The 55209-nt window shown below is 71.4% G+C and carries 57 protein-coding genes (2 of these 57 cut by a window edge); 24 read left to right on the forward strand and 33 right to left on the reverse strand.

The window, feature by feature from the left end; genetic code table 11:
* The 4 genes from AMK29_RS28065 to AMK29_RS28080 form a co-directional block, all read right to left on the reverse strand.
* Positions 1-1679 carry the 5' portion of an AMP-dependent synthetase/ligase gene (locus AMK29_RS28065; RefSeq protein WP_073818282.1) on the reverse strand. 205 nt of this gene lie to the left of the window's left edge, so the window shows 1679 of its 1884 coding nt (coding positions 1-1679); it begins with the start codon at positions 1677-1679; the stop codon falls past the left edge of the window.
* Positions 1680-1845: 166 nt separating this feature from the next.
* Complete coding sequence (locus tag AMK29_RS28070) at positions 1846-2490, reverse strand: TetR/AcrR family transcriptional regulator (protein WP_073818284.1); 645 nt, start codon at positions 2488-2490, stop codon at positions 1846-1848.
* A 167-nt stretch (positions 2491-2657) separates the two neighbouring features.
* Positions 2658-3998 carry a dicarboxylate/amino acid:cation symporter gene (locus AMK29_RS28075; RefSeq protein WP_073818285.1) on the reverse strand — a complete coding sequence of 447 codons (1341 nt, stop codon included), beginning with the start codon at positions 3996-3998 and terminating at the stop codon, positions 2658-2660.
* 401 nt (positions 3999-4399) lie between these two features.
* On the reverse strand, positions 4400-4666 hold the full coding sequence (locus tag AMK29_RS28080) for a DUF4229 domain-containing protein (protein WP_073818287.1): 267 nt from the start codon (positions 4664-4666) through the stop codon (positions 4400-4402).
* 145 nt (positions 4667-4811) lie between these two features.
* On the opposite strand from AMK29_RS28080, the gene AMK29_RS28085 reads away from it, so the two are divergent.
* Together AMK29_RS28085 and AMK29_RS28090 are read left to right on the forward strand one after the other, a co-directional pair.
* Positions 4812-5345, forward strand: a complete 534-nt coding sequence (locus AMK29_RS28085) for a GNAT family N-acetyltransferase (protein WP_073818288.1) — start codon at positions 4812-4814, stop codon at positions 5343-5345.
* 110 nt (positions 5346-5455) lie between these two features.
* On the forward strand, positions 5456-6322 hold the full coding sequence (locus tag AMK29_RS28090) for an AraC family transcriptional regulator (protein ID WP_073818290.1): 867 nt from the start codon (positions 5456-5458) through the stop codon (positions 6320-6322).
* Between the two features lie 67 nt (positions 6323-6389).
* On the opposite strand, the gene mqnE is transcribed toward AMK29_RS28090, so the two are convergent.
* Positions 6390-7553, reverse strand: a complete 1164-nt coding sequence (gene mqnE, locus AMK29_RS28095) for an aminofutalosine synthase MqnE (protein ID WP_073818292.1) — start codon at positions 7551-7553, stop codon at positions 6390-6392.
* A gap of 61 nt (positions 7554-7614) precedes the next feature.
* Entirely contained in the window at positions 7615-8070 is a 456-nt protein-coding gene (locus tag AMK29_RS28100) for an Lrp/AsnC family transcriptional regulator (RefSeq protein ID WP_017241016.1), read from the reverse strand.
* A gap of 114 nt (positions 8071-8184) precedes the next feature.
* Here AMK29_RS28100 and AMK29_RS36835 point away from each other — a divergent pair, with 114 nt between their 5' ends.
* Entirely contained in the window at positions 8185-8322 is a 138-nt protein-coding gene (locus AMK29_RS36835; RefSeq protein WP_167346897.1) for a hypothetical protein, read from the forward strand.
* Here AMK29_RS36835 and AMK29_RS28105 read toward each other — a convergent pair whose 3' ends face one another.
* The 3 genes from AMK29_RS28105 to AMK29_RS28115 are packed head-to-tail and all read right to left on the reverse strand — an operon-like array spanning position 8323 to position 11386.
* Positions 8323-8997: a UbiX family flavin prenyltransferase gene (locus AMK29_RS28105; protein ID WP_073818293.1), complete on the reverse strand. Its 675-nt coding sequence runs from the start codon at positions 8995-8997 to the stop codon at positions 8323-8325.
* A gap of 32 nt (positions 8998-9029) precedes the next feature.
* Positions 9030-9932 carry a menaquinone biosynthesis prenyltransferase MqnP gene (gene mqnP, locus AMK29_RS28110; RefSeq protein WP_073818295.1) on the reverse strand — a complete coding sequence of 301 codons (903 nt, stop codon included), beginning with the start codon at positions 9930-9932 and terminating at the stop codon, positions 9030-9032.
* Positions 9929-11386, reverse strand: coding sequence for a menaquinone biosynthesis decarboxylase (locus AMK29_RS28115; protein ID WP_073818297.1), 1458 nt, complete (start codon positions 11384-11386; stop codon positions 9929-9931). The genes mqnP and AMK29_RS28115 overlap by 4 nt, the downstream gene beginning before the upstream one ends.
* A gap of 90 nt (positions 11387-11476) precedes the next feature.
* Between AMK29_RS28115 and AMK29_RS28120 the strand changes: the two genes are divergently transcribed.
* Together AMK29_RS28120 and AMK29_RS28125 are read left to right on the forward strand one after the other, a co-directional pair.
* The gene (locus tag AMK29_RS28120) at positions 11477-11878 is read left to right on the forward strand and encodes a PLD nuclease N-terminal domain-containing protein (protein ID WP_073818298.1); all 402 of its coding nucleotides are present in this window, start codon (positions 11477-11479) and stop codon (positions 11876-11878) included.
* A gap of 34 nt (positions 11879-11912) precedes the next feature.
* Positions 11913-12803 (forward strand): LysR family transcriptional regulator, encoded by an 891-nt coding sequence (locus tag AMK29_RS28125; RefSeq protein ID WP_073818300.1) that lies wholly within the window; start codon positions 11913-11915, stop codon positions 12801-12803.
* On the opposite strand, the gene AMK29_RS28130 is transcribed toward AMK29_RS28125, so the two are convergent.
* Positions 12700-13635, reverse strand: coding sequence for a DMT family transporter (locus AMK29_RS28130; RefSeq protein ID WP_073818301.1), 936 nt, complete (start codon positions 13633-13635; stop codon positions 12700-12702). The genes AMK29_RS28125 and AMK29_RS28130 overlap by 104 nt on opposite strands.
* 169 nt (positions 13636-13804) lie before the next feature.
* Here AMK29_RS28130 and AMK29_RS28135 point away from each other — a divergent pair, with 169 nt between their 5' ends.
* A complete protein-coding gene (locus AMK29_RS28135; RefSeq protein WP_073818303.1) occupies positions 13805-14425 on the forward strand; it encodes a flavodoxin family protein in 621 nt (206 codons plus the stop codon).
* Positions 14426-14524: 99 nt separating this feature from the next.
* On the opposite strand, the gene AMK29_RS28140 is transcribed toward AMK29_RS28135, so the two are convergent.
* The 3 genes from AMK29_RS28140 to AMK29_RS28150 are packed head-to-tail and all read right to left on the reverse strand — an operon-like array spanning position 14525 to position 15336.
* Positions 14525-14710 carry a hypothetical protein gene (locus AMK29_RS28140; RefSeq protein ID WP_241845737.1) on the reverse strand — a complete coding sequence of 62 codons (186 nt, stop codon included), beginning with the start codon at positions 14708-14710 and terminating at the stop codon, positions 14525-14527.
* A gap of 27 nt (positions 14711-14737) precedes the next feature.
* Positions 14738-14989 (reverse strand): hypothetical protein, encoded by a 252-nt coding sequence (locus AMK29_RS28145; protein ID WP_073818305.1) that lies wholly within the window; start codon positions 14987-14989, stop codon positions 14738-14740.
* On the reverse strand, positions 14986-15336 hold the full coding sequence (locus tag AMK29_RS28150) for a hypothetical protein (protein WP_241845738.1): 351 nt from the start codon (positions 15334-15336) through the stop codon (positions 14986-14988). Before AMK29_RS28150 ends, AMK29_RS28145 begins: the two co-directional genes overlap by 4 nt.
* Before the next feature lie 121 nt (positions 15337-15457).
* Here AMK29_RS28150 and AMK29_RS28155 point away from each other — a divergent pair, with 121 nt between their 5' ends.
* From AMK29_RS28155 to AMK29_RS28170, 4 genes are all read left to right on the forward strand, one after another.
* Entirely contained in the window at positions 15458-15910 is a 453-nt protein-coding gene (locus AMK29_RS28155; RefSeq protein ID WP_079197176.1) for a nucleoside deaminase, read from the forward strand.
* Positions 15911-16016: 106 nt separating this feature from the next.
* Positions 16017-18086, forward strand: a complete 2070-nt coding sequence (locus AMK29_RS28160) for a hypothetical protein (RefSeq protein WP_073818308.1) — start codon at positions 16017-16019, stop codon at positions 18084-18086.
* A gap of 50 nt (positions 18087-18136) precedes the next feature.
* Entirely contained in the window at positions 18137-19681 is a 1545-nt protein-coding gene (locus AMK29_RS28165) for a hypothetical protein (RefSeq protein WP_073818309.1), read from the forward strand.
* 194 nt (positions 19682-19875) lie between these two features.
* Positions 19876-21357, forward strand: coding sequence for an MFS transporter (locus AMK29_RS28170; protein ID WP_073818311.1), 1482 nt, complete (start codon positions 19876-19878; stop codon positions 21355-21357).
* Between the two features lie 12 nt (positions 21358-21369).
* On the opposite strand, the gene AMK29_RS28175 is transcribed toward AMK29_RS28170, so the two are convergent.
* From AMK29_RS28175 to hemL, 8 genes are all read right to left on the reverse strand, one after another.
* On the reverse strand, positions 21370-21909 hold the full coding sequence (locus AMK29_RS28175) for an SRPBCC domain-containing protein (RefSeq protein WP_073818313.1): 540 nt from the start codon (positions 21907-21909) through the stop codon (positions 21370-21372).
* 37 nt (positions 21910-21946) lie between these two features.
* Positions 21947-23020, reverse strand: coding sequence for a c-type cytochrome biogenesis protein CcsB (ccsB, locus tag AMK29_RS28180; protein WP_073818314.1), 1074 nt, complete (start codon positions 23018-23020; stop codon positions 21947-21949).
* Positions 23017-24807 carry a cytochrome c biogenesis protein ResB gene (gene resB / locus AMK29_RS28185; RefSeq protein ID WP_107422705.1) on the reverse strand — a complete coding sequence of 597 codons (1791 nt, stop codon included), beginning with the start codon at positions 24805-24807 and terminating at the stop codon, positions 23017-23019. The genes ccsB and resB overlap by 4 nt, the downstream gene beginning before the upstream one ends.
* A 5-nt stretch (positions 24808-24812) precedes the next feature.
* A complete protein-coding gene (locus tag AMK29_RS28190; RefSeq protein ID WP_073818316.1) occupies positions 24813-25550 on the reverse strand; it encodes a cytochrome c biogenesis CcdA family protein in 738 nt (245 codons plus the stop codon).
* Between the two features lie 7 nt (positions 25551-25557).
* Positions 25558-26163, reverse strand: coding sequence for a TlpA family protein disulfide reductase (locus AMK29_RS28195; RefSeq protein ID WP_073818317.1), 606 nt, complete (start codon positions 26161-26163; stop codon positions 25558-25560).
* A 77-nt stretch (positions 26164-26240) separates the two neighbouring features.
* Positions 26241-27539: a hypothetical protein gene (locus tag AMK29_RS28200; RefSeq protein WP_107422708.1), complete on the reverse strand. Its 1299-nt coding sequence runs from the start codon at positions 27537-27539 to the stop codon at positions 26241-26243.
* Positions 27540-27759: 220 nt separating this feature from the next.
* Positions 27760-28440 carry a histidine phosphatase family protein gene (locus tag AMK29_RS28205; protein WP_382618598.1) on the reverse strand — a complete coding sequence of 227 codons (681 nt, stop codon included), beginning with the start codon at positions 28438-28440 and terminating at the stop codon, positions 27760-27762.
* Positions 28441-28445: 5 nt separating this feature from the next.
* Complete coding sequence (gene hemL / locus AMK29_RS28210) at positions 28446-29792, reverse strand: glutamate-1-semialdehyde 2,1-aminomutase (RefSeq protein ID WP_073818322.1); 1347 nt, start codon at positions 29790-29792, stop codon at positions 28446-28448.
* Positions 29793-30022: 230 nt separating this feature from the next.
* Here hemL and AMK29_RS28215 point away from each other — a divergent pair, with 230 nt between their 5' ends.
* A complete protein-coding gene (locus AMK29_RS28215) occupies positions 30023-30625 on the forward strand; it encodes a hypothetical protein (protein ID WP_073818323.1) in 603 nt (200 codons plus the stop codon).
* A gap of 23 nt (positions 30626-30648) precedes the next feature.
* Here the strand turns inward: AMK29_RS28215 and AMK29_RS28220 are convergent, their stop codons facing one another.
* Positions 30649-32643, reverse strand: a complete 1995-nt coding sequence (locus tag AMK29_RS28220) for an APC family permease (protein WP_073818325.1) — start codon at positions 32641-32643, stop codon at positions 30649-30651.
* 115 nt (positions 32644-32758) lie between these two features.
* On the opposite strand from AMK29_RS28220, the gene AMK29_RS28225 reads away from it, so the two are divergent.
* A complete protein-coding gene (locus AMK29_RS28225; RefSeq protein ID WP_073818327.1) occupies positions 32759-33178 on the forward strand; it encodes a MerR family transcriptional regulator in 420 nt (139 codons plus the stop codon).
* 143 nt (positions 33179-33321) lie between these two features.
* Here the strand turns inward: AMK29_RS28225 and AMK29_RS28230 are convergent, their stop codons facing one another.
* Positions 33322-34152, reverse strand: coding sequence for an ABC transporter substrate-binding protein (locus AMK29_RS28230; protein WP_073818328.1), 831 nt, complete (start codon positions 34150-34152; stop codon positions 33322-33324).
* Positions 34153-34418: 266 nt separating this feature from the next.
* On the opposite strand from AMK29_RS28230, the gene AMK29_RS28235 reads away from it, so the two are divergent.
* Entirely contained in the window at positions 34419-34661 is a 243-nt protein-coding gene (locus tag AMK29_RS28235; protein ID WP_073818330.1) for a hypothetical protein, read from the forward strand.
* A gap of 14 nt (positions 34662-34675) precedes the next feature.
* On the opposite strand, the gene AMK29_RS28240 is transcribed toward AMK29_RS28235, so the two are convergent.
* Complete coding sequence (locus AMK29_RS28240) at positions 34676-35269, reverse strand: TIGR03086 family metal-binding protein (RefSeq protein ID WP_073818331.1); 594 nt, start codon at positions 35267-35269, stop codon at positions 34676-34678.
* 123 nt (positions 35270-35392) lie between these two features.
* Here AMK29_RS28240 and AMK29_RS28245 point away from each other — a divergent pair, with 123 nt between their 5' ends.
* Both AMK29_RS28245 and AMK29_RS28250 read left to right on the forward strand, forming a co-directional pair.
* Positions 35393-36247: a helix-turn-helix domain-containing protein gene (locus AMK29_RS28245; protein ID WP_073818333.1), complete on the forward strand. Its 855-nt coding sequence runs from the start codon at positions 35393-35395 to the stop codon at positions 36245-36247.
* Positions 36248-36261: 14 nt separating this feature from the next.
* Positions 36262-36834 carry a GNAT family N-acetyltransferase gene (locus AMK29_RS28250; protein ID WP_073818334.1) on the forward strand — a complete coding sequence of 191 codons (573 nt, stop codon included), beginning with the start codon at positions 36262-36264 and terminating at the stop codon, positions 36832-36834.
* Here AMK29_RS28250 and AMK29_RS28255 read toward each other — a convergent pair.
* On the reverse strand, positions 36831-37280 hold the full coding sequence (locus tag AMK29_RS28255) for a GNAT family N-acetyltransferase (RefSeq protein ID WP_073818336.1): 450 nt from the start codon (positions 37278-37280) through the stop codon (positions 36831-36833). The genes AMK29_RS28250 and AMK29_RS28255 overlap by 4 nt on opposite strands.
* A 228-nt stretch (positions 37281-37508) precedes the next feature.
* On the opposite strand from AMK29_RS28255, the gene AMK29_RS28260 reads away from it, so the two are divergent.
* Positions 37509-38246, forward strand: a complete 738-nt coding sequence (locus AMK29_RS28260; RefSeq protein ID WP_073818337.1) for a Mut7-C RNAse domain-containing protein — start codon at positions 37509-37511, stop codon at positions 38244-38246.
* A 29-nt stretch (positions 38247-38275) separates the two neighbouring features.
* Here the strand turns inward: AMK29_RS28260 and AMK29_RS28265 are convergent, their stop codons facing one another.
* Complete coding sequence (locus AMK29_RS28265; protein ID WP_073818339.1) at positions 38276-38836, reverse strand: TetR/AcrR family transcriptional regulator; 561 nt, start codon at positions 38834-38836, stop codon at positions 38276-38278.
* 115 nt (positions 38837-38951) lie between these two features.
* On the opposite strand from AMK29_RS28265, the gene AMK29_RS28270 reads away from it, so the two are divergent.
* The gene (locus AMK29_RS28270; protein WP_073818341.1) at positions 38952-40373 is read left to right on the forward strand and encodes an FAD-dependent monooxygenase; all 1422 of its coding nucleotides are present in this window, start codon (positions 38952-38954) and stop codon (positions 40371-40373) included.
* Between the two features lie 24 nt (positions 40374-40397).
* Here the strand turns inward: AMK29_RS28270 and AMK29_RS28275 are convergent, their stop codons facing one another.
* Positions 40398-40880 carry a hypothetical protein gene (locus AMK29_RS28275; RefSeq protein WP_073818342.1) on the reverse strand — a complete coding sequence of 161 codons (483 nt, stop codon included), beginning with the start codon at positions 40878-40880 and terminating at the stop codon, positions 40398-40400.
* Positions 40881-40955: 75 nt separating this feature from the next.
* On the opposite strand from AMK29_RS28275, the gene AMK29_RS28280 reads away from it, so the two are divergent.
* The 3 genes from AMK29_RS28280 to AMK29_RS28290 all read left to right on the forward strand — a co-directional run bounded on the left by AMK29_RS28280 (position 40956) and on the right by AMK29_RS28290 (position 43158).
* Entirely contained in the window at positions 40956-41291 is a 336-nt protein-coding gene (locus AMK29_RS28280) for a YnfA family protein (RefSeq protein WP_073818344.1), read from the forward strand.
* Positions 41292-41360: 69 nt separating this feature from the next.
* Positions 41361-42125, forward strand: a complete 765-nt coding sequence (locus tag AMK29_RS28285) for an SDR family NAD(P)-dependent oxidoreductase (protein ID WP_073818345.1) — start codon at positions 41361-41363, stop codon at positions 42123-42125.
* Between the two features lie 142 nt (positions 42126-42267).
* Positions 42268-43158 carry an LAGLIDADG family homing endonuclease gene (locus AMK29_RS28290; RefSeq protein ID WP_073818347.1) on the forward strand — a complete coding sequence of 297 codons (891 nt, stop codon included), beginning with the start codon at positions 42268-42270 and terminating at the stop codon, positions 43156-43158.
* Between the two features lie 44 nt (positions 43159-43202).
* On the opposite strand, the gene AMK29_RS28295 is transcribed toward AMK29_RS28290, so the two are convergent.
* Positions 43203-44396: an RtcB family protein gene (locus AMK29_RS28295; protein ID WP_073818348.1), complete on the reverse strand. Its 1194-nt coding sequence runs from the start codon at positions 44394-44396 to the stop codon at positions 43203-43205.
* Positions 44397-44570: 174 nt separating this feature from the next.
* Between AMK29_RS28295 and AMK29_RS28300 the strand changes: the two genes are divergently transcribed.
* The 3 genes from AMK29_RS28300 (at position 44571) to AMK29_RS28310 (ending at position 47930) form a co-directional block, all read left to right on the forward strand.
* Positions 44571-45515 (forward strand): hypothetical protein, encoded by a 945-nt coding sequence (locus tag AMK29_RS28300; protein ID WP_073818350.1) that lies wholly within the window; start codon positions 44571-44573, stop codon positions 45513-45515.
* A gap of 128 nt (positions 45516-45643) precedes the next feature.
* Entirely contained in the window at positions 45644-46381 is a 738-nt protein-coding gene (locus AMK29_RS28305; protein WP_073818352.1) for a DUF3558 domain-containing protein, read from the forward strand.
* Between the two features lie 205 nt (positions 46382-46586).
* Positions 46587-47930: a DUF2637 domain-containing protein gene (locus AMK29_RS28310; RefSeq protein ID WP_073818353.1), complete on the forward strand. Its 1344-nt coding sequence runs from the start codon at positions 46587-46589 to the stop codon at positions 47928-47930.
* Between the two features lie 62 nt (positions 47931-47992).
* Here AMK29_RS28310 and lysS read toward each other — a convergent pair whose 3' ends face one another.
* The gene (gene lysS, locus AMK29_RS28315; RefSeq protein ID WP_073818355.1) at positions 47993-49717 is read right to left on the reverse strand and encodes a lysine--tRNA ligase; all 1725 of its coding nucleotides are present in this window, start codon (positions 49715-49717) and stop codon (positions 47993-47995) included.
* Positions 49718-49925: 208 nt separating this feature from the next.
* On the opposite strand from lysS, the gene argS reads away from it, so the two are divergent.
* Positions 49926-51701 (forward strand): arginine--tRNA ligase, encoded by a 1776-nt coding sequence (argS, locus tag AMK29_RS28320; protein WP_073818356.1) that lies wholly within the window; start codon positions 49926-49928, stop codon positions 51699-51701.
* Positions 51702-51790: 89 nt separating this feature from the next.
* On the opposite strand, the gene AMK29_RS28325 is transcribed toward argS, so the two are convergent.
* The 4 genes from AMK29_RS28325 to hemC form a co-directional block, all read right to left on the reverse strand.
* Positions 51791-52060 (reverse strand): DUF1876 domain-containing protein, encoded by a 270-nt coding sequence (locus AMK29_RS28325; RefSeq protein WP_024757862.1) that lies wholly within the window; start codon positions 52058-52060, stop codon positions 51791-51793.
* A gap of 62 nt (positions 52061-52122) precedes the next feature.
* The gene (hemB, locus tag AMK29_RS28330) at positions 52123-53127 is read right to left on the reverse strand and encodes a porphobilinogen synthase (RefSeq protein ID WP_073818358.1); all 1005 of its coding nucleotides are present in this window, start codon (positions 53125-53127) and stop codon (positions 52123-52125) included.
* A 309-nt stretch (positions 53128-53436) separates the two neighbouring features.
* Positions 53437-55107: a uroporphyrinogen-III synthase gene (locus tag AMK29_RS28335; RefSeq protein WP_073818360.1), complete on the reverse strand. Its 1671-nt coding sequence runs from the start codon at positions 55105-55107 to the stop codon at positions 53437-53439.
* On the reverse strand, positions 55104-55209 hold the 3' portion of the coding sequence (gene hemC, locus AMK29_RS28340) for a hydroxymethylbilane synthase (RefSeq protein WP_073818361.1). The gene runs 881 nt beyond the window's last position; the window shows 106 of its 987 coding nt (coding positions 882-987); its start codon lies beyond the right edge, outside the window; the stop codon is at positions 55104-55106. Before hemC ends, AMK29_RS28335 begins: the two co-directional genes overlap by 4 nt.

Consider the following 55209-nt stretch of genomic DNA (forward strand, 5'->3'; position numbering starts at 1 on the left):
AGCTCCTCGTCCCGGGTCAGCTCCCAGAGCGCCAGATGGTCCTTGTGCCGCATCCGCCGCCAGTGGGTCAGCCCCTCGTGGTCGAGGGTGATCAGGGCGGTGATGTACGGGCGGCCGTCGCCGAGGACCACGCAATGGGCGACCAGCGGGTGGGCCCGCAGCCAGTCCTCCAGCGGGGCCGGGGCGACGTTCTTCCCCGCCGAGGTGATGACGAGGTCCTTCTTGCGGCCGATGATCCGCAGATAGCCGTCGGCGTCCAGGGAGCCCAGGTCACCGGTGGGGAACCAGCCGTCGTCGGTGTACGGCACCGCCGCCCCGCGCCCGGCGTCCCAGTACCCGGCGAAGACATGGCCGCCCTTGAGCCAGACCTCGCCGTCGTCGGCGATCCGCACGGCCGTACCGGGCAGCGGCAGGCCGACGGTCCCGGGGCGGGGCCGCCGCGGCGGGGTGACCGTCGCCGCGGCCGTGGTCTCCGTCAGGCCGTAGCCCTCGAAGACCTCGACGCCCACGCCCGCGTAGAACTCGGCGATCGGTGCGCCGAGCGAGGAGCCGCCGCAGATCACGTACCGCACCCGGCCGCCGAGCGCGGCCCGGACGCGCCGGTAGACGAGCGGGTCGTACAGCGCCCGTGCCGCGCGCAGGGAGAGGGAGGGCGCCTCGCTCCGCCCGTACCGGCGGGCGATCGCGGCGGCCCGGTCGAACACGGCGGCCTTCCCGCCGCGTTCCGCGGTGGCGCGGGCGGAGTGGTGGACCTTCTCCAGCACGTACGGGACGGCCAGGAGGAACGTGGGGCGGAAGCCGGCGAGGTCGGTGAGGAGTTGCTCGCCCTCCACCGTGGGGGCGTGACCGACACGGACCCGGGCCCGGACGCAGGCGACGGCGACCATCCGCCCGAAGACGTGGGAGAGCGGCAGGAACAGCAGGGTGGCGGCGGGTTCCCCGTTCTCGGCGACGAAGACGGGGTGGAGGAGCCGGACGGCGTTGTCGACCTCGGCGAAGAAGTTGGCGTGGGTGAGGGCGCAGCCCTTGGGGCGGCCGGTGGTGCCGGACGTGTAGACGAGGGTGGCGAGGGTCTCGGGGGTGAGCAGCCCCCGGCGGGCGGTGACGGCCTCGTCGGCGACCCGGGCGCCCGCGCGGCGGAGCTGGTCGACGGCGCCGGTGCCGAGGACCCACAGGTGGGCGAGGCCGGGGAGCCGCAGCCGCTCGGCGGAGACGAGCCGGGCCTGCTCGGGGTCCTCGACGACGCAGGCGGTGGCGCCGGAGTCCTGGAGGATCCAGCGGGTCTGGAAGGCCGAGGAGGTGGGGTGGACCGGGACGGTGACGAGTCCGGCGGCCCAGGCGGCGAAGTCGAGGAGGGTCCACTCGTAGGTGGTCCGGGCCATCAGCGCGAGCCGGTCGCCGGGGCGGAGGCCGTGGGCGACGAGCCCCTTGGCGACGGAGTGGACCTCGGCGGCGAAGGCGGAGGCGGTGACGTCGCGCCAGTCGCCCTGGGGCCCCTTGCGGGAGAAGAGGACGGCCGCCGGGTCCTGGCGGGCGTTGTCGTAGGGGAGGTCGGCGAGGGAGCCCCGCCGGACGGGCGGGACGAGGGCGGGCAGGGACACCTCCCGTACCACCCCGTCGACCAGGGTCCTGCGCGGCTCGACCGGTTCACTGTCGGAGGGGGCGGTGACGACGGACACGTGCGGCTCCTCGGTCTGCGCGATGAACTGAGGTCGTACGTCGGTGCGTTGTCTGCTGCACGGTGATTGACTAGCCGGTAACCTTACTGCTCGGTAAGGCCCAACGGGGAGACCGGCAGGGGCAATTCACAAGCCGTCGCGCAGTCCGCCGCTCGCGCCGCACACCTCAGCGCGGCGACCAGCGCTCGTTCTCCATGAGGTTCCCGAGGCCGGACCACGCGAAGTTCATCAGCGTCGCCGCCGCCTCCTTCGCCGTGACCCCCGGCGTCTCGTTCGCCCAGGCGGCCAGCGACTCGGCCGAACCGACCAGCGCCTGCGCGAGCGCGGCCACGTCCCGCTCCGTGATGGCGGCGCCGCCCCGCGCCTCCCTGGCCGCCTCCCCGATCAGTCCGGCCACGAACGCCGTGATCTCGTCCCGCATCCGGGCCGCCTCCCCGGCGAAGGGCTCCCCCTGCGTCCGCGCCTGCCGGCTGAGCACGGCCCAGGAGTCCGGGTGCTCGGCGGCGTACGTGAAGAAGGCGAGGAGCCCCGCCCACAGCCGCTCGTCGGGCGGCGCGCACGGGTCGACGACGGCCTCGGCGACCACGGCGAGCAGCGCCTGCGCCTCCCGCCGGATCACGGCGGTGAACAGCTCCTCCTTGGAGTGCAGATAGAGGTACACCAGCGGCTTGGAGACCCCGGCGAGCTCGGCGATCTCGTCCATGGAGGCCGTCTGGTAGCCGTGCCGCGCGAAGCACCGCACCGCCGCGTCCAGCATCTGCCGCTCCCGCACGGCCCTCGGCAACCGCCGCGCCTTCGCACCACCGGCCATGGCGGCCCCACCCCTGCTTCCAAGATCCACCGGCTGCCCCGCAGAAGCGTACGTGCCCCCTGCCCGGACGGGGCAGGGGGCACGGGGCGATGACGCGGACCGCGACGGCCACGGAGGCCGCCGGGGTCAGGCCGCAGGGATCAGACCGCTGGGATCAGGCCGCTGGGTCAGGCCGCGACCGCGACCTTCGGCTCGGTCTCGCGGCTGTCGGCCAGGTCGTCGATCGGGGACGACGAGGCGTTCTCGTACGCGGTGACGTCCAGGATCTTCTCCTTGGCGGAGACGATCACCGGCACCAGAGCCTGGCCCGCGACGTTCGTGGCGGTGCGGATCATGTCGAGGATCGGGTCGATCGCCATGAGGAGGCCGACGCCCTCCAGCGGGAGGCCGAGGGTGGAGAGGGTCAGGGTCAGCATGACCGTCGCGCCGGTGAGGCCGGCCGTGGCGGCGGAGCCGATGACGGAGACGAAGGCGATCAGCAGGTAGTCACCGATGCCGAGCTGCACGTCGAAGATCTGCGCGATGAAGATCGCGGCGAGCGCCGGGTAGATCGCGGCGCAGCCGTCCATCTTGGTGGTGGCGCCGAACGGGACGGCGAAGGAGGCGTACTCCTTCGGGACGCCGAGGCGCTCGGTGACCTTCTGGGTGACCGGCATGGTGCCGACCGAGGAGCGGGAGACGAAGGCCAGCTGGATGGCCGGCCAGGCGCCCTTGTAGAACTGGACCGGGTTGACCTTGGCGACCGTGGCGAGCAGCAGCGGGTAGACGCCGAACATGACCAGGGCGCAGCCGATGTAGACGTCGGCGGTGAAGGTCGCGTACTTGCCGATCAGGTCCCAGCCGTAGTCGGCGATGGCGAAGCCGATGAGGCCGACGGTGCCGAGCGGGGCGAGGCGGATGACCCACCACAGGGCCTTCTGGAGGAGCTCCAGGACCGACTCGGAGAACGTGAGGATCGGCTTGGCCTTGTCGCCGAGCTTGAGGGCGGCGACACCGGCGACGGCGGCCATGAAGACGATCTGGAGGACGTTCAGCTCGGTGAAGGGCGTGATGACGTCCGTCGGGATGATGCCGGTGAGGAAGTCGATCCAGGAGCCCTCGCGCTTCGGCAGCTTGCCGTCCTGCGGGGTGAGGCCGGTACCGGCGCCCGGGTTGGTGACCAGGCCGATGGCGAGGCCGATGGCGACCGCGATCAGCGAGGTGATCATGAACCAGAGCAGGGTGCGGGTGGCGAGCCTGGCGGCGTTGTTCACCTTCCGCAGGTTGGTGATCGAGACCAGGATCGCGAAGAAGACGAGCGGGGCGACGGCCAGCTTCAGCAGCTGGACGAAGATGTCACCGATCTGGCCGAGGGTCTCCTTCAGCCAGGAGACGTCCTGGCTGCGGGCTATCCAGCCGAGCAGGGCGCCGAGGACGAGACCGGCGATGATCTGGGCCCAGAAGGGGACCTTCGGTATGCGCGAGGAGGTCGGGGCCTTCTCGTCGGGCGTGGTCGCGGACGCGGACACAGACACACTCCACAGGTGCGTATCGGGAAATACGGGGACGGGGGTGCGGCACACACGCGTTTTCACGCGGGCCGCTGCATGATGCCGGGTCAGAGCTCGCGGCAACAGACCGCGGACATACAGCGGCACAGATCGACGTGCAGGCGCGCCACGAGCGGGGTGCTCGCGGCGTCGAAGGGGCGCACTGCTGTCGTCATGGCGAACACGTTAACACTTGAACTTTGAGAACCTCAAAGCCCTTCTTTGGGGTGCGAGAGCCCCTGTCCGCCTCCGAAACGCAGAACGCCCCAGCCAGGAGCCTTCAAAGCTCCGGTCTGGGGCGGAATGTCTGTGATGAAGCTTACGCAGCCTTTACGGACCACGGCGGGCCCGGAGGGGGCCGCGCGCCTGCTCCGGGACGGCTAGAGCGCGTCCTCCTGCGACCGGTTCGCCGCGAGCCGGCCCTTGGCGCGGTCGACCTTCTCCACCACCTGGGCGCTCGCCTCGTCCCGTACCTTGCGCAGGAGGACGAAGCTCAGCGGCGCCGAGATGACGAGGGAGAGCATGAGGACCCAGAGCAGGTTCGAGTCGCCGAGGCCGCGCGGCAGCACGCCGACGTAGACGAGACCCCACAGGGCGAGGAAGCATCCGGCGAAGATGCCGAGACGCATCAGCGTGTAGCGGAGCATGTCAGCCCACTCTTCCGTTCCGACGTTTCCGAAAAATACCCCAGATCCCCTGCGGGACCGTCGCCCCTCCAGTGAAACACGGGGCAGACGCCACCCCGGGGCCGGGCCTGTTGAGCACGCTCACGGTAATAGATACTATGCATCTATGACCCTTACGTTCGAGGTGGACCCGGCGGTCGACCGCGCCCTGCGCGACGGCGTGCTCTCCCTCTGGGCCGACGTCTCCAACGCCGACGGCGCGGTCGGCTTCGTCCCTCCCGTCACCGCCGACGACATCCGCCCCGCGCTGCTCAAACACCTCATCGGGATGACGGAGGGCGGCACCCGCCTGCTCGTCGGCCGCGACGAGGACGGCGAGATCGCCGCCACCGCCTTCTTCACCTTCAACACCCACCCCCTGATGACGCACTGGGTGTGGCTCTACACGGTGATGGTCCACCCCCGCCACCAGGGCCGGGGATACGGCCGCGACCTGATGGCGGCGGTCGAGCACACCGCCCGCACCGCCGAGGGCTTCGAGGCGATCGAGGCGATCCGGCTGACCTGCCGGGGCGGCACCGGCGTCGACGGCTTCTACGCCAAGGCCGGCTACAAGGAGGTCGGCCGCGTCCCCGACGCCATCCGGGTCGCCCCCGGCGAGGACCGTGACGACATCATCATGCTGCTGCCCCTGACCTGAACCGAGCCGGCCCACCCCCGCCGGACCCGACCGGAACGGGCACAGGAAGTCGGGTGCGCGGCCCCCGGCCCTTCCTACGGTGAGGACACGGAAAAGGAAGGACGGACCACGTGCTGGAGCGGCTCAACCAGGCACTCGACCACATCGAGGAGCGCCTCGACGGCGACCTCGACCCGGCCGAGCTCGCCAGGATCGCGGCCACCTCCGAGTACCACCTCCGGCGCCTCTTCTCGGCCCTCGCCGGGATGCCCCTGTCGGAGTACGTGCGCCGGCGGCGGCTCACCGTCGCGGGCGCCGAGGTGCTCGCCGGGGAGCGGACGCTCCTGGAGATCGCGGTCCGGTACGGCTACGGCTCCGGGGAGGCCTTCGCCCGCGCGTTCCGCGCGGTGCACGGGGTCGGCCCCGGCGAGGCCCGCCGCACCGGGGCCGCGCTGCGCTCCCAGCCGCGGATGTCCTTCCGCCTCGTCGTCGAAGGGAACAGCACCATGCGGTACAGGGTCGTGGAGAAGGAAGCCTTCCGGATCATCGGGCGCGGGACCCGGGTCCCCCTGGTCCACGAGGGGGAGAACCCGGCCATCGCCGCGCACATCAGGTCCATCGGCCAGGAGGCCCTGGGTCGGCTCGCCCGCCTCTCGGACGGACAGCCGGAGGGCGTCGTCTCGGCCGTCACCCACCTCACGGACAGCCGCGAGGAGGGCGCCGAGCTCGACTACTGGCACGGCGCCGTCAGCGGCGCCGAGGTCCCCGGGGAGTTCGACGCGCTGGACGTGCCGGCCGGGACCTGGGCGGTCTTCGAGAACGAGGGCGCGTACCCGAAGGCGCTCCAGTACCTGTGGCGGGACGTCTTCACCCAGTGGTTCCCGTCCAACCCGTACGCGAGCCGGCCCGGCCCCGAGCTGCTCGCCGTCCGGCCCTCGGCGGACTGGACGACGGCACGGGCGGAGCTGTGGATCCCGGTGGAGCGCACGGGACGCTGACGGGGCGCGGGAAACACGCGGAAGGGCCGGCGGGACACTCCCGCCGGCCCTTCTCCCGTACGGGTCGTCAGACCCGCATCGCCTGCGGCGACTCCCGCAGCTCCGGGTCCGGGCCCGGGTACTCGCGGATGATCTCGTACCGCGTGTTCCGCTCGACCGGACGGAAGCCCGCGTCCCGGATGAGTTCGAGCAGGTCCTCGCGGCCCAGCTTGTTCGGCGTGCCGTAGTTGTCGGCGTCGTGCGTGATCTTGTACTCGACGACCGAGCCGTCCATGTCGTCGGCGCCGTGCTGGAGCGCGAGCTGCGCCGTCTGGACGCCGTGCATGACCCAGAAGACCTTGACGTGCGGCACGTTGTCGAAGAGCAGCCGGGAGACCGCGAAGGTCTTCAGGGCCTCGGCGCCGGTCGCCATCGTGGTGCGCGCCTGGAGCTTGTTGCGGACCTTGCCGTCCTGCATGTCCACGAAGTCGTGCTGGTAGCGCAGCGGGATGAAGACCTGGAAGCCGCCGGTCTCGTCCTGGAGCTCACGCAGCCGCAGCACGTGGTCGACCCGGTGCCGGGGCTCCTCGATGTGCCCGTACAGCATGGTCGAGGGGGTCTTGAGCCCCTTCTCGTGGGCCAGCCGGTGGATCCGGGACCAGTCCTCCCAGTGGGTGCGGTGGTCCACGATGTGCTGGCGGACCTCCCAGTCGAAGATCTCGGCGCCGCCGCCGGTCAGCGACTCCAGACCGGCCTCGATGAGCTCGTCGAGGATGTCGGACGCGGACATCCCGGAGATCGTCTCGAAGTGGTGGATCTCGGTGGCCGTGAAGGCCTTGAGCGAGACGTTCGGCAGGGCCTTCTTGAGCTCGGAGAGGGAGCGCGGGTAGTACCGCCAGGGCAGGTTGGGGTGCAGCCCGTTGACGATGTGGAGCTCGGTGAGGTTCTCGTTCTCCATGGCCTTCGCGAGGCGCACGGCCTCTTCGATGCGCATGGTGTACGCGTCCTTCTCGCCCGGCTTGCGCTGGAAGGAGCAGTAGGCGCAGGAGGCGGTGCAGACGTTGGTCATGTTCAGATGCCGGTTGACATTGAAGTGGACCACGTCGCCGTTCTTGCGGGTCCTGACCTCGTGGGCCAGCCCGCCGAGCCAGGCGAGGTCGTCGGACTCGTACAGGGCGATGCCGTCCTCACGGCTCAGCCGCTCACCGTCCCGGACCTTCTGCTCAAGGTCGCGCTTGAGCCCAGCGTCCATGTGCGGCCGCCTCCCTTTTCTCCGAAATCAGACTTCGTCCACCGTACTCTCAGCCGTTCCGTCAGCCCTCTTCGGGCAGCTCTCCGACCCTGTTCTCCCACTTCGTGGAGAGCACGATGGTCGTCCGGGTGCGGGAGACGCCCTTGGTGCCGCTGAGGCGGCGGATCGTCTTCTCCAGGCCGTCGACGTCGTTCGCGCGCACCTTGAGCATGAAGGAGTCGTCGCCGGCGATGAACCAGCAGTCCTCGATCTCGGCGAGGTCCTTGAGGCGGCGGGCCACGTCCTCGTGGTCGGCGGCGTCGGAGAGGGAGATGCCGATGAGGGCGGTGACGCCGAGGCCGAGCGAGGCGGCGTCGACGGTGGCGCGGTAGCCGGTGATGACTCCGGCCGCCTCAAGACGGTTGATGCGGTCGGTGACGGAGGGGCCGGAGAGCCCGACGAGCCGGCCGAGCTCGGCGTACGAGGCACGCCCGTTCTCGCGCAGAGCCTGGATGAGCTGCCTGTCCACGGCGTCCATAGGTATGAAGCCTTCCATTGTCCAGCGATACCGCAAGTTTAGGTATAGAATCTAAGGTACACAGGGGTCGACACCCTGTGAATCTTTCAGCAGATCAAAGACGATCTTTCAGGAGTGGTGTTCACCGTGTACACGATCGAGATGGCCTACGCCCGTATGCGCGAGCTGCAGGACCTGGCCAACCGCTCGCGTGCCCACCAGCCGACCGCCGCATCGAAGCGCGCCGACAAGAAGCACGCCAAGAAGCGCTGATCAGACCGGGCGGGTCGCTCCACCGAGCTCTCCCTCCCAACGGCGGTACAGCCGGTGCGGCACCCCCGCCGCGTCGAGTACCCGCCCGGCGACGAAGTCCACCAGATCCTGGATGTGCGTCGCCCCCGCGTAGAACGCCGGAGAGGCGGGCAGCACCACGGCGCCCGCCTCGTCCAGCGCGACCATGTGCTTGAGCGTCTGACCGTTCAGCGGGGTCTCCCGCACGGCGACCACCAGCGGACGCCGCTCCTTCAGCGTCACGCTCGCCACCCGCTGCAGCAGGTCCTTCGACAGCCCGAGGGCCACTCCCGCCACCGCCGCGGTCGAGGCCGGCACCACGAGCATCCCCTTCGCCGGGTACGAACCCGACGACGGCCCCGCGGCCAGGTCGCCCGCCGCCCAGTACCGCACGTCGCCCAGCGAACCGGCGACGTCGAAGGTGTCCGGCTTCCCGTCCGCCCCCCGCGCCAGCCACGTCCCCAGGTCCTCACGCCAGTGCGCGTCCCGGAACGAGATCCCCGTCTCGTCGAGCAGCGTGAGCCGCGAGGCCCGCGACACGACGAGGTCGACGCTCTCCCCCGCGGCGAGCAGCCCCCTCAGTACGGCGGCGGCGTACGGCGTACCCGACGCCCCGGAAACCCCCACGACCCAGGGGGTGCGCTTGCCGTCGTCCATGCCGTCGAGCCTATCCGTCATCGGGCCGGCCGCTACGGGGTGAGCCCGCGGACCAGCAGGTCGAGGAGGGCGCACACGAAGAGGCTGATCCCGATGAAGCCGTTCGTCGTGAAGAACGCCCGGTTCAGACGGGACAGGTCGTGCGGCTTCACGATCGAGTGCTCGTAGCAGAAGGCGGCCGCCACGATCACCAGACCGGTCCAGAAGAAGACACCCGCGCCGGTCGCGAGGGCGTACCAGACGAGCAGGCCGGTGGTGACGACCGCGGAGGCGCGGGCGCCCCACAGGGCGGCCGGGATGCCGAAGCGGGCCGGGACGGACAGCACGCCGTGCGCCCGGTCCGCCTGCACGTCCTGGCAGGCGAAGATCAGGTCGAAGCCGCCGATCCAGACGCCCACCGCGAGGCCCAGGATCACCGCGTCCCAGGACCACGCGCCGGTCACCGCGATCCAGGCGCCGATCGGGCCGATCGCCTGGGCGAGCCCCAGGATGGCGTGCGGGAAGTTGGTGAACCGCTTCCCGTACGGATAGACGACCATCGGGATGACGGCGAGCGGCGCGAGCGCCAGACAGAGCGGGTTGAGCAGGGCCGCGGCGCCGAGGAAGACGACGACGGCGATCCCGGCCCCGGTCCACGCCGACCGCACCGACACCGCGCCGGTCACCAGCTCGCGGTTCGCGGTCCGGGGATTACGCGCGTCGATCTCGCGGTCGATGATCCGGTTGCAGGCCATGGCGAAGGTCCGCAGCCCCACCATGCAGACGGTGACGAGGAACAGCTTCCACCAGTGGATGTTCCGGTCGAGCTGGAACATCGCCGTGAGCGCGGCGGTGTAGGCGAAGGGCAGCGCGAAGACCGAGTGCTCGATCATCACGAGCCGCAGGAAGGCCTTGGTGCGTCCCGGCTGGGCGCCGGGCACGGCCGCGGTCGTCACAGCCCGTACTCCTTCCAGCGGCGGTCCACGAGGGCGGCCGTCGCCGGGTCCGACTCGACCATGTCCGGCCAGCCGCCGTCCCGGGTGTAGCCCTCCTCGGGGAGCTTCTTCGTGGCGTCGATGCCCGCCTTGCCGCCCCAGAACTGCTGGTAGGAGGCGTGGTCGAGGTGGTCGACCGGACCTTCGACGACCGTGAGGTCACGGGAGTAGTCGGTGTTCCCGAGGGCCCGCCAGGACACCTCGTGCAGGTCGTGGACGTCGCAGTCCTTGTCGACCACGATGATCAGCTTGGTCAGCGACATCATGTGCGCGCCCCAGATGGCGTGCATGACCTTCTGCGCGTGCTTCGGGTACTTCTTGTCGATCGAGACGATCGCGCAGTTGTGGAAGCCGCCCGACTCCGGCAGGTGGTAGTCGACGATGTCCGGCACGATGATCTTGAGGAGCGGCAGGAAGAAACGCTCCGTCGCACGGCCGAGCGGCCCGTCCTCGGTCGGCGGCCGGCCGACGACGATCGACTGGAGCAGCGGACGCTTCCGCATCGTCACGCAGTCGATCCTCAGCGCGGGGAAGGGCTCCTGCGGGGTGTAGAAGCCGGTGTGGTCGCCGAAGGGCCCCTCCGGGAGCATCTCGCCCGGCTCAAGCCAGCCCTCGACGACGACCTCGGCGTTCGCCGGGACCTGCAGCGGGACCGTCTTGCAGTCGACCATCTCGATCCGCTTGCCCTGCACGAAGCCTGCGAAGAGGTACTCGTCGATGTCGCCCGGCAGCGGGGCCGTCGAGGCGTACGTCACGGCCGGCGGGCAGCCGAAGGCGATCGCGACCGGCAGCCGCTCGCCCCGCTCCGCCGCCACCGCGTAGTGGTTCCGGCTGTCCTTGTGGATCTGCCAGTGCATGCCGATGGTGCGCTTGTCGTGGCGCTGGAGCCGGTAGAGGCCGAGGTTGCGCACCCCGGTCTCCGGGTGCTTGGTGTGGGTGAGCCCCAGGTTGAAGAAGGACCCGCCGTCCTTGGGCCAGGTGAAGAGCGCGGGCAGCCGGTCCAGGTCGACGTCGTCACCGGTGAGGACGACCTCCTGCACGGGGGCGTCGCCCGACTTCACCTTCTTCGGCGGCACGTGGACCATCGAGCCCAGCTTGCCGAAGGCCTCCCGGACCCCGACGAAGCCCTGCGGCAGCTCGGGCTTGAGCAGCCCGCCGATCTTCTCGCTGATCTCGCCGTAGGACTTCAGGCCGAGGGCCTTGAGCAGCCGGCGGTCCGTCCCGAAGACGTTCATCGCGAGGGGCATCGAGGAGCCCTTGACGTTCTCGAAGAGAAGCGCCGGGCCTCCCGCCTTGTTCACCCGGTCGACGATCTCCCCGACCTCCAGGTACGGGTCGACTTCGGCCTTGATGCGCTTGAGGTCGCCTTCGCGCTCGAGGGCCCTGAGCAGCGAGCGGAGATCGTCGTAAGCCATAGGGGCAAGTATCGGTCACCGGCTACCCTGGACCTGTCACCGGGGCCGCCGTAGCGCGCCCCCGCCACCGCTTCCAGGGGGCTGTCCCACATGCTCAGGGCGCTGCTGTTCATCCTGCCGCTGGCGCTGATGATCTACGCCTTCATCGACTGCCTCAACACCCCGGAGGAAGAGGTCAAGCACCTTCCGAAGCCGGTCTGGGCCATCGTCATCCTGCTGTTCTCCGTGGTCGGAGCGGTCGGCTGGATCGCCGCGGGCAAGGAGCGCCGGCCGAGGACCAGGGGCGGCGCGGGCGCCGGGGGCTGGGTCGCGCCCGACGACAACCCCGAGTTCCTGAAGTCGCTCAAGGACGAGAAGAAGAGCGAGCAGGACGACCGGGCGGTCCTCGACGACCTGGAGGCGGAACTGCGCCGCGAGGAGGAGCTGAAGGACCGCGAGCGGCGCGAGGAAGAGCTGAGGAAGCGCGAGCGCGGCGAGGACACCGAGGGCTGATGGGACCGGAGCGCGGCGCGGGGCGGGAGGACTGATGGAGCTGCGGCTCCTGGCCACCTTCGAGAAGGTCGCGGCGGTCCTGTCCTTCACGCGGGCCGCGGCCGACCTCGGTTACGCCCAGTCCAGCGTCACCGGCCAGATCCGGTCCCTGGAGTCCTCGCTCGGCGTGGAGCTCTTCGAGCGGCTCGGCAGCCGCATCCGGCTCACGGAGGCCGGGGAGCGGCTCCTGCCGTACGCGCGCCGCATGGGCGAGCTGGCGGAGGAGGCCCGCGCTGCCGTGGCGAGCGCGGGGGAGCCCTCGGGGACGATCGCCGTGGGCACGATGGAATCCCTCACGTCCTACCGGCTGCCGCCGCTCCTGGAGTACTTCCACCACCGCTACCCGGCGGTGCGGCTCACCCTGCGGCCCACGCTCGGGGACGAGACCCGGCGGGCGCTGCGGCAGGGCACGTACGACGTGGGTTTCCTGATGGAGCCCGACACCGAGCACGAGGGCCTGGAGTCGGAGGTCCTCGCGCCGGAGCCGCTGGTGCTGGTCGCCGGTCCTGGCCATCCGCTGGTGGGGCGCGCGGGGCTGACCGCGGCGGACCTGGCCGGGGCGCAGCTGGTGGGCACGGAGCCGGGCTGCCCGTACCGCGACCTGTTCGAGGCGGAGCTGCGGGAGTGGGCGCCGCCGTTCATGGAGTTCGGCACGATCGAGGCGACGAAGCGCGGGGTGGCGGCGGGCCTCGGGGTGGCGCTGCTGCCCCGGGTCGCCGTCGCGGCGGAGCTGGCGGCCGGGGCGCTCGTACGGCTGGACTGGGAGGCGCCGTTCACGCTCTTCACGCAGCTCGCGTGGCGGCGGGGGAAGCGGCTTCCGGCTCATGTCCGGCTGTTCGTGGAGCAGGCGCGACGACTCGTGCGGGAGCAGAGCCCGACAGCGTGACCTTGAGGCTGGCGAGGACGATCAGCGGGACGCCGAGGGCCTGGACGAGCCCGATGTGGTGGCCGTACACCGCCCAGTCGACACCCATGGCGACGGCCGGGTAGGTGAAGGCGAGGACGGCGATCTTCGCGGTCGGCAGCTTGGCGTAGGCCGCGTACATCAGGACGTACATGAGCCCGGTGTGGATGAGCCCGAGCCCGGCGAGCCACAGCCAGCCGGTCCCGAGTCCGCCGACGGCGCCGAAGTCGGCGAAGGGAAGCAGCAGCGGCAGTCCCACGACCACCTGCACGAGGGCGATCAGATGCGGCCGTACGCCGGTGATCCGCTTGGTGACGAAGGTGGCGAGGGCGTAGAGCACGGCGGCGGCGAGGGCGAAGCCGAGCCCCTTGAGGGAGGCGGTGTCCCCGGGCCGTACGCCGGAGACGAGGACGAGCCCGGCGAAGGCGACGGCGAGCCAGGCCGGCTTTCCGGCGGAGATCCGCTCCCGCAGGAACAGCGCCCCGAGGAGCACCAGGAAGAAGGGCTGCGTGTGGTAGACGACGGTGGCGAGGGAGATCGAGGTGGCCTCGTACGCCTCGAAGAGGAACACCCAGTTGAAGACGATGAACACGCCGCCGAGCGCGGCGAGTCCGAGCTTCCTCGGGGTGAACCCGTGCCCGGTGAAGAACCCCCGGGCGAGGCTGTAGGCGCCGAGGGCGGCGGCCCCGAAGAGGCACCGGAAGAACACCACCTCGAACGGTGACGCCCCGGACTCGACGACGAAGACGCCGAGGGTGCCGGAGAGCACCATGGCGAGGGTCAGTTCGATGGTTCCCCTGGTCTCGTTTCTCATGGGGACGACGCTACGGACGGTGCCGGGGCCGGGCCACGAGCCAGTGCGCAGAGCTGCCGATGGGGGCGATCGGCGGAGCCGATGGGGGCCTTCGGGCGGCCGGAATACCTCCGCGCGGAAGGGGGTTGGCCCCGAGGCAGGAGGCATCCATGACACCGGAGCAGACGACATGACCCTGGACACCGCACCCGGCCCGGACCGCTCGTTCCTCTTCGTGCTCGGCAGCTCGCGCTCCGACGGCAACACCGAGATACTCGCCCGCGCGGCCGCCGCGCAACTGCCCGCGGAGATCCCGCAGCGCTGGGTGGACCTGAACCGGCTGCCGCTGCCCGACTTCCAGGACGGCCGGCACGAGGGCGCCGACTGGCCGGCCGACGAGACCGAGGAGCTGCTGCGGCAGGCGACGCTGGAGGCCACCGACATCGTCATCGCCTCGCCCCTGTACTGGTACACCCTCTCGGCCCAGACCAAGCGCTACCTCGACTACTGGTCGGGCTGGCTGAACGTCCCCGGCTCGGACTTCAAGCAGCGGATGGCGGGCCGGACGCTGTGGGGCGTGACGGCGATGGCCGACGACGACCACGCGGTGGCGGACGGCCTGACGACGACCCTGAACCACTCGGCGGCGTACCTGCGGATGCGCTTCGGCGGAGTCCTGACGGGCACGGGCTCCCGCCCGGGCCGCGTCCGCGCCGACGAGGGGGCGATGCGCCGAGCGAAGACCTTCTTCGCCGCCGAACCGCCGCTGGCGCGGTTCCCGTACGAGGAGGGGGCGGGCGTCGCGGTGTGAGGACCGCGCAGCCCGCCCCGGGCCTACGGGGTGCGGGGTTCGGGTGGGGCATGGCAGGGGCACCCGCACACGAGGTGGCGGACGCCCTGGACGCCGCTGTCACGGGTCACGCGGTCGTGCCGCCCGACGACGCAGCGCGGTGAGCGGAACTCCGGCTCGGCCGGGCGCGGTCGTGAGCGCGTGGGCGAGCGGGGAGACGGTCACCGCGTCGGTGATCTCCGGCGTCACCCACCGGTCGTCGCCCGCGCGGTCCCGGTGCGGCCCGTCGTGCCCGACGCCGAGCACGCCTCCGGAGGGTGAGGTCCCGCCCGCCTAGAGGTAGGTCACCTGGAGGACGTATCCGCACTCGTAGCGCGGAATGAGAAGGAAGACGAACATCCCGCCGGGGACGCGCACGTGTTCGCTCCTGGGGTTCTCGCCCTGGAACAAGGAGCCGTCGAGGTAGAGGGCTGCCGCGGCTCTGACCAGCTCGTCGGCGCTCTTCTCCACTGCGGCGATGAAGGCCGGCGGGGCGCCCCCGACCACGTACTCCTCGCTGGGGTCGTACTCCCACCTCCAACTCACCCGCCCACCGCCCTGTGCGCGGCACGAATGATGTCCCCCGCCGCCCGCACGTACCGCCGGCTCTCCTCCGGGTCCTCGGCGATCTGGGCCAGGTACTCGGCGCGGCGCAGTTCGCGGGCGGTGTCGGGGAAGCGTTCGATCTCGATGACGGCGGCCCACTGGACCAGGAACATGCGCAGGGGGGTGATGCCGCTCTGCTCGATGGCCTCCGTCACAGCGGCGCGTTGGCTGGCGTCCATCTCGGGGAGCCGCTCGGGAGCGACGACCGCGAGGGCCGCCCGCAGAGCGGAGGGCGTCTGTTCGGGGCGCGGGATGAGTTCTCCGGTGTGCTCAGGCTGTGTCGTCACCATGTCCTCCAAGGGGTGCCCCGGCCAGCGTATCCAGCCCCGGCACGGCCCGCGCCGACCGTCGCCACACACGTGGCCGAGCCGGGGTGAGACCCACGCCCCACCGGGGAAGAGTCCCCGCATGGACGAGGAACAGGCCCGGCGGTGGCTCGCGACCGCCGTCGACGAGGCGCGGGCCGGGCTCGCCGAGGGCGGGATCCCCATCGGTGCCGCGCTCTACGGGGCCGACGGGACGCTGCTCGGGCGTGGGCGCAACCGGCGGGTGCAGGACGGGGACCCCTCGGCGCACGGGGAGACCGCCGCGTTCCGGGCGGCCGGGCGGCAGCGCTCGTACCGGGGGACGACCATGGTCACCACCCTCTCCCCCTGCTGGTACTGCTCCGGCCTGGTGCGGCAGTTCGGGATCTCGCGGGTGGTCGTCGGGGAGGCGGAGACCTTCCACGGCGGGCACGACTGGCTGGCCGAGCACGGCGTGGAGGTCGTCGTGCTCGACGACCCCGGATGCGTCGCGCTCATGCGGGAGTTCATCGCCGCGCGGCCGGAGCTCTGGCACGAGGACATCGGTGAGGAGTGAGGCGGGTCTCCCGGACAGCACACGTTGACAACAGAGTCGAAAAGGCGACCGCTTTCCCAACACACCGTCGATATCCTTGAGTTGACTGTGACGGGGGTGACGGGGCGTGGACAGGGAGCTGTACGGCCGCGAGGCGGTCCTGCACGATGCCGGGCTGGTCGCGCGTCTCAGCGGCCTCACGCGGCACGGCGCCGCCCGGGTGCCGTTCGAGCACGGCGACGATCCGCCGGTCACGGTGTTCACCGGCGGGCGGGGCACGGGGAAGACCGCCCTGCTCAAGGAGGTCCGCAACCGCTACCGGGGCTACACGCCGCTCGCCCTGCTCGACTGCGCGCACATCGAGCCGCCCGCCGACCACGGCCCCGGCTGGACCCCGGTCACCGGGGCGCTCGCCGAACTCGCCGTGCAGCTGTCGCCGAGGGTGCTCGGCGCCCGGCCAGTGCGGTTCCCCCGGCTCTCGCTCGGACTGGTGGCCGTCGCCTCGCTCAGCTGGTCCCAGGAGGACGACGAGCGGGCCCGGCGCGACCTGCTGCGGCTCGGGCCGCTGCTCGCGACCGTCGACGCGACCAGGGGCGCCGCCGCGAACTGGGTCGGCAAGGTCCTCGCCAAGCTCGCCGCCCGGTTCGCCGAGGCCACCGTCCCGCTCGCCGGACTCCTCGCGGAGGCGACCGTGGAGACCGTCCTGGAGGAGGTGTTCGGGCGCCTCCAGCGCGCCTCGGAGAGCTGGTACGGCAGCTACCGCAACGCCGGCGGGCACGGCAAGGCCGGGCTCCAGCAGCTCGCGATCGACTTCGAACAGGGCGGCCGCCGCCGCCGCGAGGCCGAGGACTTCCTCGTCGGCGCCCTGACCGAGGACCTCCTCCACGCCTACACCGGGCTGCGGCGCGGCAGCCGCATCGGCCGCCCGCTGATCCTCCTCGACAACGCCCACGAGCCGCTCGGCCGACAGCTCGTGGAACCGGTCCTGCGCGCCCGCGCCGAGGGCCGCCGCGACCGGGTCGTCATCCTCGCCGCCTCCCGAGTGCGCGAGCACGAGGGGCTGCGGCACGCCACCCGGACCCGACTGCCCGAGACCGCGCACCGGGCGCCCTGCCCGCGCGGGACGAGCGTCGGCTCCGGCATCCTCGCCGTCGAGCTGACGCCGCTCTCCCCCGCGCAGACCCGCTCCGCGTTCGACCGTCACGACCCGGCCGGCCGGACCCCCGCCGAACTCGCCCGCGCCGTGCACCGGCTGACCGGCGGCCGCCCGCTCGGCGTGGCGCTCCTCGGCCGGGCCGCCGGCGAGGCCCCGGAGCACCTGCGGGCCGGGCTCACCCCGGGCGGACTGCTCGACCTGACCGTGGAACTGCGCGAGGACTCCCCGCCGGTGCCCGTCGCCCCGACCCTGCTCGCCGAGCTGCTTCCGGTGCGGCGGCCCGGCCCGTACGCGGTGCTCGCCGCCGCCCACGACGAGGAGTCCGCCCGGATGCTCGCCCACGCCCGGCTCCAGGGCGAGTCCCTGGACGGGGACGTGGCACTGCGCGTCCGCGACCATCTGCGCTCCGAGGACTGGCCTGAAGGGCCGGGCCACTTCGTCGCCGACCCGCTGCTCCGCGCGCTGCTCCTGCACCGGCTCCGCTTCGAGGACGGCGACCATCCCCGTTACGCCGCCTGGCACGCCGTCCACGAGACCCTGCACCGGCACTACGGGCCCGGACCCGGCCCGTACCGGCTCCATCACGACCTGGCGCTCGGCCGCACCGACGACGCCGTCACGCATCTGCGGGAGACCTTCCCCGAGCAGGACGTCGTCGGCTGGCTGGGACGGCTGCGGTTCATCGGCTCCGCCCCCTGCCCGCGGGAGCGGAACCGGACGGGCCCCGACCCGCGCCGGGCGGTCGCCCTGGGCCAGGGGGCACCCGGAGACCTGCCGCCGGGCCTCGACGGCGACACCCTCGAACTCCACCTGTCCGTGCGGCGGTTGCTGCACGCCGTATGGCTGCTGACCGATCCGCTCGCCCTGCCCGACGACGAGGTGGCCGACCGCCTCGCGCACGAGCTGCGCCGGCTCTCCGGCCGTCACCTGTCGGGCAGCGGCGCGCTCTGGGACGCGGCCACCCACTGGCCGCGCGACATCCGCGCCTGGCGGGAGCTGTCGCTGCCGCCGGGCCACGAGACGCCGACCGATCCGACCTGACCCGATCCGACCCGACCGGCACGCCACCCCCTGAGGACGGAGTCCGACGCATGCCCGACCGACCGCTCGACCGGCTGCGGCGCCGCGTCCGCACCCCCCGCCAGAAGCTCGTCGCCGCCGTGGTCACCGCCGCCGTCGTCCTCGGCCTCGGCGGCTACGGGATCAGCCGGCTCACCACCCCGGAGGACCGTTCCTGCGCGCCGGGCGTCGACCGCCCGGCCGGCAGCTCCGAGTGCGTCGGCGTCAACGGCGGCGGCCACGCCTTCGGCATCGCCGAACTCGCCGACATCGCCGGGGCCATCCACCGCGAGAACGCCCTCCTCAAGGCCGACGAGTACGTGACCGTCGCCGTGCTCCTGCCGCTGACCTCCACCGACAGCGGCATGCGCGTCAAGGTGCTGCACGAGCTCCAGGGCGCGTACGCCTACCAGTACCGGGCCAACCACGAATCCAACAGCGAGACCCCCAAGATCCGGCTCGTCCTCGCCAACACCGGCCAGGGCAACGCCCACTGGCGCCCCACCGTCGACCGGCTCATCACCATGACCGGCGCGCCCGACCGGCTGCGGGCCGTCTCCGGCGTCGCCACCTCCTCCACCGAGATACGCCAGGCGGTGACCGCGCTCACCGGCGCCGGGATCGCCGTCGTCGGCACCACCATCACCGCCGACGACATCGCCAACGGCCCCGGCGCGGGCAACCGCTACCCCGGCCTCGCCCGCGTCTCCCCCACCAACGGCGACGAGGCCAAGGCCCTCGCCCACTTCGGCAAGGTGGACGCCACCAAGGCCTTCCTCGTCCAGGACACCCGGACCGGCGACCACTACACCGACACCCTCAAGTCCGCGTTCGCCGCCAACCTCAAGGGGGCCCCGCACGAGCCGGCGCTCTTCACCTCGCCCGCCGATCCGACCGAGGAGGGCACCACCGCGAACACCTTCCGCCAGATCACCCATCTGATCTGCGACACCCGCGCCGAGACGGTCTTCTTCGCGGGCCGCCACACCCAACTGCGCCAGTTCATCAACGCGCTCGGGGCGCGCGGCTGCGTCGACCGGCCCTTCACGGTCCTGACCGGCGACGAGGGCTCGTACCTGGGGGCGGACGAGAAGCTCGACCGGAACGCCCTGAAGGCGAAGCTGACCGTGCGGTACGCGGCGCTCGCCCACCCGGACGCCTGGCGGCAGGCGCCGGGGCGGCAGGTCCCGTCGACGGGCGGTTCGGTGGTGGCGTACTCCACGTTCCTGACGGACATCGCCCGCGCCTCGAAGGAGCCGGTGCCCCTCGCGGACGGGCAGGCGATCGTCGCCTACGACGCGATGGCGACGGCCGTCCACGCGATCCGCCAGGCCACCCCGCAGGGCTCCCCGTTCCCGGAGCTCGCGGACGTGGTGACCCAGTGGCCGCAGGTCAAGGGCTCGCTGCGGGTGCAGGGCGCGAGCGGCTGGATCTGTCTGGACAACTACGGGAACCCGTACAACAAGGCGGTCCCGATCGTGGAACTGGCCCAGGACGGCACCCAGCGCTTCGTGCAGATCGCGTGGCCGGAGGGCAGGCCGCCGGCCCTCTCCTGCCTGCCGCCGAAGCGCGACTGAGTCGCCGCCCCCCGCCCCGTCACCCCGGGGGCGGGGGGCCCGACCCGCCCGTCCCCGAACGGCCCAGCCGGGCCGGGGAGCGGTGGTCACCCCCGGCGGCTCCCCCGAAGCTGGGACAGCGGCCCGTGCGGGCATACCCCCACGCCCCGGGGGTACGAGGGCAGCCGCATGACGGGACGAAGGGAGCGCGATCCATGGGAGTCGACTCGGCAGCGGCAGCCGTACCCGCGGACACGGGGACGGTCACCACGGCGGTTCCGGCCCGCCTCGACCGCCTTCCGTGGTCGCGGTGGCACTGGATGATCGTGATCGGTCTGGGCACCGTCTGGATCCTGGACGGACTCGAGGTCACGATCGTCGGCAACGTCGCCGGCCGGCTCGCGGAGGAGGGCAGCGGCCTCGCCATCACCTCGGCGCAGGTCACGGGCGTCGCGGCCGCCCTGTACGTGCTGGGAGCGTGCACCGGAGCACTGTTCTTCGGCTGGCTCACCGACCGCTACGGGCGCAAGAAGCTCTTCATGATCACCCTGGTGGTCTATCTGGGCGCGACGGCGATGACGGCGCTGTCCTTCGAGTCCTGGTGGTTCTTCCTCTTCCGCTTCCTCACCGGCTTCGGCATCGGCGGTGAGTACGCGGCCATCAACTCGGCGATCGACGAACTGATCCCGTCCCTCTACCGGGGCCGGGTCGACCTCATCATCAACGGCAGCTACTGGCTCGGCGCCATCGGCGGCGCCCTGCTGTCGATCGTCATGCTGGACACCGACATCTTCCCGAAGGACCTCGGCTGGCGGCTCAGCTTCGCCCTCGGCGTCGTCCTCGGCCTCGTCATCCTGCTCGTCCGCCGGCACGTCCCGGAGAGTCCACGCTGGCAGTTCATCCACGGCCGGGGCGAGGCCGCCGAGGAGCTGGTGTCGACGGTCGAGCGCGAGATCGAGCAGGAGAAGGGCGAGCCGCTGCCGCCGCCGGCCGGTGAGATCACGATCCACCAGCGCAAGAGCATCGGCTTCGGGATGATCGCCAGGACGGTCTTCACCCGCTATCCGCGCCGCGCGGTCCTCAGCCTCTCGCTCTTCATCGGGCAGGCGTTCCTCTACAACGCCATCACCTTCGGCTTCGGCGCCATCCTCACCACGTTCTTCGACGTGCCGACCGGGAGCACCGGCTACTACTTCGCCGTCATCGCGGCGGGCAACTTCGTCGGCCCGCTGCTGCTCGGCAAGCTCTTCGACACCGTCGGACGCCGGATCATGATCTCCTCGACGTACGTGCTGTCGGGTCTGCTCCTGTTCGTGACGGCGTGGCTGTTCGACCGGGGCTCGCTGACGGCGACGACCCTGACGGCGTGCTGGTGCGTGGTGCTGTTCTTCGCGTCGACCGGTGCCTCCAGCGCGTACCTGACGGTCTCCGAGATCTTCCCCATGGAGACCCGGGCGATGGCCATCGCCTTCTTCTACGCGATCGGCACCGCGGCCGGCGGTATCAGCGGCCCGCTGGTCTTCGCCGAGCTCACCGAGTCGGGCGTGGTCGGCGACACGGTCCTCGCGTTCCAGATCGGCGCGGGCCTGATGTGCGCCGCCGGTCTCGTGGCGGCGTTCCTCGCGGTGAACGCGGAGCGGCGCTCGCTGGAGGACATCGCCGAGCCGCTGTCGGTGGCGAAGCAGGAAGCCTCCTAGCCGGTCCGGAGGTCAGGGCTCCCACTTCGGCCAGGGGGTGTCGTCGCGTTCGTACAGCTCCCGCAGGTGCCGCCACCGCTCGGACGTCCGCTCCCGCCAGTCGGCGGGGTGGCCGTCCAGGGTGCGGGCCAGCCACTCGAAGTGGTCGTGCCAGGCGGCGAGGCGGTCGAGCCGGTGCTCGCGCGGCCCCCGCAGTTCGTTGGTGAAACGCAGCACGGTCGACCCCTCGCCACCGGGTCCGGCCCCTGGCTCCAGGCGGAACCGGATCCGGCCGTGCGTCGGATCGACCGTGTACTCGGCCACGCGCTCGGGGTCCCACGCGGTCACCCGCCCCGCGTCCTCGGTGTCGCCGCTGGTCAGCCGGTGCAGGGTGACCCGGCCGCCGAGCCGCGGTTCCAGCGGGTCGACCGCGCACAGCCAGCCGGCCAGGCCCTCGGGCGAGGCGACGGCCGTCCACACCGCCGGTACGGGGTGCGGCAGGTCCACCACGAACCGCAGCACGTGCCGGTCCCCGTCGTGGGTCTCGCTCCGGCCCCGGGGTATCTCGCTCATGTCTCCAGCGTGGCCCCGGGGCGGAGCCGCTGCCAGCTCAGACGCCCGCGTACGAGTGCTTGCTGCTCACGAAGATGTTGACGCCGTAATAGTTGAACAGGAAGCAGGCGAAGGCGATGAGCGCGATGTACGCGGCCTTCCGCCCCTTCCAGCCGGCCGTCGCGCGCGCGTGCAGGTACGCGGCGTAACCGACCCAGGTGATGAAGGACCAGACCTCCTTGGCGTCCCAGCCCCAGTAGCGGCCCCACGCGTCACCGGCCCAGATCGCGCCCGCGATGATCGTGAAGGTCCAGAGCGGGAAGACGGCCGCGTTGACCCGGTACGAGAACTTGTCGAGGGAGGCCGCGGAGGGCAGCCGCTCCATGACCGAGCGGGCGAAGGCGCCCGGGTTCCCGCCGGTGGCGAGCTTGTTCTCGTACGAGTCGCGGAACAGGTACAGCAGGGTGGCGACGGCGCCGAGGTAGAAGACCGCGCCACAGAAGATCGCGGTGGAGACGTGGATCCACAGCCAGTACGAGTCGAGCGCCGGGACCAGCTGGTCACTGGGGGTCTTCAGCCAGGTGGTGGCCATGCCCAGGTCGAGCAGGACCGTGGTCACCAGCGGCAGACCGATCCAGCGGACGTTCTTCCCGGCGACGAGGAAGGCGAGGTACGCGCCGACCGCCACCGTCGAGAAGGTGGTGGAGAACTCGTACATGTTGCCCCAGGGGGCCCGCTGCACGGCGAGCGCCCGGCTGACCACGCCCGAGGCCTCGACCAGGAAGGCGAGGACGGTGAGCGAGACCGCGATGCGGCCGTACAGGTCGCCCTTGACCGTGCCGCCGGCGGCGCCGGGGCCGTCCGGCACGTCACGGCTACCGGCCGCGGCGCGGGTGACGACCTTCGGCTTGTCCAGGACGGCGGTGCCACCGGCCTGCTTCACCTGGACCGTCACGGCAGCGGCGGCGCGCGGGGTGAGGGCGGCGGCGGTACGGCCGACCTTGCTGCGGCTGCCGAGGACCCACTCGGCGATGTGGGCGAAGAAGGCCAGGGTGTAGACGGCCATCGAGGAGTAGATGAGCAGGTCGCTCATCCGCGCCAGGCTCTCGTTGGTCGTGGCGGCGAGGATCACTTGTCGGCCTCTCCAGAAGGGGCGGGGTCTTCTGCGGGTTCTTCCGCGGGGTCCGGTACGGCCTCCGGATCGGCTTCGGGCGCGGCGTGGCGTACGGCGTCCGGATCGGCTTCGGGCGCGGGGGGCGCCTGGGCCGTGAGGGCGAGCGCGAGGTCGCCCAGCTCCTCGGGCAGCCTGGCGGACTCGCTCCGGCCGAGCCCGGCCATCTCGACGACGGTCACGCCGTCCTCACCCCGTACGGCCCGGACCCAGACCCGGCGCCGCTGGATGAAGAGCGAACCCGTCAGACCGGCGATCGCGGCGATCGCGCCCGCGAGGGCGAGGCCGTTGCCGGGCTGCTGCGAGATCTGGAAGCTCGCCCACTCCTTGATCTCCTTCTCGAAGGTGATCGAGCCGGCGCCGCCGGGCAGCGTCATGGTCTCGCCGGGCAGCATCCGCTGGGCGAGCTTGTTGCCGGACGGGTCCGTGAACTGGGTCATCTTGGACTTGTCGAGCTGGTACACGTTCTGCGGCAGCCCCGAGTCGACGCGCAGGTCGCCGTGGAAGCCGGTGAGCGCCATGACGGGGAAGTCGAGCGCGGGGAACTGCGAGAACATCGTGCCCTTGCCGGCGCCCGCGAAGGTCGGCACGAAGAAGGCCTGGAATCCCAGCTGCTCCTTCTTGCCGTTCTTGTCGCGGTAGCCGTCCATGACCTTGATGGCGCCGGTGGACGTGATGTTGTTGTCGATGGGGAGCAGCGGCACGGCGCCGTGGAAGACGGTCTTGCCGCGGCCGTCCTTGACGGTGACGACGGGCGCGTAGCCGTGGGCGATCAGATAGACCTTGGAGTCGCCCACCACCAGCGGTTCGTTGACCCGGATGACGGCCTTCTTCTCCGCGCCGCCCTGCGAGTAGCCGACGGCCGCCTCGAAGGTGCGCGGGGTGCCGCGCTGGGGGCCGTCCTTCTCGTAGGTGCCGGTGAAGGAGTCGAGGGTGAAGCTGAACGGCTCCAGCTCGTCGGTGCCGAACTGGGAGCCGGACTTGAAGTCGTCGTACTGGGTGAGCGTGTTGGAGAAGCCGTCGCCCTCGATGACCAGCTTGCCGCCCTCGGACTTGAAGAGCTGGCCCCAGGCGAAGGCGACGAGCATCACGATGAGGGCGATGTGGAAGGCCAGGTTCCCGACCTCGCGGAGGTAGCCCTTCTCGGACGCGATCGCGTCGCCGGCGGTGTGGGCGCGGAAGCGGCGCCCCTTGAGGAGGGCGAGCGCGGCCTCGCGGACCTGCTCGGGCTCGGCCTCCGTCCGCCAGGTGGTGTAGGCGGGGAGCCGGTCGAGGCGGCGGGGGGCGCCCGGCGGGCGGCTGCGGAGCTGGCCGACGAACTGCCAGGTGCGGGGGACGATGCAGCCGATGAGGGAGACGAACAGCAGGATGTAGATCGCGGAGAACCACACCGAGCTGTAGACGTCGAAGAGCTGGAGCTTCTCGTAGAGCGGGGTGAGGGTGGTGTGGGCGTCCTTGAAGGCCTGCACCTTGACCTCGTCCGCGCTGGTCTGCGGGATGAGGGAGCCGGGGACGGCGCCCAGGGAGAGCAGGAAGAGCAGGATCAGGGCGACCCGCATGGAGGTCAGCTGCCGCCAGAACCAGCGGATCCAGCCGATGACGCCGAGCCTGGGGCCGCCGAGGACGCTCTCGCTGCGGTCCTCGGTGGGGGCGGTCGAGAGCTGGGCGCCGGCCGCCTCGTCGGCCGCGCGCTCGTTCTCCGCCGTACCGGAGGCGTCCGTCGTACCGGAAGTGTCGGTCGTGCTCATGGAACTCAGATCCCCACCGTGAAACCGCTGGACCAGCCCTGCATCGTGGCGACCATGCTGTCCCACGCGCCTGTGAGGAGCAGGACACCGGTGACGAGCATCATGCCGCCGCCGATCCGCATCACCCACACATAGTGCTTCTTCACCCAGCCGAACGCGCCGAGCGCCTTGCGGAACGCGACGGCGGCGAGCACGAACGGCACGCCGAGGCCGAGGCAGTACGCGAAGGCGAGTATCGCGCCGCGTCCCGCGCTGGCCTGTTCGAGGGCGAGGGCGTTCACCGAGGCGAGGGTGGGTCCGATGCACGGGGTCCAGCCGATGCCGAAGAGCGCGCCGAGCAGCGGGGCGCCGACCAGGCCGGCGACGGGCTTCCGGTGGAAGCGGAACTCGCGCTGGGTGAACCAGGGCATCAGGCCGAGGAAGAACACGCCCATGAGGATCATGAGCACGCCGAGGACCGTGGTGAGGGTCTCGCGGTACTCCTGGAGGGTCGACCCGAAGTAGCCGAAGAGCGCCCCGCCGGACACGAACACGGCGGTGAAGCCGAGGACGAAGAGGACGGCCCCCGCGGTCATCCGGCCGCGGCGGCTCTCGGCGAGGTCGGTGCCGGTGACCCCGGTGACGTACGAGAGGTAGCCGGGGACGAGCGGGAGGACGCACGGCGAGAAGAAGGAGACCAGGCCGCCGAGGACCGCGAGGGGCAGGGCGAGCAGCAGGGCTCCGCTGGTGACCGTCTCGTTCACGGACTGCTCACTTCTCCTTGAGGAGAGGCTCGATCATCGACCGGAGCTTCTTCTCGTCGAGTGCCATGAGGGAGCGGGCGGCGATCCTGCCCTCCTTGTCGAGGACGACGGTGGAGGGGATGGACTGGGGGTTGAGCGTTCCCTTGGGGAAGCCGAAGAGGATCAGCCTGCCGTTGGGGTCGTAGAGGCTCGGGTACGGGACCTCGTAGTCCTCTTCGAAGGCGAGGGCCTGCTGCTTGTTGAAGTCGCGGGTGTTGAGGCCGACGAACTCGACGCCCTGGTCCTTGAGGTCGGCGGCGACCTTCACGAAGTGCGGGGCCTCGGCGCGGCACGGGCCGCACCAGGAGCCCCAGACGTTGAGGACGACCACCTTGCCCTTGAGGTCGGCGACGTCGAGCTGTTCGCCGTCGAGGGTCTCGCCCGCGATCTTCTCGGTGGCCGTGCGCTCGTCCTTGGCGACGGTGGAGATGCCGCCGGTGTTGGTCACGAAGTTGGTGTTGCCACCGCCGCCGGACTTGCCGTTGCTGTCGCCGCCGCAGGCCGAGAGCGCGAGGGCGGCGGTCAGCACTCCGACGGCGACCAGGGTGCGGCGAGGGGCACGGTCAAGGCTCATGTGAAAAGTTTCGCATGGGCGTTTGGGGGATCTTGGGCACCCCCCTACGTGCCCGTAAAGCCCCTTGTCAAGATCTCCTAAGCGGCCGGGGTCCCGTACGCGGTCGGGGTGGACGTGGGGGTCGCCGCGGCGGGCCTGAGGAAGGCGTTCCAGCCGCCGGTGGGCTTCTGTCCGACGTCGAGCGAGCGCAGCCGCTGGAGGATCTTCGGGTCCTGGACGTCGAGCCAGTCCACGAACTGCTTGAAGGAGACGAGCCGGACGTCCTTCTTGCCGGCCATCCCCTTGAGCGCCTCCTCGACGGCGTCCATGTAGATGCCGCCGTTCCACTGCTCGAAGTGGTTGCCGATGTAGAAGGGCGCGCGGTTCGACTCGTACGCGCGCGTGAAGCCGCCGAGCAGGGCCTCGGTGGCCTGCTTGCGCCAGCCCGGGTAGCGCGAGGGCATGCCCTTGGTGGTGTTGTTCGACTGGTTGGCGAGGATGTTGTAGTCCATGGACAGGACCTCGAAGGAGTGCCCGGGGAAGGGCACGGCCTGGAGCGGGAGGTCCCAGATGTCCTTGCGCTTGGTGGGCCAGGTCTGCCGGCCGCCGGGCGAGCTGGCGTCGTAGCGCCAGCCGAGGCGCTTGGCGGTGGGGAGCAGGTTGTCCTGGCCGAGGAGGCAGGGGGTGCGGCCGCCGACGAGCTCCTTGGAGTAGTCGAAGGGCAGCGGTTCGAGGTCGGTCCAGCCGCTGTTCGTCTTCCACTCGGTGACGAACTTCATCGCCTGGTCGATCTCGCTCTGCCACTGCGCCGGGGTCCACTTCTCGACGGAGCCGGAGCCGCCGCAGAAGTGCCCGTTGAAGTGGGTGCCGATCTCGTGGCCTTCGAGCCAGGCCTGCCGGACGTACTTCAGCGTGTCCTTGATGTGGTCGTCGGTGAGGTAGCCGATGTCGGAGGCGCCGACGCGGTTGTTCGGCGGGCGGTAGAGGTTCTTCTTCGACTCGGGGAGGAGGTAGATCCCGGAGAGGAAGAAGGTCATCGCCGCGTCGTGGTTCTTGGCGAGTTCGAGGAAGCGCGGGAAGAGGCCGTTGCCCACCTCGCCTGCGCCGTCCCAGGAGAAGATCACGAACTGGGGCGGGGTCTGGCCGGGTTCGAGCGGCACGGGGGCGTCGGGCTGGTTCGGCTGCTTCCCGGTGTCCGCGGTGGAACCGTCGCCGATGAGCCGGACGTCCCCCTTGGTCGGAGTGGCCTTGCTCGGGTCCGCCGAGACGTCACCGCCCTTACCAGGCCCGGAACGCCCCGACTTGTCCGAGTTGTTACCGCTGCACGCGGCGACACCCATCGCGGCCGCGGCCCCAACGCCCGCCCCGAGAAGCCCCCTTCGACTGATTCCACTGATCCCGCGCATGACATCCCCATTCGCGCTGACGTATGACCTGAACGTCATCCAAACCGACAATGGATGAGATGCCGGGAGGAACACGTAGGTTCCGGGAAATAGCACAAAAATTTCAGGGCGTTCGGTTGGCATGAACACCACCCGAACGCCCTGAACTGTGGACCGTCCGCCACCGCGCTGTCCAGCGAGGGCCGAACCCTCCACCGGATCTGCCGAAGAGCTACGCCCCGAAGGCCTTCGACTTCCCCTTGACCGGCTTCGCACCGGCCCGCAGGTGCACGGGCACGAGGTCGAGCGCCGGCTCGCTGTAGCCGACGGAGACGATCCTGTCGCCCTGGTACGTGAACGAGGTCAGCGACGCCAGCGTGCACTGCCGCCGCCGCGGGTCGTGCCAGAGCCGCCGCTTCTCCACGAAGCTGCGCACGATCCAGATCGGCAGCTGATGACTGACGCAGACCGCCTCGCGCCCCCGGGCCGCGTCCTTCGCCGCGTCCAGCGCGCCCATCATCCGCACGACCTGCTCGACGTACGGCTCGCCCCAGGACGGCTGGAACGGATTGGTCAGGTGCTTCCAGTTCCCCGGCTTGCGCAGCGCCCCGTCGCCGACACCGAAGGTCTTGCCCTCGAAGACGTTCCCCGCCTCGATGAGACGCGGGTCGCTCGCGAGGTCCAGACCGTGCGTCTTGGCCACCGGCAGCGCCGTCTCCTGCGCCCGCTCCAGCGGGGAGGCGACGACGTACGCGATGTCCCGCTCCGCCAGGTGCTCGGCGACCCGGTCCGCCATCCGACGGCCCAGCTCGGACAGGTGGTAGCCGGCGCGGCGCCCGTAGAGCACCCCGTCCGGGTTGTGCACCTCACCGTGCCGCACCAGGTGGACGACGGTGATGTCGTCGCCGCTCACGGCGCTCACGCGGTCGCCTCCGCGGCGGCACGGGCGGCGGCCGGCAGCGCGGCGGCGATCCGCTCGATCGCCCGCTCGTCGTGGGCGGCCGACACGAACCAGGACTCGAAGGCGGACGGCGGCAGGTAGACGCCGTCGGCCAGCATCGAGTGGAAGAAGGCGTTGAAGCGGAACGCCTCCTGCCGCTTCGCCTCGTCGTAGTTCCACACCTCGTCGGCGGTGAAGAACACCGAGAACATGTTGGAGGCGGTCTGCAGCCGGTGCGCCACGCCCTCCTTGGCGAGCGCGCCCGTGACCAGGCCCTGGATCTCCTTCGAGACCGCGTTCACCGTGTCGTACGCCGCGTCGTCGAGCAGCCGCAGCTGCGCGAGCCCGGCGGCGGTCGCGATCGGGTTACCGGACAGCGTGCCCGCCTGGTAGACCGGCCCGGCCGGAGCCAGGTGCCCCATGACGTCGGCGCGGCCACCGAACGCGGCGGCCGGGAAGCCACCGCCCATGACCTTGCCGAACGTCAGCAGGTCGGCCTTCACCCCGTCGACGCCGTACCAGCCGGCCCTCGACGTACGGAAACCGGTCATCACCTCGTCGGAGATGTACAGCGCGCCGTTCTCCCGGCACAGGTCCGCGAGCCCCTGGTTGAAGCCCTCCACCGGCGGCACCACGCCCATGTTGCCGGGCGAGGCCTCCGTGATGACACAGGCGATCTCACCCGGGTGCGCGGCGAAGGCGGCCCGCACCGCGGCCAGGTCGTTGTAGGGCAGCACGATCGTGTCCCCGGCCTGGGCGCCGGTCACACCGGGCGTGTCCGGCAGCCCGAGGGTGGCGACACCGGAACCGGCGGCGGCGAGCAGCGCGTCCACGTGGCCGTGGTAGCAGCCCGCGAACTTGACGACCTTCGCGCGGCCGGTGAACCCGCGGGCCAGCCGGATCGCGGACATCGTGGCCTCGGTGCCGGAGGAGACGAGCCGTACCTGCTCGACCGGCTCGATCCGGGCAACGATCTCCTCGGCGAGCGCGACCTCGCCCTCGCCGGGCGTACCGAACGAGGTGCCGCGGGCCACGGCGGCCTGCACCGCGGCGGTGACCTCCGGGTGCGCGTGGCCGAGGATCATCGGTCCCCACGAGCAGACCAGGTCGACGTACTCACGCCCGTCCGCGTCGGTGAGGTACGGACCGGAACCGGACACCATGAACCGGGGCGTTCCGCCCACGGCCCGGAAGGCACGCACCGGTGAGTTCACGCCGCCGGGCGTCACGAGGGAAGCGCGGTCGAAAAGCGTCTGTGAGACTGGGGCTTCGTATGAATACGGCACTGTGATCCTGACCTGCGAGAGCGACTTCGGGCACGACATCGGGGACGGAGGGACGGCGTGGTCATCCTGGGGAAGACGCCGGGGCGTTCGCCTTCTGCGTCTGCGAAACTGGGGCGTCATAGGGATGGCTCACGGAATCCATGGTGTCAGAGGCCACGGCGTTCTTGCGGACAGGTGTTTCACCGTACGAGCGCGGGGGAGGTCACTGACACGATGATCGGGTCGCGCGGCGGGGTCGTGTTGCCGAGAAAAAGCAGTCGGGTGGAGATATGCATCGCGGTGGCGGACCGGGCGAGGGGACGGACGACCTGGGCCCGGAGTCTGCCCGGCGGGGGAGGCACCGGCGCCGGCGGGCGGAGGATCCGACCGCGTCGGAGCGCAGGGCGAGCCCCGAGCCGGCGGCGGAACCACTCCCCGCGACCGGAGGCCGGAGCTTGGGGGTGACGTACAAGTACTTCGGCGCGCCCAACAGCGCGACGGCGGCACAGGTCCCGATCTCGATGCGCCCGGAGGAGCTCGGCGGCGACGAGCTCGGCATGGGCGGCATGTTCACCAAGATCAAGCCGGAGACCATAGCGGCCATGGTCCTGACCGGCATCCAGGGCATGCCCCTGCACAAGGTGCCCCCGCTGGAGCTGGTGGTCCTGCACCCGGACTACGCGGTGGTGAAGCTGCCGATGACCGTGGTCGACCCGCTGCGCGCGATCGGCGAGGAGTCGGTCGGCGCCGCCGCCTTCATCTGGTCCACGGTCCCCGACCGCGGCGGCCCGCGCGACGCCTTCGACGTCTACCAGCTGCTCCACGAGTGGCAGGACTTCTCCGTCCGCCTCCACGAGGCCGGCCACCAGCCGTACTGCCTGGTGTGGCCGTGAGCTGAGGCCCGCGGGGCCCGCCGTCAACCGCGGTCCTCCTCGGCGGCCCGCGCGGCCGCCGCCTTCGCGCGCTCCGCGGCGAGCTCGCGGGCGGAGGCGAGCCGGTACGGAACGTCGATGACGACGACGTTCTTCATGAACAGCAGCCGGGCCTTGAGCCGCAGCGCGCTCTGGTTGTGCAGGGGCTGCTCCCACCAGTGCCCCACCACGTACTCGGGGATCACCACCGAGACCACCGCGTCCCCGGTCCGCTCCGGCGCCTCCCGGACGTGCCGCAGCACCGGCTGGACGATCGAGCGGTACGGGGAGCTGAGCACCCGCAGCGGTACGTCGATCCCGCGGGCCTCCCAGGTCGCGCGGAGCACCTCCGCCTCCGCCGGGTCCTCGGCGACGGTGACGGCCGTGAGGGAGGCGGGGCGCAGGGTCTTCGCGTACGACAGGGCCCGGAGGCTGGGCGCGTTCACCGAGGCGACCAGGACGAGGACGTGGTTCTCCGCGAGGGCGCGGGGCCGTTCGTGGGGACCGACGGCGACCTCGGCGGCGACGGCGTCGTAGTGCCGCCGCACCCCCTTCATCCCGGCGAAGAGCACCGGCATCGCGAGGACGACGAGCCAGGCGCCGTGGGTGAACTTGGTGATGAGGACGATGACGAGGACGACCGCCGTCAGACAGGCGCCGAAGGCATTGATCGCGAGGCGGCGATGGATCCGGCGGCGCTCCGCGGGGGTGGCGGGAGCCCCGGCCGCCCCGGCGGGCCTGGCGAGTTCTCGCCGCCAGTGCTTGACCATCCCGGCCTGGGACAGGGTGAAGGAGACGAAGACGCCGATGATGTACAGCTGGATGAGGCGGGTCAGCTCCGCGTCGAAGGCGACGACGAGGGCGATCGCGGCGAGCGCGAGGAGGACGATGCCGTTGGAGTAGACGAGCCGGTCGCCGCGGTGGAAGAGCTGGCGGGGCGCGTAGCGGTCGCGGCCGAGGACGGAGGCGAGCATCGGGAAGCCGTTGAAGGCGGTGTTGGCCGCCAGGATCAGGACGCCTGCGGTGACGGCCTGGAGCGCGTAGAACAGCACGTGCCAGTCGCCGAAGGTGGCGCGCCCGATCTGGGCGAGCGCCGTGGACATCGGGGTGCCGGGGGCGAGTCCGAGCTCCGCGGGGTCCTCCGCGACGTGGACCTCGTAGACCATGGCGAGCACGGTGATCCCGAAGAACATGGTCACGGAGAGACCGCCCATGATCGCGAGCGTCATGGCCGCGTTGCGGCTCTTGGGCTTCGCGAACGCGGGGACGCCGTTGCTGACGGCCTCGACGCCGGTCAGCGCGGTGCAGCCGGAGGCGAAGGCGCGCAGGGCGAGCAGCACGAGCGCGAGGCCCGAGTAGGTGGAGACCGCGTTCACGGGCAGGTCCGCGGACTCGGCGCGGATCGTCGCACCGGTCGCCATCCGTACCGCGGCCACCGCGAACATCACGTAGACGACGAGGATGAAGGCGTACGTGGGGAGAGCGAACCAGCGCCCCGACTCGCGTACCCCGCGCAGGTTCAGCCAGGCCAGCACGGCGATGAAGAACACCGACATGGCCACGGCGTGCCCGTCGAGCGCGGGCACGGCGGAGGTGATCGCGGCGACCCCCGAGACGACGGAGACGGCGACGGTCATCACGTAGTCGATGAGCAGCGCGGAGGCGGCGGTGAGCGCGGCGGTCTGCCCCAGGTTCTCGGCGGAGACGACGTACGCCCCGCCGCCGCCCGGATAGGCGTAACAGGTCTGCCGGTAGGAGGCGACGACGACCAGGAGCAGGATCACGATGCCGACCGCCGCGTACCAGGCCAGATGCAGCACGGCGAGGCCGCCGAGGGCGAGGATCAGCAGGATCTCCTCGGTGGCGTACGCGACCGAGGAGAGCGGGTCGCTGCAGAAGATCGGCAGGGCGACCCGCTTCGGCAGCAGGGTCTCCCCGAGCCGGCCGCTGTCCAACGGACGACCTACGAGCAGGCGTTTCGCCGCACTTCCAGCTCTCATAAGTGCTGAAGTTAGGACGAATGGTATGTAATGCACGGAAGCCGCGCCCGGCGGGAGCCCCGTACGAGGAAGGACACGACGCGTGAGCGGAGTACGAGAAGCGCGAGGAGTACGCATGGCCGGCGAACCCATGCAGATCGGCGAGGTCGCCGCACGGACCGAGCTGTCCCTGCGCACGATCCGGCAGTACGAGGACAGCGGCCTGGTCGTCCCGTCCGCGGCCTCGCCGGGCGGCTTCCCGCTCTACACCGACGCCGACGTCTCCCGGCTGATGGTGGTCCGCCGGATGAAGCCGCTCGGCTTCACCCTCGACGAGACCCGCGAACTCCTCACGGCGGTGGACCGTCTCGCCGCCGACCGCGCGGGCACGGACACGGAGCTCGACCCGGACGAGCGGGACGCGCTCCTGGCCCGCGTCCGCCGGTACGAACAGGCCGCCGCCGAACGGGTCGCGGAACTGCGGGCCCAGCTCTCCCGCGCCGAGGAGTTCGCCGACTCCCTCCGCCGCACCCGCGCGACGGCGGCCCCGGCCTGACGTCGGCAGCCCGCACGCGTACGTAGGCGTACGCGTGCGCGTGCCTGTGCGTGCTCGTGATCGTGATCGTGATCGTGATCGTGATCGTGATCGTGATCGTGATCGTGCGGCCGCGCCTCGGTGGCGCCGGGGCGCGGCCGGGTTCAGGGCGCGAGGGCCGCCGCGAGGTCGCGGAAGAAGCGGGCGTAGGCGGCCGGGCTGGGCGGGGTCTCGGGGTTCCACGGCATGGACCGGACACCGGACAGGGCCGCGTCGGGCGCGGTGGCGTGGGCGCGGCTGTCGAAGAGGACCAGGCCGGGGCGGAGTTCCGCGGCTCGGCCCCAGTCGCCGGTCAGCCAGTTGGCGCCGGGCCCCGGGCCCGGGTCGACCAGCCGGACGCCCAGCTCCGCGAGCCGCGCCAGCTCGGGCCAGGCGTGCGGCCGGGCGAGATGCACCTGGTCGGGGCCCGCCCCCGAGAGGGCGAGCACGGCGGAGCCGTTCGCCGCCGCGGCCTCCCGCAGCGCGTCCTCGGCGGCCCGCAGCCCGGCCGACGAGCCGGCCGGCGCCGCCCCCAGGCTCACGGCCAGCGCGCCGAAGCGGTCGAGGATCGCCGGCAGGGCGAGCTCGTTGCCGACGGAGAGCGCGACGAGCGGCACCCCGATCCGGTCGGCGACGGCCTCGTCGAGCGCGTACGGGCTCTTGCCGTCATAGGTCACGTCGACGATCACGTCCGGCCGCAGCTCCCGCAACCGCCCCTCGTCCAGCGCGCCGCCGGGCCCGAGGTACGTCACCCCGGCCCCCCGTAGCCCGCCCTCCTTGGCCGGGTCGAGGACCTCGCCGTCGTGCCCGGAACCGTAGACGGCGACCGGCGTCACACCGAGGTCGCACAGGGCCGCCCCGGCCCGGACGTACGCGATCACCCGCCTCGGCACGGACGCCGCCCCCAGCTCCGCACCCCTGTCGTCCGTGAATCCCCAAGCCTGCGCCCCGGACATACGGCTGCTCCCTCCCCGGCCGGAATGTGCCTCTTCCGCCACCTTGGAGCGGTTCCCCGGGACGCACAAGAGGGCCTCCCCGCGTCGGCCGGCGCCGGGGCGCGGAGGGGCGGGACCTCGGCCCCGGTCCCCCCTGCCGAAAGCCCCCCAGGGTGGTGTTAACTGAACACCTCGGGAGGAAGCAGTAGGAATCGTCGGTGCCGTCGTGCCCGCGCGCCACCTGCCGGGGCGCCGCGTACGGCCTCCCTCACGCCCTGGAGTGAGTCATGTCCTTGCCCGGCCGGTTCTCCGACCCGCGTGTGGTGACGCTCTTCGGTCTGCTCGCCGTCTCCACGGCGGTGTGGCTCTCGCTCGGCCTGCGGGCCCGCGCCCGCCGCGACCGGGTCCCCGCCCCGCTGCGGCGCATATGGCACCCGCAGGAGTCGACGGCGCTGACACCGGCGGAGGAGCACGCCTTCGGGCAGGTCGTCTCCCGCCTGTCCCCGGGCCGGCCGGGCCGGGCGGGCTGACCCGCGCGCGGCCTTCACCCGCGGGACCACGCCTCCGGACGGGGGTCGCGGCCGGTCGTCGCGAGCAGCCGCTCGAAGGCGGTGGCGTCGGCGGGCAGGTCGACGGGCTCCGCGAAGACGCTCATCCTCCGGGCCATGGGAGCCATCCGCTCCACCTCGTCGACGAGCTCCGCGACCACGGCCGGGTCGGGGTCGAAGCTCCGCCCGGTGGCGCGGGCCAGGTCCCAGACGTGCACGGTCAGGTCGAGCACGACCATGAAGCCGACGGTCCGCGCGGGCAGCCCCATGGCACCCGAGGTGCCCTCCTCGGCGCCCGGCGCCGACCACGCGTCGACGAGCTTCCCGATCTCGGCCTCGAAACTCTCGCGCCAGCCGCCCTCGGCCAGCCGGTCCGGGATGCGGGAGAAGTCGGCGGACCCCTTGGCCGCGAGGGCCTGGAAGTTCACGACGACGTCGAAGAGATGGTTCAGCAGGGCACGCACGTCGTACTCGGCGCAGGGCGTGGGCGAGCCGAGTGAGGAGTCGGCGGTGTCCCTGATGAGGGGCGTGGCGCGGGTGGCGGCGCTACGGAGCAGGTCACCGATGCGGGGCGGGGCCTCGTTCGTCATGGGAGCGACGTTAGGCAGGCTGCCCGCCCCGGTCTTGAAGAAACCCGCCAGGACGGCCGCCGGCGGAGACCGGCCAGGGCGGCGAGGAACAGAAACCGGCCACGGCGTCACTAGCATCGAAGGATGCCGTCCTCCGCTCCCCGCCGGGACACCCGGGGCATCGTCGATCCCGCCGAGCTGCTCTCCCGCGTCCGCTTCCGCCGGCACACCCCGGCGCCGGAACTGCGGCCCTATCTGGAGCACTACTGGCTGATCGACTGGGAGCTCCCGGAGCCGTACGCGACCCACGTCGTCCCGCACCCGTCGGTGAACGTGGTCTTCCAGCGGTACGGAGCCCTCGGCGCCCCGGCGGCAGCGGCGGACGTGACGGCCGAGGTCTCCGGGATCGGGCTCGGCCTCTTCAACCAGAAGCTGGCGGAGACGGGCCGGGTCTGCGGGGTGCAGTTCCGGCCCGGCGGTTTCCGCCCCTTCGCGCCCGCGTGGCCGGTGTCGGCCTGGACGGGCCGCCGGGTCCCGCTCACCGAGGTGCTCCCGGACACGGGGCCCGACCTGCCGTCCGCCGTCCTCTCCCCCGACACCGACCACGCGCGCGTGGCGGCGCTCGACGCCTTCCTCCTGGCCCACGGCCCCACCCCCGACCCGGCCGCCGACGAGGCGATGCGGCTGGTGGACCTGGTCCGCACGGACCGCATGATCCGCAAGGTGTCCCGACTGGCCTCGGCGGCGGGCCTGTCGGCGCGCTCGCTCCAGCGTCTCTTCGCGACCCATGTCGGCGTCGGCCCGAAGTGGGTGATCCTGCGCTACCGCCTCCACGAGGCCCTGGAACGCGCGGAGGCCGCCGGGGAGGCGGGCGCCGTGGACTGGGCGGCGCTCGCGGCGGAGCTGGGCTACAGCGATCAGGCCCATCTGGTCAGGGACTTCACGGCGACGATCGGGGTGCCGCCCACGGCGTACGCCAGGGGAGTGTCAGCCCGCTGACCTACGGTACGGCCATGGACAACGACACCCCGCCCGTACGCCTCACGCCCGTACATCCCTCCCCCGAACACCCCTCGCCCGTACGGCTCGACGCCTGGTCCGAGGAGGACGCCGACCTGCTGCGCGCCCTGAACGCACCGGCGTCGATGGAGCACCTGGGCGGCCCGGAGACCGAGGAACAGCTGGTCAAGCGGCACCGGCGGTATGTGGACCTGAGTGCGGCCGAGGCGGGAGCGGGGCGGATGTTCCGGATCGTGCTGCTGCCGGAGGAGGCCGTGGTGGGCAGCATCGGCTACTGGACGCAGACCTGGGAGGGCGAGCCGGTGTACGAGACCGGATGGTCCGTGCTGCCGGGCTTCCAGGGCCGGGGCCTCGCGACGTCCGCCACGCGCGCGGTGGTCGAGGAGGCCCGGTCGGCGGGCCTCCACCGTCATCTGCACGCCTTCCCGTCGGCGGACAACGCCGCGTCGAACGCCGTGTGCCGCAAGGCGGGGTTCGAACTGCTCGGCGAGCGGGACTTCGAGTACCCGCCGGGCCGCCCGATGCGCTGCAACGACTGGCGCTTCGATCTGCGGGCGCCCGCCTAGGCGGCGTCGCCCGGCGCGGTCAGCGGCCGGGTGAAGTGGAACGCCACGATGTCGAAACGTTCCCGCAGGTAGAAGCGGTGGGCTCCGGTGCGGTGGGTGCCGGAGTCCAGGTTCAGTTCATGGCAGCCGGCGGCCCGGGCGTGGGCCTCCAGGTGGGCGACGAGCGCGTGGCCGACCCCGGTGGAGCGGGTGGTGGCGGCGGTCACGAGGTCGTCGACGTAGAGCTTGCGCAGGGAGCTGGTGTTGATGACGATCCGCCAGCCGGCCGCGCCGACACAGCGCCCGTCGTCCGCGTAGGCGGCGCTGAACCGGAGCCCCTGCGGGTGGCCGGCCTCGTACACCTCGCGGAACAGGGCCGGGGTGAGGTGGGGGCGGAGCTCGGAGAGGACCGGCAGGAGGTCGGTCTCCAGCCGGGGGTCGCCGGGCTCGAGGTCGATGATCTTCATGGCGGGACCGTACCGCAGGGCGTTTTCCGGGCGGGCGCCCCGGGGCCCGGAGGCCGCCGCCCGCGCCCCTGCGCGGACCAGCCGGTCCGCCCCTGCGCGGACCAGCCGGTCACGAATTCCCTGGCAACCCGTCCCGTCCCGGTGCCAGCCTCGACGTTCGCCCCCCGCGGGGAACGCCGGTCACGAATCCCCTGGCAGCCCGTCCCGTCCCGGTGCCATCCTGTCCCCGTGAACGGACCGGAGATCCAGATCAGCTTCGCCCCCGGCCTGCGGCTCTTCGTCTCGGCCGAGCGGCGGTCGGGCCGCACGCCCGTGACCACCGACGGCTCGTCCTCGCTCGGCCACGTCGTGGAGTCGCTCGGCGTGCCGCTCACCGAGGCCGGGAAGATCCTGGTCGACGGGCGGCCCGTCGACCACGGGCACGTCCCGGTCGCGGGCGAGACGGTCGAGGTGGAGGGCGTCGCCCGCCCGCAGCCGGTGCCGGGCGCACCGCTCCGGTTCCTGCTCGACGTGCACCTCGGCACGCTGGCCCGGCGGCTGAGGCTGCTCGGGGTGGACGCGGCGTACGAGAGCGAGGACATCGGCGACCCCGCGCTCGCCGCGCTCTCCGCGCGGGAGCGGCGCGTCATGCTGTCGCGGGACCGCGGGCTGCTGCGCCGTCGCGAGCTGTGGGCGGGGGCGTACGTCTACAGCGACCGGCCGGAGGAGCAGCTCCGCGACGTCCTGGAGCGGTTCGCGCCGCCGCTCGCGCCCTGGACCCGGTGCACGGCGTGCAACGGGCGGTTGAGCGACGCCGACAAGGACGCGGTCCGCGAGCGTCTGGAGCAGGGCACGGAGAAGACGTACGACGTGTTCGCCGAGTGCGTGGAGTGCGGCCGGGTGTACTGGCGCGGCGCCCACCACAGCCACCTGGAGGCGATCGTCTCCGACGCGGTACGGGAGTTCGGCGGCGCGGCGGCCGGCTGACCGGCCCCGACCACGGGCCCCTCGTGCGCTCAGGGGGCCTCGGCGGTCAGATAGCGCTGCACGGTCGGCCCGAGCCAGGCCACGACCTCGTCCTTGGACATGTCCACCGCGGGCGGCAGCCGCAGCACGTACCGGGTCAGCGCCATGCCCAGGATCTGCGAGGCGACGAGCGCCGCCCGCTGCGGGGCCTGCGCCGGGTCGGGGCAGACGCCCCGGGTGACGGGCCCGAGCTGCTGGGCGAAGATCTCCCGCATCCGTTCGGCCCCGGCGGCGTTGGTGACCCCGACCCGCAGCATGCCGGTGAGGACCTCGTCCCGCTCCCAGCGCTCCAGGAAGTGGGTGACGAGGACGGCCCCGATGTGCTGGGCGGGCAGCCCGCCCAGTTCGGGCAGGCCGATCTCGATCTCGGAGGCGGCCGCGAACAGGCCCTCCTTGTTGCCGTAGTAGCGCATCACCATCGACGGATCGATCCCCGCGTCGCGGGCGATGGCCCGGATGGTGGCGCGGTCGTATCCGTCGGAGGCGAAGCGCTCGCGGGCGGCCTCCAGGATGGCGGCCCTGGTGGCGTCGGAGCGGCGGGCGGTCGTCATATCAACAATCGTAGGCCAACAAGCGTTGACACCCGGCCGAGGCCACCCCTACAGTTGCCAACAAGCGTTGACCAACAGGCGTTGGCCAACGGTCGTGGGCACCCTGGAGGCAGCCATGAGCACGGAGAAGACCGACACCCAGGTACTCGTCGTCGGAGCCGGCCCCACCGGCCTGCTCCTCGCCGGCGACCTCGCCACCGCCGGCGTCGACGTCACCCTCGTCGAGCGCCGCCCGCGCGGCTTCGCCAACATGACCCGCGCCTTCGGCGTCCACGCCCGCACCCTGGAGCAGCTCGACGCCCGCGGCCTCGCGGACGAACTCCTCGCCACGGGCACGACCCTCCCCCTCGCCCGGCTCTTCGGCCGCTTCGACCTCGACCTCACCCGACTGCCCAGCCGCTTCAACCACCTGCTCGTCACCCCGCAGTACGAGGTCGAGCGACTCCTGGAGCGCCGCGCGGTGGCCGCCGGAGTCACCTTCCGGTACGGGACGGAGCTGCGGGGACTGCGCCAGGACGCCGACACGGTCACGGCCGAACTCACCGACCCCGACGGCACCCCGCTCACCCTCACCGCCCGCCACCTCGTCGGCACCGACGGCGTCCGCAGCGCGGTCCGCACCGCCCTGGGCGTGCCCTTCCCCGGCCGCGCCGTGATCCGCTCCATCGTCCTCGCCGACGTCCGCCTCGCCGAAGAACCCGTCGACTCGTTCACCGTCAACGGCTCCGGCGACACCTTCGCCTTCCTCGCCCCCTTCGGCGACGGCTGGTACCGGGTGATGGGCTGGAACCGCACCCGCCAGGTCGCCGACAGCGAGCCCGTCGACCTCGACGAGGTCCGCGAGATCGCCCGCCGCGCCCTCGGCACCGATCTCGGCATGCACGACCCCCGCTGGATCTCCCGCTTCCACAGCGACGAGCGCCAGGCCCCGACCTACCGGGTCGGCCGGGTCTTCCTCGCCGGGGACGCCGCCCACGTCCACTCCCCCGCCGGCGGCCAGGGCATGAACACCGGCCTCCAGGACGCCGCCAACCTCTCCTGGAAGCTCACCGCCGTCCTGCGCGGCGACGCACCCGACCCCGAGGCCCTCCTCGACAGCTACCAGTCCGAGCGCCACCCGGTCGGCACCATGGTCCTCCGCAGCAGCGGCGCGATCGTGCGCCTCGCGATGGCCCGCACCCCGCTCACCCGCGCCGCCCGCTCCCTCGCCGCCCGCGCACTCAACGCGATACGGCCCGCCTCCGCGCGCGCCATGGGCATGATCAGCGGCATCGGCATCGCGTACGCACCCCCGGCCGGCTCCGCACGCCCCGCCGGCCGCCGCGCGCCGGACCTGCGACTGCGCGAGGGACGGCTCTACGAACTGCTGCGCGGGGGCGAGTTCGTCCTCATCGCCCCCGAGGGCGAGCCCCCGGCCCTGCCCCCGACCGCCCCCGTCTCCCCGGACCGCCTCATTCGCGCCACCTGGACGGACCCGGCCCGGCGGACCACGGTGCTGGTCCGCCCCGACGGCTACGTCCACTGGACGAGCCACTGACCGGAGCGGACACCGCCCGCAGCGTCAGAAGACGTACGGGTCGCCCGTGGCCAGCACCAGGACGAGATGCCGGTCGTTGCCCGGATTCCGATCGGTCACCCCGTCCCGCCAGACGGTGGTGATGTCCACCGTCAGCTCGTCCGGGAGACCCGCCGTACGCAGGTCGAGCACCAGCTCCCCCACACCACCCACCGCCGGCAGCTCGCCCGTACGGCAGGACACCACCCGGTCACTGCTCCACAGACAGGCCTCCGGCAGCACCTGGCCACCCGCCATCGGCTCGGAGAAGGCGAGCCGGACCGTCGCCTGGGAGAGGTCGGAGGGACCGTGGTTCTCACTGACCAGCCAGACCCCGACCCGTCCGCCCCAGAGGGAGACATGACCGTGATGGGCCAGATCCGCCTCCGGACCGAACACCGGCTCCACGGCACCGGCACGCGCACCCGCGCCCATCACCACCGTGGCCGCGAGAGCGACCCCGAACACACCCTTCCGCAATCCACGCATAAGGCCAAAATACCCACTGATCATCCCATCTTCTGACAATCCATCAGCCAGCGTGTCCCATGGCACGCTGCCCCCATGCTCACCGCCCGCTCCCTCACCCTCTTCGCGCTCGCCGCCCTCTTCGAGATCGGCGGCGCCTGGCTCGTCTGGCAAGGCGTCCGCGAGCACCGCGGCTGGATCTGGATCGGCGCCGGCGTCCTCGCCCTCGGCGTCTACGGCTTCGTCGCCACCCTCCAGCCCGACGCCGAGTTCGGCCGCGTCCTCGCCGCCTACGGCGGGGTGTTCGTGGCGGGATCCCTCGCCTGGGGCATGGTCGCGGACGGCTACCGCCCCGACCGCTGGGACGTCATCGGCGCCCTCGTCTGCCTCGCCGGCATGGCCCTGATCATGTACGCCCCGCGAGCCCGCTGAGCCACACCCCCACCTATCCTGGCCGGGCGATCGACGTCATCGACCACCTGCGCGAGGAGCACCCCCGTCATGACTGCCCCCGGTAAGCCCATCGCCGTCATCACCGGAGCGAGCAGCGGAATCGGCGCCGCCACGGCCAGGCAGCTGGCCGCCGCCGGCTACCGCGTGGTCCTCACCGCCCGACGCAAGGACCGCATCGAGACCCTGGCCACCGAGATCAACGAGGCCGGCCACCAGGCCACCGCCTACGCCCTCGACGTCACCGACCGCACCGCCGTCGACGAGTTCGCCACCGCGTTCCCCACCCTCGCCGTCCTCGTCAACAACGCCGGCGGCGCCCTCGGCGCCGACCCCGTCGCCACCGGCGACCCCGCCGACTGGCGCCAGATGTACGAGGTCAACGTCATCGGCACCCTCAACGTCACCCAGGCCCTGCTCCCCGCCCTCACCGCGAGCGGAGACGGCACGGTGGTCGTCCTCTCCTCCACCGCCGGCCACTCCACCTACGAGGGCGGCGCCGGCTACGTCGCCGCCAAGAACGGCGCCCGTGTCCTCGCCGAGACCCTCCGCCTGGAGATCGTCGGCACCCCGGTCCGCGTCATCGAGATCGCCCCCGGCATGGTCAAGACGGACGAGTTCGCGACCACCCGCTTCCGCGGCGACACCGACAAGGCGGCCAAGGTCTACGCCGGCGTGGCCGCCCCCCTCACCGCCGACGACGTCGCCGACACCATCACCTGGGCCTGCACCCGCCCCTCCCACGTCAACATCGACCTCCTGGTCGTCCGCCCCCGAGCCCAGGCCTCGAACACCAAGGTCCACCGCGAGCTCTGACACGTTCGGGTGAACGCACCCGATCACCCACACGCCGACCGAAGACCCGACCTAACGTCGAAGACAACTCCATACAGAACGGCCCTCGGCCGGGATTGCCGTCCCAGCCGAGGGCCTGACCAGAAGGAAGACACGACTTCCCATGGCTGCACAGGACCCTAGCGCGCCCGCGCTCTTCGACGTCAGCGCACTCACACCCAGCACACCGTCCTTCATGGACCTCACAGACCCGAAATACGCCTACATGTTCGGCTTCCTCCAGGCCGACGGCCACCTGTCCCAGGGCACGGGCCGAAAGGGCAGGCTCACCGCCGAGATCAACGCTCGGGACATCCACATCCTCCACGAGTTCCAGCGGCTCACTCCCTACAACAGCAGCATCACCGAGCGAACTCGCTCCACGAACTTCTCCACCAGCCATCACTCGGCCATCTGGACCCTGTGCTCGCTCGAAGCGCGCACCACCCTCAACCGGCTCGGTCTGCCCTACGGCAAGAAGTCCTCGAAGATCACGCCGCCCCGCATCGACTTCTCTCGCAGGGACTACCTTCGCGGCGTCATCGACGCCGACGGCTCCGTCGGCTACACCGGCCAGGGACTTCCCTTCGTCTCCCTCACCACGGCAAGCACAGCTGTCGGTGCGTATCTCTGCCATTACGCGAAGAAGCTCACCGGCACGGAGCGCCTGATCAAGCGGAACAAGCGAGACTCGATCTACAACGTGCTGTACACGAAGGAGGCAGCGGTCCGACTTGCCGAGCACCTGTACTACCCCGGCTGCCTGGCGCTGGAGCGAAAGCGGAGCACGGCCGAGTCGCTCAGCTCATGGGTCCGTCCCGAGGGCATGGCCGTGAGAGCACCGGGGCGCCGCTGGAAGGACCAGGAGGACCGCATTCTCCTCGACCATGGCAACGCGGCGACCGCAGCCGAAGCATTGGGCCGCAGCGAGCACAGCTGCTCGCTGCGGCTATGGCGCCTGCGGACCGGACGCGTCGCGATGCCGCCTGAGGCTTCGTACCCCTCTGACACATGACGAGAGGGCCCTGGTGGCGACACCAGGGCCTCATCTTGCCGACGTCAGCCCTTCACGCAAATGAACTGCTTCAGCTTCGCCACGACCTCGACGAGGTCCCTCTGCTGCTCCATCACCTGCTCGATCGGCTTGTAGGCGCCCGGGATCTCGTCGACGATGCCGGAGTCCTTGCGGCACTCCACACCCCGCGTCTGCTCCTCCAGATCGCGCACCGTGAACCGCCGCTTCGCCGCACTCCGGCTCATCCTGCGGCCAGCGCCGTGCGAGGCGGAGTTGAAGGCCTTCTCGTTGCCGAGCCCCTTCACGATGTACGAGCTGGTGCCCATCGAACCGGGAATGATCCCGAAGTCGCCCCGGCCGGCCCGGATCGCGCCCTTCCGCGTGACCAGCAGGTCCATGCCCTCGTACCGCTCCTCCGCCACGTAGTTGTGGTGGCAGGAGATCTCGGTCTCGAAGGTCACCTTCGCCTTCCGGAACTCCCTGCGGATCACTTCCTTCAGGAGCGCCATCATGATCGCGCGGTTGTACTTCGCGTACTCCTGCGCCCAGTACAGATCGTTCCGGTAGTCCGCCATCTGCGGGGTGTCCGCCACGAACACCGCCAGATCGCGGTCGACCAGGCCCTGGTTGTGCGGCAGCTTCTGGGCCACACCGATGTGGTGCTCAGCGAGCTCCTTGCCGACGTTGCGGGACCCGGAGTGCAGCATCAGCCAGACCGAACCTGACTGATCAAGACAGGTTTCGATCATGTGATTCCCACTTCCGAGCGTACCCATCTGCAAAATGGCACGTTCCCGACGGAATTTGACCGATTCAGCGACCCCGTCGAACCGCGACCAGAAGTCCCCCCACCCCGCCGTCGGGAACTGGAACAGCCGCCCCGGGTCCACCTCGGTGCGGTGCATCCCGCGCCCCACCGGGATCGCCTGCTCGATCTTCGACCGCAGCCGCGACAGATCACCCGGCAGGTCGTTCGCCGTCAGCGACGTCTTGACCGCCGACATCCCGCAGCCGATGTCCACACCGACCGCCGCCGGACAGACCGCCCCCTGCATCGCGATCACCGAACCGACCGTCGCGCCCTTGCCGTAGTGCACGTCCGGCATCACGGCCAGGCCCTTGATCCACGGCAGCGTCGCCACGTTCTGCAGCTGCTGCATCGCCCCGCCCTCCACCGTGGAGGGGTCGGCCCACATGCGGATGGGAACCTTCGCCCCAGGTACCTCTACGTACGACATACTTCCTCGATTCCCCCGAAAAGTCTGATAACGCAAAAACCGGAGCCAAAGCCCGTACAGGTGACAGCGGACCGGCATCAACAGCTGCGTGTGCGATAGACATTGTGTCCACCGGCCGGGTTCGCGCGGCAAACAGTTTTCGGGAAAGACTTCGGCAGAAGGGAGCCTGGGACCGTGCAGCGAAAGAGGTACGCCCCCGGCGGAACCGGGCCCGCGGCCCGCACCGCCGTCGTCCTCGCAGTCGGCCTCGGCCTCGGGATCGGCCTCACCGGATGCTCCGCCGGCACCCCGACGGACGACATCACCGTCGACGCCAAGGCCGGCCCCGCCGCGCCCGTCGCACCCCCGGGCCGCTACCGCACGCTCTTCGAGCCCTGCGGCTCCATCCCGGGCGGCACGCTCAAGGACCTGCTCCCGGGCGCTGCCGCACTGGCCGACGCCGAGCGCGAGAAGGCGTACCGGGGCGTCTCCGCCGTCACCTACGACACCGACCGGCGGGTCGGCTGCACGTGGAAGGCCGACACCCCGGACGTCTCGCACCGGCTGGCGCTCGACGTCGAGCGGGTCGTGTCGTACGACACCGCCGTCAGCGACGCCGACCGGGCGCAGGAGGTGTTCGTCCGCAAGCAGCTCGCGGCCCGCATCCCGCTGGCCCCGGCGGCCCCACCGACCCCCACAGCCACAGCGACAGCGACAGCGACCGCCACGGCGTCGGGGGCCTCCACGCCCTCCGGGGCGGGCACCGGCCCGGCCCAGGGCCAGGGGAAGCCGCCGACGGGCACCACCGCGCCGCCCGCTCCCCCGACGGGCGCCCCGCCCACCGGCACGGGCACCGCCACCGGCACCGGACCCACCCCGTCCGGGCCCGCCCCCACCGGTCTGGAGCCCCGCGTCCTGGCCGGTCTCGGGGACGTCGCGTATCTGGACGACGTGCTGAACACGGTGGGCGCGAGCGGCCATGAGCGTGCCGTCAGCGTGGTGTTCCGCACATCCAACGTCATCGTGACCGTCTCCTACCGGGAGCAGACCCGGGGTTCGGCCGAGGCCCCGGACAGCGGGGAACTGCAGGAAAAGGCCCGGAATCTGGCCCGGCTGCTCGCCGAGCGCCTGGAGGAGTAGCGGTCCCGCTCCGCTCCGTGACGGTGCGGCGACCACGTAACGTGTCGCCGTACCCGTGGCCCACCCGCATCCGTGCCCGTGGCCGCCGGACCTCCGGCCGGACCGCACGACAAGCGACTGAAGGAACCATGCAGCGATCAGCCTCGCGACTCACCCGCATACTCGCCTGCGCCGCCGTCCCGGTGATGCTCGTCGTCGCCGGCTGCTCCTCGGATTCCGGCGACAGCGGCTCCGGTTCGGGGGGTTCGAAGGACAAGGGCGGCGTGTCGGCGTCCGCCACTCCGAAGCCCTCGCAGACCACGAAGACGGTCGAGCCGGCGAAGTTCGCGAAGCTGCCGCAGGCCTGCAAGGCGATCTCCGCCAAGACGACGGCGGCGCTGGTGCCCAAGGCGAAGACCAAGAACGGGACGCCGGCGGTTTCCAGTGATCTGGCGAGCCGTGGTGGCTGCTCGTGGAACGGTCTCGCCGACAAGGGCGTGAAGGGCTCGCAGTACCGCTGGCTCGACGTGTCCTTCTACCGGTACGAGTCGGACGTCACGCTCGGCAGTGGTCAGGAGCGCGCGCGGGAGAACTTCGCGAAGGAGCTCGCCAAGGTCGAGGAGACCCCGGGCGCCAAGAAGCTCCGCACCGTCACGGCCACGGGCATCGGTGACGAGGCGAAGACCGTCGCGTACCAGCTGCGCAAGACGGACGAGGACTTCGTGTACGGGTCGGTCGTGGCGCGTTCGGGCAACATCCTGGTGCTGCTGTCGTTCAACGGCGCCGGGTACGCAGGGGCGCCGACGCCGTCGGAGAAGAGCATCGTGGACGGGGCGGTGAAGGCGGCGAAGGAGGCCGTGGCCGCGGTCGCCGCCGCCAACAAGTAGTCGGGCGGGTCGCGGCCGGGGGCTTCCCGGCCGGTGGGGCCGCTGCGGTCCGCTCGGCGGCCGGGGCGGCCGGGTCCGACAAGTGGTCACAAACCCGTGCGCAGTGGCGCGTCCGCGCGGAGCCCGTCCCTCCCCCGGGGGCCGGGCTTCGCTCGCGTGTGCCACTCTGTGCGCGCGGGATGTCGAACGACGGGAGGGTTCGCGGGTGGCCGCGATGCAGCTGACACGGACACACCGAATACTCATCGGCCTCGTCATCGGCGGTGCGCTGATCATCGCGGGGATCGGTTTCGCGGGTTCGTACGCCGCCGTGCGCGAGCTCGCTCTCGACAAGGGCTTCGGCACCTTCTCGTACTTCTTCCCGATCGGTATCGACGCGGGCATCTGTGTGCTGCTCGCCCTGGATCTGCTGCTGACGTGGCTGCGGATCCCGTTCCCGCTGCTGCGGCAGACGGCGTGGGTGCTGACGGCGGCGACGATCGCGTTCAACGGCGCGGCGGCCTGGCCGGATCCGTTGGGTGTCGGGATGCACGCGGTGATCCCGGTGCTGTTCGTGGTGGCCGTGGAGGCCGCGCGTCACGCCGTGGGGCGGATCGCGGACATCACGGCGGACAAGCACATGGAGGGTGTCCGGCTGACTCGCTGGCTGCTGTCTCCGGTGCCGACGTTCCGGCTGTGGCGCAGGATGAAGCTGTGGGAGCTGCGCTCGTACGAGCAGGTGATCAAGCTGGAGCAGGAGCGGTTGATCTACCAGGCGCGGCTGCAGGCCCGTTTCGGTCGCAGTTGGCGGCGGAAGGCGCCGGTGGAGGCGTTGATGCCGTTGCGTCTGGCCCGGTACGGCGTTCCGTTGGCGGAGACGGCGGCGGCGGGCCTGGCGGCGGCGGGTATCGAGCCGGCCGTGCTGCCTCCGCAGCCGCAGGCGCAGACCCAGGTGCCGGCGCAGCAGCCCCAGCTCCAGCCGATGGCGCAGGCACCCCAGCCGGGCCAGCCGCAGCTCCCGCAGGGCCCGGTGCCGACGCAGGGCCCGATGCCCGCCCAGGGCCCGGCGCCGGCCCAGGCGCAGGGTCCGGTGCCGGCGGAGGCGCAGGGCCCGGTTCAGGCGCAGGGCATGGTGCCCGATCCGTCGGAGCCCGCGAACCACCACAGTCCCTGGTTCGCGGCGCCGCAGCTTCCGTCGGAGGCGCACGAGACTGCGTACGCTCCCCAGTTCGTCGAGGGCCTGGAGCCGACGCCGGTCGCGGTGCCGCTCGGTCCTGAGGACGTCCCGCTGCCCGGTTCCGGGCAGGAGCAGGGCCCTGAGAGCTTCGAGGTGTATCCCGAGTACGTCGATCCGGAGCCGCCGGTCGACGACTTCGAGGAGACCGTCTACAAGCTGACGTGGTCGTACGCCCATGAGAACAAGCAGTTCCCCGCCGAGGGCGAGCTGCAGCGGCTGGTGGCGGACCACTACGGCCTCCAGGAGTTCCCGGACACCGACGTCCTGCGTCGGCTGACCCCGAGGATCGAGCAGCGCATCCAGCAGGAGATGGCCGACTTCGACACCCCGTGACCCCGCTTCACGACACGAAAGGGCCGCCACCCGGATCCGGGTGGCGGCCCTTCTGTCGTGCGTCAGGCTCCGAGCAGCTTCCGTACCCGGTCCGCGCCCACGGCGAGCAGCAGCGTCGGCAGTCGCGGTCCGGTCTCGCGGCTGACGAGCAGCTTGTACAGCAGGGCGAAGAACGCGCGCTGGGCGAGCTTCAGCTCGGGCGTCGGCTTGGCCTCCGGGTCGAGACCGGCCATGACCTTCGGGACGCCGTAGACGAGGGTGGTGAGCCCGTCGAGCGACCAGTGGGTGTCGAGGCCTTCGAGGAGCAGGCGGAGCGACTCGCGGCCCTCGTCGTCGAGGGAGCCGAGGAGCTCGGCGTCGGGCGCCTCGCGGACGATGGTGCGCTGGTCGGCCGGGACCTGGTTGGTGATCCAGTTCTCGGCGCGGTCGAGGCGCGGCCGGACCTCGTCGAGCGTGGTGACCGGGTTCTCCGGGTCGAGCTCGGTGAGGATGCGGAGGGTCTGCTCGTCGTGGCCGGCGGTGATGTCCATGACCGAGGCGAGCGTCCGGTACGGGAGCGGGCGCGGGGTGCGCGGGAGCTCTCCGGCGGCGGTGCGGGCGGCGCGGGAGTGGGCGGCGGCGTCGGCGGGCAGCACGGTGCCGTCGGCGACCTTGGCCTCCAGCTTGTCCCACTCGTCGTAGAGCCGCTGGATCTCCTGGTCGAAGGCGATCTTGAAGGACTGGTTGGGCTTGCGGCGTGCGTACAGCCAGCGCAGCAGCGGGGCTTCCATGATCTTCAGCGCGTCGGCGGCGGTGGGGACGCCGCCGCGCGAGGAGGACATCTTGGCCATGCCGCTGATGCCGACGAAGGCGTACATGGGGCCGATGGGCTGGACGCCGTCGAAGATCTCGCGGACGATCTGGCCGCCGACGACGAAGGACGAGCCGGGCGAGGAGTGGTCGACGCCCGAGGGCTCGAAGATGACGCCCTCGTAGGCCCAGCGCATCGGCCAGTCGACCTTCCAGACCAGCTTGCCGCGGTTGAACTCGCTGAGCTTCACGGTCTCGGCGAAGCCGCATTCCGTGCAGGTGTAGGCCAGCTCGGTGGTCTCGTCGTCGTACGAGGTGACGGTGGTGAGGTCCTTCTCGCACCGGCCGCAGTAGGGCTTGTACGGGAAGTAGCCGGAGGCGCCGCCGGAGCCGTCGTCCTCGGCGGCGGCGCCGGAGCCCTCCTCGGCCTCGAGTTCGGCCTCGTCGAGGGGCTTCTGGGACTGCTTCTTGGGCGTCTTCTTCGTCCGGTACTGGTCGAGGATGGCGTCGATGTCGCCGCGGTGCTTCATGGCGTGCAGGATCTGCTCGCGGTAGGCCCCGGCGGTGTACTGCTCGGTCTGGCTGATCGGGTCGTACTCGACGCCCAGCTCGGCCAGCGACTCGACCATGGCGGCCTTGAAGTGCTCGGCCCAGTTGGGGTGGGGCGAGCCGGCGGGGGCCGGGACCGAGGTCAGCGGCTTGCCGATGTGCTCGGCCCAGGACGCGTCGATGCCCTCGATGCCGTTCGGCACCTTGCGGTAGCGGTCGTAGTCGTCCCAGGAGATGAGGTGCCTGACCTGGTGCCCGCGGCGGCGGATCTCGTCGGCGACCAGGTGCGGGGTCATGACCTCGCGGAGGTTGCCCAGGTGGATCGGGCCGGAGGGGGAGAGGCCGGAGGCGACGACGACCGGTTTGCCAGGCGCACGTCGCTCCGACTCGGCGATGACCTCGTCCGCGAAACGGGAGACCCAGTCGGTCTCGGTGCTGCTCTGAGCCACGGTCGGTACGTCCTTCTTCCTGAGGGGTTCTGCCTGAGGGCCCTACGTGAGCCATTCTCCCAGACGGAAGAGCGCGCTCCGAGGTTGTCCACAGTTGGGAGATCGCGCGGCGTGCGGGGTTGTCCACAGGCGGGGAAATCACGTTGCGCTCCCATGGGACACTTGACAAGCGAATTAGACCTGACGAACCCAACAGGAACGGAAGCTCATGGCCTCGGTCCCTTCCCTCGCTTCGACCGTGCAGCAGCGCCTCGCGGACGGCCTCTCGGCAGCCCTGCCGGAGGCTGCGTCCGCCGACCCGCTGCTGCGACGAAGCGACCGGGCCGACTTCCAGGCCAACGGCATCCTGGCGCTGGCCAAGCAGCTCAAGGGCAATCCGCGTGAGCTGGCGACGAAGGTCGTCGAGGCGATCCCGGCGAACGACGTGCTGAAGGAGATCGAGGTCTCGGGCCCCGGCTTCCTGAACATCACGGTGACGGACGCGGCGATCGTCAGGACGCTCGCGGCCCGTGCCGCCGACGCCCGGCTGGGTGTGCCGTTCAACGAGTCGGCGGGCACGACGGTCATCGACTACGCCCAGCCGAACGTGGCGAAGGAGATGCACGTCGGGCACCTGCGGTCCGCCGTGATCGGCGCGGCGATGGTCGAGATCCTGGAGTTCACCGGCGAGAGCGTGGTCCGGCGTCACCACATCGGTGACTGGGGTACGCAGTTCGGCATGCTGATCCAGTTCCTGATCGAGCACCCGCACGAGCTGGACCACAGGGCCGAGGACGGCGGCGAGGTCTCCGGTGAGGAGGCCATGTCGAACCTGAACCGGCTGTACAAGGCCTCGCGTGCCCTGTTCGACTCCGACGAGGAGTTCAAGACGCGGGCCCGGGCGCGCGTGGTGGACCTCCAGGCCGGTGACGAGGAGACGCTCGCGCTGTGGCAGCGGTTCGTCGACGAGTCGAAGATCTACTTCTACTCGGTCTTCGACAAGCTGGACATGGACATCCGGGACCCCGACGTGGTCGGCGAGTCCGGGTACAACGACATGCTGGTGGAGACCTGCCGGCTGCTCGAGGAGTCGGGCGTCGCCGTCCGCTCCGAGGGCGCGCTGTGTGTGTTCTTCGACGACGTGAAGGGCCCGGACGGCAACCCGACGCCGCTGATCGTCCAGAAGTCCGACGGCGGCTTCGGGTACGCGGCGACGGACCTGTCCGCGATCCGCGACCGGGTGCGGAACCTGAAGGCGACGACCCTGCTGTACGTGGTCGACGCCCGGCAGTCGCTGCACTTCAAGATGGTCTTCGAGACGGCCCGCAGGGCCGGCTGGCTGAACGAGGACGTGCAGGCCGTCCAGCTGGCCTTCGGCACGGTCCTCGGCAAGGACGGCAAGCCGTTCAAGACCCGTGAGGGCGAGACGGTCCGGCTGGTGGACCTGCTGGACGAGGCGGTGGACCGGGCGACGTCGGTGGTGCGCGAGAAGGCCGAGAAGGTGGGCCTGAGCGAGTCGGAGATCGTCGAGAACGGCCGGTACGTGGGCATCGGCGCGGTGAAGTACGCCGACCTGTCGACGTCGGCCGCGCGCGACTACAAGTTCGACCTGGACCAGATGGTCTCGCTGAACGGCGACACCTCGGTGTACCTGCAGTACGCGTACGCGCGGATCAGGTCGATCTTCGGGAAGGCGGGCGACCGTGAGCCGCTGGCTCACCCGGAGCTGGAGCTGGCCCCGGCGGAGCGGGCGCTCGGTCTGCACCTGGACCAGTTCGGCGAGGTGATCGCCGAGACGGCCGCGGAGTACGCCCCGCACAAGCTGGCCGCGTACCTGTACCAGCTGGCGTCGCTGTACACGACGTTCTACGACCAGTGCCCCGTCATCAAGCCCGCGCCGGCGCAGGACGTCGCGGAGAACCGCCTCTTCCTCTGCGACCTGACCGCCCGCACGCTGCACCAGGGCATGGCTCTCCTGGGCATCAGGACGCCCGAGCGCCTCTGACGGTCCTGGAGCGGCATCCGAGCGACATCCGAAGGCGAAGCCCCCGGCACGGGATCCCGTGCCGGGGGCTTCGTCGTCGACGGCGTCCGTCAACGGATGGAGTGCGAGGTCCTGCCCGACACCTCGTCGATCTCCGTGTGGGCCTTCTGGAGCAGCTGCGAGGCGAGGTCCATCAGCGCGCGTGCGCCGGCGATCTCCTCGCCCACCCTGAGCTGGTCCGGATCGGAGGGGTGGCGGTTCGCGGTTCCGTGGGCGCGGAACTCGGTGCCGTCACTGAGCCGGACCATGGCCGCGGCCCGTGTCCGGTCGCCCTCCTCCTGGAATTCCATCTCCACATGCCATCCGACAAGCGTGTGCATCATGAGGACCACCTCCAGCGAGGTACCTGTCGGCTACCTCTCCAGGGTGCGCCGGACGGCCGTCAGCGGCGAGCCGACCCCAGTGTCCGCGCGGCCTCGGTGGCCCAGTAGGTGAGGATCATCTTCGCGCCGGCCCGGCGGATGCCGGTGAGGGTCTCCATGATCGCCTTGTCGCGGTCGATCCAGCCCTTCTCGGCGGCGGCCTCGACCATCGCGTACTCGCCGCTGATCTGGTACGCGGCGACGGGGACGTCCACCGACTCGGCGACCTTGGCGAGCACGTCGAGGTAGGGCCCGGCCGGCTTCACCATCACCATGTCGGCGCCCTCCTCCAGGTCGAGGGCGAGCTCGCGCATCGCCTCGCGCAGGTTCGCGGGGTCCTGCTGATAGGTCTTGCGGTCGCCCTGGAGCGAGGAGCCGACGGCCTCACGGAAGGGGCCGTAGAAGGCGGAGGAGTACTTCACGGTGTACGCGAGGATCGACACGTCCTCCTTGCCGATGGTGTCCAGGGCGTCCCGGACGACCCCGACCTGCCCGTCCATCATCCCGGAGGGCCCCACGACGTGGACGCCGGCGTCCGCCTGGACCTGGGCCATCTCGGCGTAGCGTTCCAGCGTGGCGTCGTTGTCGACGCGGCCGTCGGCGTCGAGGACTCCGCAGTGGCCGTGGTCGGTGTACTCGTCGAGGCACAGGTCGGACATGATGATCAGCTCGTCGCCGACCTCGGCCCGCACGTCCCGGATGGCGACCTGCAGGATGCCGTCGGGGTCGGTCCCCGCCGTGCCGGCGCCGTCCTTCTTCGCGTCCTCGGGCACGCCGAAGAGCATGATCCCGGAGACCCCGGCCTCCACCGCCTCGACCGCGGCCTTCCGCAGGGTGTCCCGGGTGTGCTGGACGACTCCGGGCATGGCCGCGATCGGCACGGGCTCGGTGACGCCCTCCCGCACGAACGCGGGAAGGATCAGGTCGGCGGGATGCAGCCGCGTCTCGGCCACCATCCGCCGCATGGCAGGCGTCGTCCGCAGCCGCCGCGGCCGCGCCCCGGGAAAGGATCCGTACGAGTTCATAATCCCGAGGCTACGCCCGCAGAATCGATGCACTTACCGACCCGGTGTGGGCATGAGCCCCCACAACGACACCCCACCCCGCCCGGTGCGGGCACGCCCCGCACGCCACCACTCCCCCCGTGTGGGCATTCGTCCCGCAGGGCGGGACGGGTGGGCACACGGGACGGCGCCCCCAGCCGGGCCCAGGCTCCCGCACCCGCCCGAACCCGCACCCCGAGCGCCCCGAACCCGCACCCCCGGCCCCGCGAAAACGCAAAGGGTGCGGGCCCTGCAAAGGACCCGCACCCCACGCGTACGCGCATGAACCACCTACGTCGTCCGACGCCTCCGCGCCCCCGGCCGCCGCTCACTGGGCCGCGTCACCGGGTCTCCCGCCTCCAGCGCCGACGCCCTCCGGCGCAGCCCGAAGTCCGCCAGCGCCTCGGCGAGCTTGTGCACCGACGGCTCCGGCGACAGCACGTCGACCCGCAGCCCGTGCTCCTCGGCCGTCTTGGCCGTGGCCGGCCCGATACAGGCGATCACGGTCACGTTGTGCGGCTTCCCGGCGATACCGACCAGGTTCCGCACGGTCGACGACGACGTGAACAGCACGGCGTCGAAGCCACCGCCCTTGATCGCCTCGCGCGTGTCGGCCGGCGGCGGCGACGCCCGTACGGTCCGGTACGCGGTGACGTCGTCGACCTCCCACCCGAGCTCGATCAGCCCGGCGACCAGCGTCTCGGTCGCGATGTCGGCCCGCGGCAGGAACACGCGGTCGATGGGGTCGAAGACGGGGTCGTACGGCGGCCAGTCCTCGAGCAGTCCGGCGGCGCTCTGCTCACCGCTCGGCACCAGATCCGGCTTCACACCGAAGTCGACGAGCGCGGCGGCCGTCTGCTCGCCCACCGCGGCGACCTTGATCCCGGCGAAGGCACGGGCGTCGAGCCCGTACTCCTCGAACTTCTCCCGTACGGCCTTGACCGCGTTCACCGAGGTGAAGGCGATCCACTCGTACCGTCCGGTGACGAGCCCCTTGACCGCCCGCTCCATCTGCTGCGGGGTACGCGGCGGCTCGACGGCGATCGTCGGCACCTCGTGCGGCACGGCGCCGTACGAACGCAACTGGTCGGAGAGCGACGCGGCCTGCTCCTTGGTCCGCGGCACGAGGACCCGCCAGCCGAAGAGCGGCTTCGACTCGAACCACGACAGCTGGTCCCGCTGCGCCGGGGCGCTGCGCTCGCCGACCACGGCTATGACCGGCCGGTGGCCCTCGGGCGAGGGGAGGACCTTGCCCTGCTTGAAGACCTGGGCGATGGTGCCGAGCGTGGCGTTCCAGGTGCGCTGGCGGGTGGTGGTGCCGGCGATGGTGACGGTGAGCGGGGTGTCGGGCTTGCGGCCCGCCGCCACCAGTTCACCGGCGGCCGCCGCCACCGAGTCGAGCGAGGTGGACACGACGACGGTGCCGTCGGAGGCGCCGACCTCGGTCCAGCACCGCTCGTCGGCGGTGCGGGCGTCGACGAAGCGCACGTCGGTGCCCTGGGCGTCGCGCAGCGGCACACCGGCGTACGCGGGTACGCCGACGGCCGTGGCCACGCCGGGCACGACCTCGAAGGGGATGCCCTCGGCGGCGCAGGCGAGCATCTCGGCCCCCGCGTTCCCGTCGAGGCCGGGGTCGCCGGTCACCGCACGGACGACCCGCCTGCCGCCCCTCGCGGCCTCCATGACAAGATTGGCCGCGTCCCTCAACACGGGGACCCCGGCGGTTGTTGACGCCTCGTCAACAATCGTCAGCTCCGGCGTGCTCACCCCCGTGCGCGCGTGGCCGCGAACGACCTCGAGCACCTCCGGCTCGGCGATCAGGACATCCGCTCCGGCGAGGGCCTCCACGGCCCTGAGGGTCAGGAGTCCGGGGTCACCGGGGCCTGCGCCGAGGAATGTGACGTGCCCATGGCCTGCGAAGGCCGGGGACAGCGGGCTGGTGGTCGGGCTGGTGGGGCTCACAGTGCTCGCTCCCCCATAAGACCGGCCGCACCCTTGGCGAGCATCTCGTCCGCGAGTTCGCGTCCGAGCGCCATGGCCTCGTCGTGCGAGGTGGGTACGGGT

The organism is Streptomyces sp. CB02261, from assembly GCF_001905665.1.
Taxonomy (GTDB): Bacteria; Actinomycetota; Actinomycetes; order Streptomycetales; family Streptomycetaceae; genus Streptomyces.

Coding starts and splice junctions, on each gene's coding strand:
- AMK29_RS28070 (WP_073818284.1), bottom strand. CDS start 2,490: ATGGCCGGTGGTGCGAAGGCGCGGCGGTTGCCGAGGGCCGTGCGGGAG.
- AMK29_RS28080 (WP_073818287.1), bottom strand. CDS start 4,666: ATGCTCCGCTACACGCTGATGCGTCTCGGCATCTTCGCCGGATGCTTC.
- AMK29_RS28085 (WP_073818288.1), top strand. CDS start 4,812: ATGACCCTTACGTTCGAGGTGGACCCGGCGGTCGACCGCGCCCTGCGC.
- mqnE (WP_073818292.1), bottom strand. CDS start 7,553: ATGGACGCTGGGCTCAAGCGCGACCTTGAGCAGAAGGTCCGGGACGGT.
- AMK29_RS28100 (WP_017241016.1), bottom strand. CDS start 8,070: ATGGACGCCGTGGACAGGCAGCTCATCCAGGCTCTGCGCGAGAACGGG.
- AMK29_RS28105 (WP_073818293.1), bottom strand. CDS start 8,997: ATGGACGACGGCAAGCGCACCCCCTGGGTCGTGGGGGTTTCCGGGGCG.
- AMK29_RS28115 (WP_073818297.1), bottom strand. CDS start 11,386: ATGGCTTACGACGATCTCCGCTCGCTGCTCAGGGCCCTCGAGCGCGAA.
- AMK29_RS28120 (WP_073818298.1), top strand. CDS start 11,477: ATGCTCAGGGCGCTGCTGTTCATCCTGCCGCTGGCGCTGATGATCTAC.
- AMK29_RS28125 (WP_073818300.1), top strand. CDS start 11,913: ATGGAGCTGCGGCTCCTGGCCACCTTCGAGAAGGTCGCGGCGGTCCTG.
- AMK29_RS28130 (WP_073818301.1), bottom strand. CDS start 13,635: ATGAGAAACGAGACCAGGGGAACCATCGAACTGACCCTCGCCATGGTG.
- AMK29_RS28135 (WP_073818303.1), top strand. CDS start 13,805: ATGACCCTGGACACCGCACCCGGCCCGGACCGCTCGTTCCTCTTCGTG.
- AMK29_RS28155 (WP_079197176.1), top strand. CDS start 15,458: ATGGACGAGGAACAGGCCCGGCGGTGGCTCGCGACCGCCGTCGACGAG.
- AMK29_RS28165 (WP_073818309.1), top strand. CDS start 18,137: ATGCCCGACCGACCGCTCGACCGGCTGCGGCGCCGCGTCCGCACCCCC.
- AMK29_RS28170 (WP_073818311.1), top strand. CDS start 19,876: ATGGGAGTCGACTCGGCAGCGGCAGCCGTACCCGCGGACACGGGGACG.
- AMK29_RS28175 (WP_073818313.1), bottom strand. CDS start 21,909: ATGAGCGAGATACCCCGGGGCCGGAGCGAGACCCACGACGGGGACCGG.
- resB (WP_107422705.1), bottom strand. CDS start 24,807: ATGAGCACGACCGACACTTCCGGTACGACGGACGCCTCCGGTACGGCG.
- AMK29_RS28195 (WP_073818317.1), bottom strand. CDS start 26,163: ATGAGCCTTGACCGTGCCCCTCGCCGCACCCTGGTCGCCGTCGGAGTG.
- hemL (WP_073818322.1), bottom strand. CDS start 29,792: ATGTCGTGCCCGAAGTCGCTCTCGCAGGTCAGGATCACAGTGCCGTAT.
- AMK29_RS28215 (WP_073818323.1), top strand. CDS start 30,023: ATGCATCGCGGTGGCGGACCGGGCGAGGGGACGGACGACCTGGGCCCG.
- AMK29_RS28220 (WP_073818325.1), bottom strand. CDS start 32,643: ATGAGAGCTGGAAGTGCGGCGAAACGCCTGCTCGTAGGTCGTCCGTTG.
- AMK29_RS28225 (WP_073818327.1), top strand. CDS start 32,759: ATGGCCGGCGAACCCATGCAGATCGGCGAGGTCGCCGCACGGACCGAG.
- AMK29_RS28230 (WP_073818328.1), bottom strand. CDS start 34,152: ATGTCCGGGGCGCAGGCTTGGGGATTCACGGACGACAGGGGTGCGGAG.
- AMK29_RS28235 (WP_073818330.1), top strand. CDS start 34,419: ATGTCCTTGCCCGGCCGGTTCTCCGACCCGCGTGTGGTGACGCTCTTC.
- AMK29_RS28240 (WP_073818331.1), bottom strand. CDS start 35,269: ATGACGAACGAGGCCCCGCCCCGCATCGGTGACCTGCTCCGTAGCGCC.
- AMK29_RS28245 (WP_073818333.1), top strand. CDS start 35,393: ATGCCGTCCTCCGCTCCCCGCCGGGACACCCGGGGCATCGTCGATCCC.
- AMK29_RS28250 (WP_073818334.1), top strand. CDS start 36,262: ATGGACAACGACACCCCGCCCGTACGCCTCACGCCCGTACATCCCTCC.
- AMK29_RS28255 (WP_073818336.1), bottom strand. CDS start 37,280: ATGAAGATCATCGACCTCGAGCCCGGCGACCCCCGGCTGGAGACCGAC.
- AMK29_RS28265 (WP_073818339.1), bottom strand. CDS start 38,836: ATGACGACCGCCCGCCGCTCCGACGCCACCAGGGCCGCCATCCTGGAG.
- AMK29_RS28270 (WP_073818341.1), top strand. CDS start 38,952: ATGAGCACGGAGAAGACCGACACCCAGGTACTCGTCGTCGGAGCCGGC.
- AMK29_RS28275 (WP_073818342.1), bottom strand. CDS start 40,880: ATGCGTGGATTGCGGAAGGGTGTGTTCGGGGTCGCTCTCGCGGCCACG.
- AMK29_RS28280 (WP_073818344.1), top strand. CDS start 40,956: ATGCTCACCGCCCGCTCCCTCACCCTCTTCGCGCTCGCCGCCCTCTTC.
- AMK29_RS28285 (WP_073818345.1), top strand. CDS start 41,361: ATGACTGCCCCCGGTAAGCCCATCGCCGTCATCACCGGAGCGAGCAGC.
- AMK29_RS28290 (WP_073818347.1), top strand. CDS start 42,268: ATGGCTGCACAGGACCCTAGCGCGCCCGCGCTCTTCGACGTCAGCGCA.
- AMK29_RS28295 (WP_073818348.1), bottom strand. CDS start 44,396: ATGTCGTACGTAGAGGTACCTGGGGCGAAGGTTCCCATCCGCATGTGG.
- AMK29_RS28305 (WP_073818352.1), top strand. CDS start 45,644: ATGCAGCGATCAGCCTCGCGACTCACCCGCATACTCGCCTGCGCCGCC.
- argS (WP_073818356.1), top strand. CDS start 49,926: ATGGCCTCGGTCCCTTCCCTCGCTTCGACCGTGCAGCAGCGCCTCGCG.
- AMK29_RS28325 (WP_024757862.1), bottom strand. CDS start 52,060: ATGCACACGCTTGTCGGATGGCATGTGGAGATGGAATTCCAGGAGGAG.
- hemB (WP_073818358.1), bottom strand. CDS start 53,127: ATGAACTCGTACGGATCCTTTCCCGGGGCGCGGCCGCGGCGGCTGCGG.